This window comes from Streptomyces venetus (assembly GCF_039540295.1).
Classification (GTDB): Bacteria; Actinomycetota; Actinomycetes; order Streptomycetales; family Streptomycetaceae; genus Streptomyces; species Streptomyces venetus.
The window spans coordinates 57672-114933 of sequence record NZ_BAABET010000009.1 but is presented as its reverse complement, the minus strand read 5'-3'; the positions used below and the strand labels follow the sequence as shown (position 1 = coordinate 114933).

The window sequence follows — 57262 nt, the reverse complement described above, 5'->3', positions numbered from 1 at the left end:
AGCGCCATCTCGCCCTGGAGCTGGAACGGCGCCTCGTGGATCACGGGGCCGACGGACCGGCCTTCCCGACGTCCGTCGCCACCGGGCCGAACGCCGGGCGGCCCGGGCACCGGCCCACCGACCGGCGCGTGGAGGAGGGCGACTTCCTCTCCGTCTGCCTCGGCGCCACGTACCGCGGCTACCGCTGCGAGATCGGCCGGACCTTCGTCATCGGCACCGCTCCCGCGGACTGGCAGATCGAGCTGTACGACCTGGTCTTCGCTGCGCAGCGGGCCGGACGTGAGAGCCTGGTACCCGGCGCCGCCTGCCGGGACGTCGACCGGGCCGCACGCCAGGTCCTGGACTCTGCGGGGTACACCGAGGGCCTCACGGCCCTGACCGGACACGGGGTGGGGCTCGAAATCGATGAGGACCCTCAGTTGAGTCCCGCGGCCATGGGTAAACTGGACGCTTGCGTGCCGGTCACCGTCGAACCGGGGGTCCACCTCCCGGGCCGGGGCGGCGTCCGGATCGATGACACGCTCGTCGTCCGCCCCGAGGCGGACGGCGGACCCGAGCTACTCACCATCACGACCAAGGAGCTGCTCGCCCTGTAGCCAGGCAGGTGCGTGCCCCGGGGTCGTACGTCAGTCCAGGAGATTCCGCAACCGTGGCTTCCACGAACGACCTCAAGAACGGCATGGTGCTCAAGCTCGAAGGCGGCCAGCTCTGGTCCGTCGTCGAGTTCCAGCACGTCAAGCCCGGCAAGGGCCCGGCCTTCGTGCGCACCAAGCTCAAGAACGTGCTCTCCGGCAAGGTCGTCGACAAGACCTTCAACGCCGGCGTCAAGGTCGAAACGGCCACCGTCGACAAGCGCGACATGCAGTTCTCCTACATGGACGGCGACTACTTCGTCTTCATGGACATGGAGACCTACGACCAGCTGCACGTCGACCGGAAGGCTGTCGGCGACGCCGCCAACTTCCTGATCGAGGGCTTCACCGCCACCGTCGCGCAGCACGAGGGAGAGGTCCTCTTCGTCGAGCTCCCGGCCGCCGTCGAGCTCGTCATCCAGGAGACCGAGCCGGGCGTCCAGGGCGACCGCTCCACCGGCGGCACCAAGCCCGCCACGCTGGAGACCGGCCACCAGATCCAGGTCCCGCTCTTCATCACCACCGGTGAGAAGATCAAGGTCGACACCCGCAGCAGCGACTACCTCGGCCGGGTGAACAGCTAACCGTGGCTGCCCGCAACACGGCCCGCAAGCGCGCCTTCCAGATTCTCTTCGAGGGCGACCAGCGTGGCGCCGAGGCCCTCACGGTCCTCGCGGACTGGGTCCGGCTCTCCCGGGCGGACACCCGGCAGCCGCCGGTGAGCGAGTACACGATGGAGCTGGTCGAGGGCTACGCGAAGCACGCGAAGCGCATCGACGAGCTGATCGCCCAGTACTCGGTCGGCTGGACGCTCGACCGTATGCCGGTCGTCGACCGCAACATCCTGCGGCTCGGCGCCTACGAGCTGATCTGGGTCGACGCGACCCCGGACGCCGTCGTCCTCGACGAGATGGTGCAGCTGGCGAAGGAGTTCTCCACGGACGAGTCGCCCTCGTTCGTGAACGGCCTGCTCGGCCGGCTGAAGGAGCTCAAGCCCTCGCTCCGCCGCGACGACGTCTGAGAGAGACAGAGAACGCCGGAGGGCCCGCAGCGTGACCGCTGGGGGCCCTCCGGCGTTCCGTGACGGCCGGGTGCCATCCGTCAGACCCGAACGCCGCCGGGGTGGCCGGAACCGTACGGTTCCGGCCACCCCGGCGGCACGTTTCTGCGCTCCTCGCGGAGTGCTCAGCCCTCCTCGTGGCTCGCCACCGCGCGACGCGCGTCGGCGTCCAGGACACCCCAGCTGATCAGCTGCTCGGTGAGGACCGAGGGCGACTGGTCGTAGATGACGGCGAGTGTGCGCAGGTCGTCCTGGCGGATCGAGAGCACCTTGCCGTTGTAGTCACCGCGCTGCGACTGGATCGTGGCCGCGTAGCGCTGCAGCGGGCCCGCCTTCTCGGCCGGCACCGTGGCCAGCCGCTCCAGGTCCAGGACCAGCTTCGGCGGCGGCTCGGCGGCGCCGCCCGGAGTGGTGCCCGGCAGCAGCTCCTGCACCGGAACGCCGTAGAAATCCGCCAGCTCGGCAAGGCGCTGTACGGTCACGGCACGGTCGCCGCGCTCGTACGAACCGACCACGACCGCCTTCCAGCGTCCCTGGGACTTTTCCTCGACACCGTGGAGGGAAAGGCCCTGCTGGGTGCGGATCGCCCGGAGCTTGGCCCCGAGCTGTTTGGCGTATTCGCTGGACATATAGCTCCCCGGCAAGGTGTCGACGCGCTTCGGCTGTGTTGCCGGACCGCGCGGCTGGTAACTCACTGTGAGGTTACGCAGCGTTACTCTGCCGCGTCAAGCCGAATGGTCCGCACCGACTCTTCCGTGGTATCGGCGCTCCGTTAGGCCGAGTGGGTGATTCAAGGGGGCCATCGAAGTGATCGCGGGGACCTGCTACCGTGTATGGCGCAATCCCGACGTCCTTTAAGGTCCGTCCCGTGAGGCGGAGAAGGAGGTCCGTTTCGTATGGACACGCACGACACGCAGTCCGATGCCCGGCCCGTTCTCGAAGGGCCCGACATCGCGCGGGTGCTGACCCGCATCGCCCACGAGATCGTCGAACGCGCGAAAGGCGCCGACGACGTGGTGCTCCTCGGCATCCCGACCCGGGGCGTCTTCCTCGCCCGGCGGATCGCCGACAAGCTCGAGCAGATCACCGAGCGCAAGGTTCCGTGCGGTTCGCTCGACATCACCATGTACCGCGACGACCTGCGCATGCACCCGCCGCGTGCGCTGGCCCGCACCGAGATCCCCGGTGACGGCCTCGACGGCAAGCTGGTCGTCCTCGTCGACGACGTGCTCTTCTCCGGCCGCACCATCCGCGCCGCCCTCGACGCCCTGAACGACCTCGGGCGCCCGCGCGCGGTGCAGCTCGCCGTCCTCGTCGACCGAGGCCACCGCGAACTGCCCATCCGCGCCGACTACGTCGGCAAGAACCTCCCCACGTCGTTGCGGGAGACGGTCAAGGTCCAGCTCGCCGAGGAGGACGGTCGCGACACCGTGCTGCTCGGCGCCAAGCAGACCGCCCAGTAGCGCTTCGGGCGTACGCCGTCGGTGTACGCCGGCTCAGTGCGCCTTCGCGCGCCCGTCTGCCCCCATTCTCCTGAACTGCCTTACGGAGCCTGACAGATGCAGCGTCATCTCATCTCGGCCGCCGACCTCACCCGCGACGACGCCGTCCTGATCCTCGACACCGCCGAGGAGATGGCCCGGGTGGCCGACCGGCCGATCAAGAAGCTGCCGACCCTGCGCGGCCGCACGATCGTCAATCTCTTCTTCGAGGACTCCACCCGGACCCGGATCTCCTTCGAGGCCGCCGAGAAGCGGCTGTCCGCGGACGTCATCAACTTCTCCGCCAAGGGCTCCAGCGTCTCCAAGGGCGAGTCCCTGAAGGACACCGCCCAGACGCTGGAGGCCATGGGCGTCGACGCCGTGGTCATCCGGCACGGCGCCTCGGGCGCCCCGTACCGGCTGGCGAACTCCGGCTGGATCGACGCGGCCGTCGTCAACGCCGGCGACGGCACCCACCAGCACCCCACCCAGGCCCTGCTGGACGCCTTCACCATGCGCCGCCGCCTGATCGGCCCGGACGCCGGCCTCGGCCAGGACCTCGCGGGCCGGCGCATCACGATCGTCGGCGACGTCCTGCACAGCCGGGTCGCCCGCTCCAACGTCGACCTGCTGCACACCCTCGGCGCCGAGGTCACCCTCGTCGCCCCGCCCACCCTGCTGCCCGTCGGCATCGAGGCCTGGCCCTGCGAGGTGTCGTACGACCTCGACAGCACCCTCTCCAAGTCCGACGCGGTGATGATGCTGCGGGTCCAGCGCGAGCGCATGAACGCCGCCTTCTTCCCGACCGAGCGCGAGTACTCCCGGCGCTACGGCCTCGACGGCGACCGCATGGCACGCATGCCCGAGCACGCCGTCGTGATGCACCCCGGCCCGATGGTCCGCGGCATGGAGATCACCGCCGAGGTCGCCGACTCCGACCGCTGCACCGTCGTCGAGCAGGTCACCAACGGAGTGTCCGTCCGGATGGCCGTCCTGTACCTGCTGCTCGGTGGGAACGAGCCCGCCGTCACCCACCCCCGTACCGAGGAGAAGTAAGACCCATGAGCAAGATCCTGATCCGTGGTGCGAAGGTGCTGGGCGGCGAACCGCAGGACGTGCTGATCGACGGCGGGACCATCGCGGAGGTGGGCACGGGACTGACCGCCGAGGGCGCCGAGGTCGTCGAGGCCGAGGGCAAGGTGCTGCTGCCGGGCCTGGTCGACCTGCACACCCACCTGCGCGAGCCCGGCCGGGAGGACTCCGAGACCGTCCTCACCGGCACCCGGGCCGCCGCCTCCGGCGGCTACACCACCGTGTTCGCCATGGCCAACACCTTCCCGGTCGCCGACACCGCCGGTGTCGTCGAGCAGGTCTGGCGGCTCGGCAAGGAACACGGCTACTGCGACGTCCAGCCGATCGGTGCCGTCACCGTCGGCCTCGAGGGCAGGAAGCTCGCCGAGCTGGGCGCCATGCACGAGTCGGCCGCCGGGGTCACCGTCTTCTCCGACGACGGCAAGTGCGTCCACGACGCCGTGATCATGCGCCGGTCCCTGGAGTACGTGAAGGCCTTCGGCGGCGTGATCGCCCAGCACGCGCAGGAGCCGCGGCTGACCGAGGGCGCCGAGATGAACGAGGGCGTCGTCTCCGCCGAGCTCGGGCTCGGGGGCTGGCCGGCGGTGGCCGAAGAATCGATCATCGCCCGGGATGTCCTGCTCGCCGAGCACGTCGGCTCCCGCGTCCACATCTGCCACCTGTCGACCGCCGGGTCCGTCGAGATCGTCCGCTGGGCCAAGTCCCGCGGCATCGCCGTCACCGCCGAGGTCACCCCCCACCACCTGCTCCTCACCGACGAGCTGGTGCGGACGTACAACCCCGTCTACAAGGTCAACCCGCCGCTGCGCACCGAGCGTGACGTCATGGCACTGCGCGAGGCGCTCGCCGACGGCACGATCGACATCGTCGCCACCGACCACGCCCCGCACCCGCACGAGGACAAGGACTGCGAGTGGGCCGCGGCCGCCATGGGCATGGTCGGCCTGGAGACGGCGTTGTCAGTGGTGCAGGAGACCATGGTCGAGACGGGTCTTCTGGACTGGGCCGGCGTCGCCGACCGGATGTCCTTCAAGCCCGCGCAGATCGGACAGGCCACGGGCCACGGACGTCCCGTCTCGGCAGGTGAGCCCGCCAACCTCACCCTCGTCGACACGGCATACCGTGGGCTGGTGGAACCCGCGGGCTTCGCCTCGCGCAGCCGCAACACCCCCTACGAGGGTCGCGAGCTGCCGGGCCGTGTGACGCACACGTGGCTGCGGGGCAAGGCCACGCTCGTCGACGGGAAGCTCACGTGACACCTGTACTCCTGCTGGCCGCCGAGAAGGAATCGGCGCAAGTGACCGACTGGGCCGCCCGCATCGGCTGGGTCGTCGGCCTCGCCCTGTTCGTCGCGCTCGTCTACTGGCTGATGCGCGAGGGCTGGAAGTGGCGCGGCACCCTCCAGGGCGACCTGCCCGAGCTGCCCACCACCCCCGACGAGACGGGACCGGCCAGGCTCACCATGAGCGGCCGCTACCACGGCTCCACCACCGCCGGGCAGTGGCTCGACCGGATCGTGGCGCACGGCCTGGGCACCCGCAGCCGTGCCGAGCTGACCCTCACGGACGCCGGACTGGACGTCGTACGCCCCGGGGCGAGCGACTTCTTCGTCCCGGCCGCGCAGCTCCGTGAGGCCCGCCTCGACAAGGGCATCGCCGGCAAGGTGCTCACCGAGGGCGGCCTGCTGATCGTCACCTGGGCGCACGGCGACCGGCTGATCGACTCCGGGTTCCGCTCCGACCACGCGGCCGAGCACCACGAGTGGGTCGAGAACGTCAACTCCATGATCGAAACGAACACCAGGGAAGGCGCCGAACGATGACCACCTCCACCAGGGGAGCCACCAAGACTCCCGCCGTACTCGTCCTGGAGGACGGCCGGATCTTCCGCGGCCGCGCCTACGGGGCCGTGGGGGAGACCTTCGGCGAGGCGGTCTTCTCCACCGGCATGACCGGCTACCAGGAGACCCTCACCGACCCGTCGTACCACCGCCAGGTCGTGGTGATGACGGCCCCGCACGTCGGCAACACCGGTGTGAACGACGAGGACCCCGAGTCCAAGCGCATCTGGGTCTCCGGGTACGTCGTCCGCGACCCCGCGCGCGTGCCGTCCAACTGGCGCTCCCGGCGCACCCTGGACGAGGAGCTCGCCGCCCAGGGCGTGGTCGGCATCTCCGGCATCGACACCCGCGCCCTCACCCGGCACCTGCGCGAGCGCGGCGCCATGCGCGTCGGCATCTTCAGCGGCGACGCCCTCCAGGACGACGGCGCGCTCCTCGCCCGCGTCCAGGAAGCCCCGCAGATGAAGGGCGCCGACCTCTCCGCCGAGGTCGCCACCACCGAGGCGTACGTCGTGCCCGCCCTCGGCGAGAAGAAGTTCACCGTCGCCGCCGTCGACCTCGGCATCAAGGGCATGACCCCGCACCGCATGGCCGAGCGCGGCATCGAGGTGCACGTGCTCCCGGCGACCGCGACCGTCGAGGACGTGTACGCGGTCAACCCGGACGGCGTGTTCTTCTCCAACGGCCCGGGCGACCCGGCCACCGCCGACCACCCCGTCTCGGTGATGCGGGGGATCCTGGAGCGGGGCACGCCGCTGTTCGGCATCTGCTTCGGCAACCAGATCCTCGGCCGCGCGCTCGGCTTCGGCACCTACAAGCTGAAGTACGGCCACCGCGGCATCAACCAGCCGGTGCAGGACCGTACGACCGGCAAGGTCGAGGTCACCGCCCACAACCACGGCTTCGCCGTCGACGCCCCGCTCGACCAGGTCTCCGAGACCCCGTTCGGCCGCGCCGAGGTGTCGCACGTCTGCCTGAACGACAACGTGGTGGAGGGGCTCCAGCTCCTCGACCGCCCCGCCTTCAGCGTCCAGTACCACCCCGAAGCGGCAGCCGGCCCGCACGACGCCGCCTACCTGTTCGACCGCTTCGTATCCCTGATGGAGGGCCAGCGTGCCTAAGCGCACCGATATCCAGTCCGTCCTGGTCATCGGCTCCGGCCCGATCGTCATCGGCCAGGCCGCCGAGTTCGACTACTCCGGCACCCAGGCGTGCCGCGTCCTGAAATCCGAGGGCCTCAGGGTCGTCCTGGTGAACTCCAACCCGGCGACGATCATGACCGACCCCGAGATCGCCGACGCCACCTACGTGGAGCCGATCACCCCCGAGTTCGTCGAGAAGATCATCGCCAAGGAGCGCCCCGACGCGCTGCTGCCCACCCTGGGCGGCCAGACGGCCCTCAACACGGCCATCTCGCTGCACGAGGCGGGCACCCTGGAGAAGTACGGCGTCGAGCTCATCGGCGCCAACGTCGAGGCCATCAACAAGGGCGAGGACCGCGACCTCTTCAAGGAGGTCGTCGAGGCCGTCCGCGGCAAGATCGGGCACGGCGAGTCCGCCCGCTCGGTCATCTGCCACTCCATGGACGACGTGCTCCAGGGCGTCGAGACCCTCGGCGGCTACCCGGTCGTCGTCCGCCCGTCCTTCACCATGGGCGGCGCCGGCTCCGGCTTCGCCCACGACGAGGAGGAGCTGCGCCGCATCGCCGGCCAGGGCCTCACGCTCTCGCCGACCACCGAGGTGCTCCTGGAGGAGTCCATCCTCGGCTGGAAGGAGTACGAGCTGGAGCTGATGCGCGACAAGCACGACAACGTCGTGGTCGTCTGCTCCATCGAGAACTTCGACCCCATGGGCGTGCACACCGGCGACTCGATCACCGTCGCGCCGGCGATGACGCTCACCGACCGCGAGTACCAGACCCTGCGCGACATCGGCATCGCCGTGATCCGCGAGGTCGGCGTCGACACCGGCGGCTGCAACATCCAGTTCGCGGTGAACCCCGAGGACGGTCGTGTGATCGTCATCGAGATGAACCCGCGCGTTTCGCGCTCCTCGGCGCTCGCCTCCAAGGCGACCGGCTTCCCGATCGCCAAGATCGCAGCCAAGCTCGCCGTCGGCTACACGCTCGACGAGATCCCGAACGACATCACGCAGGAGACCCCGGCCTCCTTCGAGCCGACGCTCGACTACGTGGTCGTGAAGGCCCCGCGCTTCGCCTTCGAGAAGTTCCCGCAGGCCGACTCCACCCTCACCACCACTATGAAGTCGGTCGGCGAGGCCATGGCCATCGGCCGCAATTTCACCGAGGCCTTCCAGAAGGCCCTGCGCTCGCTGGAGAAGAAGGGCAGCCAGTTCACCTTCGTCGGCGAGCCCGGCGACAAGGACGAGCTGCTCCGCGAGGCGGTCCGGCCCACCGACGGCCGGATCAACACCGTCATGCAGGCCATCCGCGCGGGTGCCACGCCCGAGGAGATCTTCGACTTCACGAAGATCGACCCCTGGTTCGTCGACCAGCTCTTCCTGATCAAGGAGATCGCCGACGAGCTGGCGGAGGCGCCCGAGCTGACCGCCTACCTGCTCGCCGAGGCCAAGCGGCACGGCTTCTCCGACACGCAGATCGGTGAGATCCGCGGCCTGCGCGAGGACGTCGTCCGCGAGGTCCGGCACGCACTCGGCATCCGCCCGGTCTACAAGACGGTCGACACCTGCGCCGCCGAGTTCGCCGCGAAGACGCCGTACTTCTACTCCTCCTACGACGAGGAGACGGAGGTCGCGCCGCGCGAGAAGCCGGCCGTCATCATCCTGGGCTCCGGCCCGAACCGCATCGGCCAGGGCATCGAGTTCGACTACTCCTGCGTCCACGCCTCCTTCGCGCTGAGCGACGCCGGCTACGAGACGGTGATGGTCAACTGCAACCCGGAGACCGTCTCCACGGACTACGACACCTCCGACCGTCTGTACTTCGAGCCGCTGACGCTGGAAGACGTGCTGGAGATCGTGCACGCCGAGCAGCAGGCCGGACCCGTGGCGGGCGTCGTCGTCCAGCTCGGCGGCCAGACCCCGCTGGGCCTGTCGCAGGCGCTGAAGGACAACGGCGTGCCGATCGTCGGCACCTCCCCGGAGGCCATCCACGCCGCCGAGGACCGGGGCGCCTTCGGACGGGTCCTCAAGGAGGCCGGTCTCCCGGCCCCCAAGCACGGCACCGCCACCACGTTCGCCGAGGCCAAGGCCATCGCCGACGAGATCGGCTACCCGGTCCTGGTCCGCCCCTCCTACGTCCTCGGCGGGCGCGGCATGGAGATCGTCTACGACGAGACACGCCTGGAGGCGTACATCGCCGAGTCGACCGAGATCAGCCCCTCCCGGCCGGTCCTGGTCGACCGGTTCCTCGACGACGCGATCGAGATCGACGTCGACGCGCTCTACGACGGGCACGAGCTGTACCTCGGCGGCGTCATGGAGCACATCGAGGAGGCCGGCATCCACTCCGGCGACTCGGCGTGCGCCCTGCCCCCGATCACGCTCGGCGGCTTCGACATCAAGCGCCTGCGGGCCTCCACGGAGGGCATCGCGAAGGGCGTCGGCGTCCGCGGCCTGATCAACATCCAGTTCGCGCTCGCGGGCGACATTCTCTACGTCCTGGAGGCCAACCCACGCGCCTCCCGGACCGTCCCCTTCACCTCGAAGGCGACGGCGGTGCCGCTGGCCAAGGCCGCCGCCCGGATCTCGCTGGGCGCCACGATCGCCGAGCTGCGCGCCGAGGGCCTGCTCCCGGCCACCGGCGACGGCGGTGAGCTGCCGCTGGACGCGCCGATCTCCGTCAAGGAGGCCGTGATGCCGTGGTCGCGCTTCCGCGACATCCACGGCCGCGGCGTCGACACGGTCCTCGGCCCGGAGATGCGTTCCACGGGCGAGGTCATGGGCATCGACTCCGTCTTCGGCACGGCGTACGCCAAGTCGCAGGCGGGCGCCTACGGCCCGCTGCCCACCAAGGGCCGCGCCTTCATCTCGGTCGCCAACCGCGACAAGCGCTCGATGATCTTCCCGGCGCGCGAGCTCGTCGCGCACGGCTTCGAGCTGCTCGCCACCTCCGGCACCGCCGAGGTCCTCAAGCGCAACGGCATCAACGCCACCGTCGTGCGCAAGCAGTCCGAGGGCACCGGCCCGAACGGCGAGAAGACCATCGTCCAGCTCATCCACGACGGCGAGGTCGACCTGATCGTCAACACCCCGTACGGCACCGGTGGCCGCCTCGACGGCTACGACATCCGTACGGCGGCGGTGGCGCGCTCGGTGCCCTGCCTGACGACGGTCCAGGCGCTCGCGGCGGCGGTCCAGGGCATCGACGCCCTCAACCGCGGCGACGTGAGCGTCCGATCGCTCCAGGAACACGCGGAACACCTGACCGCGGCCCGCGACTAGCAGCCCCGAGGGGGACACCGGAAACGGTGTCCCCCTCTTCGTGAGGACAGCACGTCCTCGTGAGGACACCATGTACCGAATCTTCTTCAGCCTGTTCTTCAAGCGGCTGGACCCGGAGCAGGCCCACCACCTCGCCTTCCGCTGGATCCGCCTGGCCGCCCGCGTCCCCGGCTTGCGCACCTTCCTCGCGGCCGCCCTCGCGCCCCGCCACAAGGAGCTGCGCACCGAGGCCTTCGGACTGCGGATGCACGGCCCCTTCGGGCTCGCCGCCGGCTTCGACAAGAACGCCGTCGGCATCGACGGCATGGCGATGCTCGGCTTCGACCACGTCGAGATCGGCACCGTGACCGGTGAACCGCAGCCCGGCAACCCCAAGCAGCGGCTGTTCCGGCTGGTCGAGGACCGGGCGCTGATCAACCGCATGGGCTTCAACAACGACGGCTCGCTCCGGGTCGCCGCCCGCCTGGCCTCCCGCACGCCCGTCTTCAGGACCGTGGTCGGCGTCAACATCGGCAAGACCAAGGTCGTACCGGAGGAGGAGGCCGTCGCGGACTACGTGAAGTCCGCCGAGCGGCTGGCGCCGTACGCCGACTACCTGGTGGTCAACGTCTCCTCGCCGAACACGCCGGGTCTGCGCAACCTCCAGGCCACGGAGGCCCTGCGCCCCCTGCTGAGCGCCGTCCGCGAGGCCGCCGACCGCATGGTGTCCGCGCGGCGCGTCCCGCTCCTGGTCAAGATCGCGCCGGACCTCGCCGACGAGGACGTCGACGCGGTCGCCGACCTCGCCGTGGAACTCGGCCTCGACGGCATCATCGCCACGAACACCACCATCGCGCGCGACGGCCTCGGCCTCACGTCCGACCCCTCCCTGGTCGAGGAGACCGGCGGCCTGTCCGGCGCACCCCTGAAGGAACGCTCCCTGGAGGTCCTGCGCCGCCTCTACGCGCGCGTGGGCGACCGGATGACCCTGGTGGGCGTCGGCGGCGTCGAGAACGCCGAGGACGCCTGGCAGCGCATCCTCGCCGGTGCCACGCTGGTGCAGGGCTACAGCGCCTTCGTCTACGAGGGGCCCTTCTGGAGCCGGGCCATCCACAAGGGGCTCGCCGCGCGCCTGCGCACCAGCCCGTACGCCACGCTCGCCGACGCGGTGGGCGCCGACGTGAGGAAGACGGCATGAGTGGTCTCGCACCCTTCGGTGCCCGCCTTCGCCGGGCCATGGACGAGCGCGGCCCGCTGTGCGTCGGGATCGACCCGCACGCCTCCCTGCTCGCCGAGTGGGGTCTGAACGACGACGTGACGGGCCTGGAGCGGTTCAGCCGCACGGTCGTCGAGGCGGTGGCCGACCGGGTCGCCGTGCTCAAGCCGCAGAGCGCGTTCTTCGAGCGCTTCGGCTCGCGCGGGCTCGCCGTCCTGGAGACGTCGGTGGCCGAGGCGCGGGCGGCGGGCGCGCTGGTCGTGATGGACGCCAAGCGCGGCGACATCGGCTCGACCATGGCCGCGTACGCGGAGTCCTTCCTGCACAAGGACGCCCCGCTCTTCTCCGACGCGCTGACGGTCTCGCCGTACCTCGGCTACGGCTCGCTCAGCCCGGCCGTCGCGCTGGCCCGGGAGAGCGGCGCGGGGCTGTTCGTGCTGGCGCTGACCTCCAACCCGGAGGGCGGCGAGGTCCAGCACGCGGTGCGGGCCGACGGCCGGAACGTCGGAGCGACGATGCTCGCGCACCTGTCCGTCGAGAACGCGGGGGAGGAGCCCCTGGGATCCTTCGGCGCGGTCGTCGGTGCCACCCTCGGGGACCTGTCGTCGTACGACCTGGACATCAACGGCCCGCTTCTCGCTCCCGGTATCGGCGCCCAGGGCGCCACGCCGGCCGATCTTCCCGGGGTCTTCGGCGCGGCGGTGCGCAACGTGGTGCCGAACGTCAGCCGGGGAGTGCTACGCCACGGTCCCGACGCGGTCGCTCTGCGTGACGCCGCGGAGCGCTTCGCGGAGGAGATCCGTCACGCCGTGGCTGCCTCCTGACCTCATCCGTGCCTCCTCCTGGTCTTCTCCCGAGACCTCCGATGAGTGGCCCGGGACACGCTTGAAGCTGAATACATCCTCAAATCCAGGGAAGTATGTCCTAAATGTCCGTTCAGATGAAGGCTGACCAGGACTTTTCCGCTGTTCTCGCTGACTCTGGCGGACTTGCCCGCTAGTCTCCGACGAGAGTGAACGGGCAAGCGTGTTGCTCGTGGCTCCCCAGGTGTGGGGCGACTAGGTTCCTCACCGGTCCGTATCCGACAGTTCGACATCCGAGGTGACGTAGGCGTGGCTCTTCCGCCCCTTACCCCTGAACAGCGCGCAGCCGCGCTCGAAAAGGCCGCCGCGGCTCGCCGGGAGCGGGCCGAGGTCAAGAATCGACTCAAGCACTCCGGCGCCTCCCTTCACGAGGTCATCAAGCAGGGCCAGGAGAACGACGTCATCGGCAAGATGAAGGTCTCCGCTCTCCTTGAGTCCCTGCCGGGCGTGGGCAAGGTCCGCGCCAAGCAGATCATGGAGCGACTCGGTATCTCCGAGAGCCGCCGCGTGCGCGGCCTCGGTTCCAACCAGATCGCCTCCCTGGAGCGCGAGTTCGGCAGCACCGGCTCCTGAACCGGGCACTCCGGGGAAGCGAGTCCCGGGCACTCCGGGATTGCTGGATAATCGCTGCATGGCTGCAACACCCCGGGGGACGTCCCCCGTACCCCCGGACGTACGTCCGCGGCTGACCGTGCTCTCCGGCCCCTCCGGGGTCGGCAAGAGCACGGTCGTCGCTCATATGCGCAAGGAACATCCCGAGGTCTGGCTCTCGGTGTCGGCGACGACCCGCAAGCCCCGCCCCGGCGAGAAGCACGGAGTCCACTACTTCTTCGTCGCCGACGACGAGATGGACAAGCTGATCGCCAACGGCGAGCTGCTGGAGTGGGCCGAGTTCGCCGGCAACCGCTACGGCACGCCGCGCGCGGCCGTGCAGGAGCGCCTGGAGAAGGGCGAGCCCGTACTCCTCGAGATCGACCTGCAGGGCGCCCGTCTGGTCCGGGAGTCGATGCCCGAGGCCCAGCTGGTGTTCCTGGCTCCTCCCTCCTGGGAGGAACTGGTGCGCAGGCTCACCGGGCGGGGTACCGAACCGCCCGAGGTGATCGAGCGACGGCTCGATGCGGCGAAGATCGAGCTGGCCGCCGAGCCCGAGTTCGACACGACCCTGGTCAACACCTCCGTCGAGGACGTGGCTCGCGAGCTGCTAGCCTTGATGGACGTCGTATGACCATCGCTGATCGCTATCGGATCTCGCTGATCAGCTCGACAGAATCTTTCCCATCCATCGGAAGGTAGAGCGTGTCCTCTTCCATCTCCGCGCCCGAGGGCATCATCAACCCGCCGATCGACGAGCTCCTCGAGGCCACGGACTCGAAGTACAGCCTCGTGATCTACGCGGCCAAGCGGGCCCGCCAGATCAACGCGTACTACTCGCAGCTCGGCGAGGGCCTCCTCGAGTACGTCGGTCCCCTCGTCGACACCCACGTCCACGAGAAGCCGCTCTCGATCGCCCTCCGCGAGATCAACGCGGGTCTGCTGACGTCCGAGGCTGTCGAGGGCCCGGCGCAGTAAGTAGTATGTGCAGCTTGACGCTGACTTTTCCACAGGCCCGGCAGGTCGACTGCCGGGCCTGTGGTGTGTCATGGAGTCGTACGTTGTGCAGGTCGCCGAGGTCCGGGGAGAGACGTGGACAAGCCGAAGGTCGTTCTGGGGGTCAGTGGCGGCATCGCCGCGTACAAGGCCTGTGAGCTGCTGCGGCGGCTGACGGAATCGGGCCACGACGTGCGCGTGGTGCCCACGGCCTCCGCGCTGCACTTCGTCGGCGCCGCCACCTGGTCCGCGCTCTCCGGCCACCCGGTCTCCACGGAGGTGTGGGACGACGTGCACGAGGTCCCGCACGTCCGCATCGGGCAGCACGCCGACCTCGTCGTCGTCGCCCCGGCCACCGCCGACATGCTCGCGAAGGCCGCCCACGGCCTCGCCGACGACCTCCTCACCAACACGCTGCTCACCGCCCGCTGCCCTGTCGTCTTCGCCCCCGCGATGCACACGGAGATGTGGGAGCACCCGGCCACCCAGGAGAACGTGGCGACGCTGCGCCGCCGCGGCGCCCTCGTCATCGAACCGGCCGTGGGCCGCCTCACCGGCGTGGACACCGGAAAGGGCCGGCTGCCCGACCCGGGCGAGATCTTCGAGGTCTGCCGCCGGGTACTGGCCCGGGGTGTGACCGAGCCGGACCTGAAGGGCCGGCATGTGGTGGTCAGCGCCGGCGGCACCCGCGAGCCCCTGGACCCCGTCCGGTTCCTCGGCAACCGCTCCTCCGGCAAGCAGGGCTACGCCCTCGCCCGCACCGCCGCCGCCCGCGGCGCCCGCGTCACGCTGGTCGCGGCCAACAGCGCCCTGCCGGACCCGGCCGGCGTGGACGTCGTCCCCGTGGGGACCGCCGTGCAGCTGCGCGAGGCGGTGCTCAAGGCCGCCGCCGACGCCGACGCGGTGGTGATGGCGGCGGCCGTGGCGGACTTCCGTCCGGCGGCGTACGCGGCCGGGAAGATCAAGAAGAAGGACGACCAGGAGCCGGAGCCGGTCACTCTGGTGCGGAATCCGGACATCCTCGCGGAGATCTCCGCCGACCGCGCGCGCCCCGCGCAGGTGGTCGTCGGCTTCGCCGCGGAGACCGACGAGGTGCTGGCCAACGGCCGCGCGAAGCTGAAGCGCAAGGGGTGCGATCTGCTCGTGGTGAACGAGGTGGGCGAGCGCAAGACCTTCGGTTCTGAGGAGAACGAGGCCGTTGTGCTCGGCGCCGACGGCAGTGAGACCCCGGTGCCGTACGGCCCCAAGGAAGCCCTGGCCGAGACGGTGTGGGACCTGGTCGCCGAGCGCCTCCGCTGATGTTTCCGTCACCCTGCGCCCCGGTGAAACCCGGCCGAACGGCGCGTGGCGCCTCTGGTCAATGCCGCTCGGCATTGGGCAGAATGCCCGTGCCGCAGGTCACGGCGCTTCCGAGTGTCGAGACAGGGGGACCGTGGCCGAAGCGTGACCGATAAACTGTTCCACGGACGGCGCCAGGGTGCAGCCCCCGCCGTCCGCCAATGATCAGCCAGCAGCCGCTGCAACCCCAGGGAGCGTTGTGTCCCGTCGCCTGTTCACCTCGGAGTCCGTGACCGAGGGTCACCCCGACAAGATCGCTGACCAGATCAGCGACACCATTCTCGACGCGCTGCTGCGCGAGGACCCGGCCTCCCGGGTCGCCGTCGAGACCCTGATCACGACCGGCCTGGTGCACGTGGCCGGCGAGGTCACGACCAAGACGTACGCGGACATCGCGACGCTGGTCCGGAACAAGATCCTCGAGATCGGCTACGACTCCTCGAAGAAGGGCTTCGACGGCGCCTCCTGCGGCGTGTCGGTGTCGATCGGCGCGCAGTCCCCGGACATCGCCCAGGGCGTGGACACGGCGTACGAGTCCCGTGTCGAGGGCGACGAGGACGAGCTGGACAAGCAGGGCGCGGGCGACCAGGGCCTGATGTTCGGCTACGCGACGGACGAGACGCCGACGCTGATGCCGCTGCCGATCTTCCTGGCGCACCGCCTGTCGAAGCGCCTGTCCGACGTGCGCAAGAACGGCACGATCCCCTACCTGCGCCCGGACGGCAAGACGCAGGTCACCATCGAGTACGACGGTGACAAGGCGGTCCGCCTGGACACCGTCGTCGTCTCCTCCCAGCACGCCTCCGACATCGACCTGGAGTCGCTCCTGGCTCCGGACATCAAGGAGTTCGTCGTCGAGCCGGAGCTGAAGGCGCTCCTGGAGGACGGCATCAAGATCGACACCGAGAACTACCGTCTGCTGGTCAACCCCACCGGCCGTTTCGAGATCGGCGGCCCGATGGGCGACGCCGGCCTGACCGGCCGCAAGATCATCATCGACACCTACGGCGGCATGGCCCGCCACGGCGGCGGCGCCTTCTCCGGCAAGGACCCGTCCAAGGTCGACCGCTCCGCCGCGTACGCGATGCGCTGGGTCGCCAAGAACGTGGTCGCCGCGGGTCTCGCCACCCGCTGCGAGGTCCAGGTGGCGTACGCGATCGGCAAGGCCGAGCCGGTCGGCCTGTTCGTCGAGACCTTCGGCACCGCCAAGATCGACACGGACAAGATCGAGAAGGCGATCGACGAGGTCTTCGACCTCCGCCCGGCCGCCATCATCCGCGACCTCGACCTGCTCCGCCCGATCTACTCCCAGACCGCCGCGTACGGCCACTTCGGCCGTGAGCTTCCCGAGTTCACCTGGGAGCGCACGGACCGCGTGGACGCGCTGCGCAAGGCGGCGGGGCTGTAAGCAGGCCCCCACGGCATGAGGCCCGGCTCCCCTCGGGGGCCGGGCCTCGCCGCGTCCGCACCGCTCCCGGGCGCCGTCGGCTGTCAGTGGGATTTGGTAAGAATGCAAGCGTGAGCAGCGAGAACGAGCACGCGGACGGCGCCGCCGGTGGTGCGGAGGGTGCGCCGCCCGAGCAGCTCGCGCTCATCCGGGAGAGCGTGCGGAAGGCCAAGACGCCCCGGGCCAAGCCGCGGACGTGGCGGGGCGCCGCGCTGGCCAAGGAGCTGCCCGTCGCGCGGGTGCTCGTCGACAAGGGTGTGCTCCATCTCGACCGGTACTTCGACTACGCCGTGCCCGAGGAGCTGGACGCCGAGGCCCAGCCGGGCGTGCGGGTGCGGGTGCGGTTCGGGGCCGGCCGGCACCGGGTGCGGGAAGGCCGGCGCGAGGGCGGCGGACTGATCGACGGCTTCCTCGTCGAGCGGCTGCCCGAGTCCGACTACTCCGGGCCGCTGGCCGCCCTCGCCCAGGTCGTGTCGCCCGAGCGGGTGCTGAGCGAGGAACTGCTGGGTCTGGCCCGGGCCGTCGCCGACCGGTACGCGGGCAGCCTCGCCGACGTCCTGCAACTCGCCGTCCCGCCGCGCAACGCACGGGCCGAGCAGCGCCCCTCGCCCGCGCCGCAGCCGCCGCCCCAGGCGCCCGGAGCGGGCTCCTGGCAGCGTTACGAGCGGGGAGCGGCCTTCCTTGAGTCGCTGGCCTCCGGCGGGGCGCCACGGGCCGTGTGGAACGCGTTGCCCGGCCCGCAGTGGAGCGAGGAGCTGGCCCGGGCCGTCGCGGCGACCCTGGCCTCCGGACGCGGAGCGCTCGTCGTCCTGCCCGACGGGCGGGCGGTGGCCCGCGTCGACGCCGCCCTGACCGCGCTGCTCGGCGAGGGACGGCACGCGGTGCTCACCGCCGACGCGGGACCCGAGAAGCGGTACGCCCAGTGGCTCGCGGTGCGGCGGGGCTCCGTCCGGGCCGTGATCGGAACGCGGGCGGCGATGTTCGCGCCCGTCCAGGACCTGGGACTGGTCGCCCTGTGGGACGACGGGGACGACAGCCACAGCGAGCAGCACGCGCCGCAGCCGCACGCACGGGAGGTGCTGCTGCTGCGGGCCGCCCAGGACAAGTGCGGTTTCCTGCTGGGCGGCTGGGGCTGCACCGTGGAGGCCGCGCAGCTCGTCGAGACCGGGTGGGCGCGGCCGCTCGTCGCCGGGCGGGACCAGGTACGTGCCGCCGCACCGCTGGTACGGACCGTCGGGGACGGAGACCTCGCGCGGGACGAGGCCGCCCGGGCCGCCCGGCTGCCCACGCTCGCCTGGCAGGCGGTCAGGGAGGGGCTGCGGCAGGGCCCGGTGCTGGTGCAGGTGCCCCGGCGGGGCTACGTGCCGCGCATGGCGTGCGCCGCCTGCCGGGCGCCCGCACGGTGCCGGCACTGCTCCGGGCCCCTGGAGGCACGGGACGGCGGCGCGCTCTGCTGCGGCTGGTGCGGCCGTGAGGAGAGCGACTGGCACTGCCCGGAGTGCGGGGCCTTCCGGCTGCGCGCCTCGGTCGTGGGGGCGCGGCGGACGGCCGAGGAACTCGGACGGGCCTTCCCCGCAGTTCCGGTGCGGACCTCGGGTCGTGAACACGTGCTCGACACCGTGCCGGGGTCGCCCGCGCTGGTGGTGAGCACGCCGGGGGCCGAACCCGTCGCCGAGGGCGGCTACGCGGCTGCCCTGCTGCTGGACGGGTGGGCCATGCTCGGGCGGCCCGACCTGCGGGCCGGGGAGGACGCGCTGCGGCGGTGGATCGCGGCCGGGGCGCTCGTCCGGCCGCAGTCGGCCGGGGGCACGGTGGTCGTCGTGGCGGAGCCGACGCTGCGCCCCGTGCAGGCGCTCGTCCGGTGGGATCCCGTCGGGCACGCGGTGCGGGAACTGGCCGAGCGGGCGGAGCTGGGTTATCCGCCGGTGTCGCGGATGGCGGCCGTGTCCGGGCCGCCGGAAGCGGTGGCCGACTTCCTCCGTACGGCCGAACTGCCGCCGGAGGCCGAGGTGCTGGGGCCGGTGCCGTTGCCCGTGACGACTGCGGGGCGTCCGCGGCGGGCGGGGGCGCCACCGCCCGGGGAGCAGTGGGAACGGGCGATGCTGAGGGTGCCGCCGGGAAGGGGGGCCGCGCTGGCCGCCGCACTGAAAGCCGCGCAGGCCGCACGCATGGCCCGGGGGAGTGGCAGTGGGAGCGCGGGCGCCAGGGGGAGCGCGGGTGCTCGGGGCAGTGGGAACGGGAGTGCGGTCTGGGTGCGGATCGATCCGCTCGACATCGGGTGAGCGCGGTCGCTGCGCCGGCGACGGTGCGGTCCGGCGCCGGTCTCTCCGGTCGTTCCGGTGAGGCGCCGCCGCCCGTGTACGCGACTGCCCTCCCGGACAGGTGTCGGGAGGGCAGCTGTGGGCGCGGTGTGGGTGCGGTGTCCGGTCAGCCGTTGCGCGGGCCCGGGAAGGCCGTCGGCCTCGCCTCGTCGCGGAGGGCCGGGCTGCCGGCCGTCGGCTGGGTGGGCATGGAGCGGGCCGCGGGGACCGTCGGGACCGTGGGGAGGCCGGTGCTCACACTGACCGTGCGGTTGCCCGTCGGCTCCGGGGTGCGCTCGGCCTCGGCCGCGGCGGTCTGGGCCGCGGCCCGGCGCGCGCCGTAACGTCGGTGGACCGCTTGTTTGGTGACGCCCAGTGCGGAGCCCACGGCGTCCCACGAGAAGCCGAGCGAGCGGTCGAAGTCCACGGCCGCGGTGACCAGGGTCTCGACACTGTCGCGCAGCTCCTGGGCGAGACGTACCGTCGGGGCGGGCGCGCGACCGTAGACGACGAAGCCCGTGGAGGGGCCGGAGCGGCGCGGGCGGTAGACGTTCCCCAACTGGGCGGTGAGCGTGCGCAGTGCGTCCACCTGCCGGCGGACCCGCTCGATGTCCCGCACCAGCAAGTGCAGGCTGGCCCGAGCCTGGGCGTCGTGGGTTGCGTGGTCGGCCATGAACAAGCCTCTCGAACCGGCGATGAAAGGAATGGGCCGCGATGGGGCCCGATGTGGTCAACTCTGTCTTGACCAACGCGGATTCGCTCCGCGGGTCACGGTGTGGGGGCGTGGGAGCATATGCGTGCGCCTGTTTGCGCGGGGCGTGCGCCTCGGCCTGCGGCCTTCGGCGGCTTTCCGGGGCCGGCTCATAGACTGGTGTGCTGCCCGTCGTTCACCCCTGTCCGAGAGGCCCCCACCACCCCATGAAGCTCGTCTTCGCCGGTACACCCGAGGTCGCCGTTCCCGCTCTGGACGCCCTTCTCGCCTCCGGGCGGCATGAGGTGGCCGCTGTCGTCACGCGGCCCGACGCGCCGGCCGGGCGGGGGCGCAGGCTCGTCGCGTCGCCCGTCGCCGAGCGGGCGGAGGAGGCCGGGATCGAGGTGCTGAAGCCCGCCAGGCCGAAGGACCCGGAGTTCCTGGAGCGGCTGCGGGAGATCGGGCCGGACTGCTGTCCCGTCGTCGCCTACGGCGCGCTGCTGCCCCGGGTCGCCCTTGACGTCCCCGCGCACGGCTGGGTCAATCTGCACTTCTCGCTGCTGCCCGCCTGGCGGGGTGCCGCGCCCGTGCAGCACGCCATCATGGCCGGCGACGAGATCACCGGGGCGTCCACGTTCCTGATCGAGGAGGGGCTCGACTCGGGGCCGGTGTACGGGACGGTGACCGAGGAGATCCGGTCCACCGACACCAGCGGCGATCTGCTGACCAGGCTGGCCTTCGCCGGTGCCGGGCTGCTCGCCGCGACCATGGACGGGATCGAGGACGGCACGCTGAAGGCCGTACCGCAGCCGGCCGAGGGTGTCACCCTGGCCCCGAAGGTCAACGTCGAGGACGCCCGCCTCGACTGGAACGCCCCCGCGCTGCGCGTCGACCGGGTGGTGCGGGGCTGCACTCCGGCACCGGGCGCCTGGACCCTGTTCCGCGGTGAGCGGCTCAAGCTCGTCCAGGTCGCCCCCGTCCCGGACCGGACGGATCTCGCCCCCGGGCAGATCGCCGCCCAGAAGAACAACGTGTACGTCGGCACCGGCTCGTACGGCGTCGAGCTGCTGTGGGTGCAGGCGCAGGGCAAGAAGCCGATGCGGGCGGCGGACTGGGCGCGCGGGGTGCGGATCGCCGAAGGGGAGCGGCTCGGGAGCTGACCCACCCGCGATCTGTTCCCGCCCCGCGCGGCGTAGGCTGGACGGCGCACTTCATCTCACACCCGGAGCACCTTTTTCGTGAGCGAACAGCCCCGTCGGCCCCGTCCGTCCGGCAAGCCCTACCGTCGGCCCAAGAAGGACCCCGTCCGCGTCCTCGCCTTCGAGGCGCTGAGGGCCGTGGACGAGCGGGACGCCTACGCCAACCTCGTTCTGCCGCCGCTGTTGCGCAAGGCGCGGGAGAAGGACGACTTCGACGCCCGGGACGCCGCCCTCGCGACCGAGCTGGTGTACGGGACGCTGCGGCGGCAGGGGACGTACGACGCGGTCATCGCGACCTGCGTGGACCGGCCGCTCGGAGAGGTCGATCCGCCGGTGCTGGACGTGCTGAGCCTCGGTGCGCACCAGCTGCTCGGCACGCGGATCCCGACGCACGCGGCCGTGTCCGCCACCGTCGAGCTCGCGCGGGTCGTGCTCGGCGACGGGCGGGCCAAGTTCGTCAACGCCGTGCTGCGCAAGGTCGCGCAGCACGATCTTGACGGCTGGCTGGAGCGGGTCGCGCCGCCTTACGACGAGGATCCCGAGGACCATCTCGCCGTCGTCCACTCGCATCCGCGGTGGGTCGTGTCGGCGCTGTGGGACTCCCTCGGCGGCGGGCGCGCCGGTATCGAGGAGTTGCTGCGCGCCGACAACGAGCGGCCCGAGGTGACGCTGGTCGCGCGGCCGGGCAGGGCCACCGCCGATGAACTGCTCGGCGAGGACGCCGCCGTGCCGGGGCAGTGGTCGCCGTACGCCGTGCGGCTGACCGAGGGCGGGGAGCCGGGCGCCATCGAGGCCGTCCGGGACGGGCGCGCGGGCGTGCAGGACGAGGGCAGCCAGCTCGTGGCGATCGCCCTCGCCAACGCGCCCTTGGACGGGCCCGACCGGCGATGGCTGGACGGGTGCGCGGGGCCCGGCGGCAAGGCCGCGCTGCTCGGCGCCCTCGCCGCCGAACGAGGTGCGACGCTGCTCGCCTCCGAGAAGCAGCCGCACCGGGCGGGGCTCGTGGCCAAGGCGCTGGAGGGCAATCCCGGGCCGTACCAGGTGATCACCGCGGACGGCACACGGCCGGCGTGGCGGCCCGGCAGCTTCGACCGGGTCCTGGTCGACGTGCCGTGCACCGGTCTCGGCGCCCTGCGACGCCGCCCCGAGGCACGCTGGCGGCGCCGGCCGGACGACCTGGAGGGGTTCGCGCCGTTGCAGCGCGGGCTGCTGCGTGCCGCCCTGGAGTCGGTGCGGGTCGGCGGTGTCGTGGGCTACGCGACGTGCTCGCCGCACCTCGCCGAGACCCGGGCCGTCGTCGCCGACGTGCTCAAGCAGGTCCCGGACACCGACCTCCTCGACGCGCGTCCGCTGCTGCCCGGCGTACCGGATCTGGGCGACGGCCCCGACGTACAGCTGTGGCCGCATCTGCACGGGACCGACGCCATGTACCTGGCCCTCATTCGCCGGACCGGCTGACCCCCGCCGAGACGCTCTCCCGGGCCGCCGCACCGCCGTCGTCCCTGGCCAGCCGGTGCGGCCACCACACCTTCGGTCCCACGTCCAGGAACAGCGACGTCACCAGGACCGAGCGCACGACGAACGTGTCGATGAGGACCCCGAGGGCGACCGCGAAGCCGATCTCGGCGAAGGCGACCATCGGGAGGGTGCCGAGGGCGGCGAAGGTACCGGCCAGGACCAGGCCCGCGGAGGTGATGACCGCGCCGGTGGCGGCCAGCCCGGTGATCACGCCCTGTCTGGTGCCCTGGTGGGCCGCCTCCTCGCGGATGCGGGTGGTCAGGAAGATGTTGTAGTCGATGCCCAGGGCGACCAGGAAGACGAAGACGAACAGCGGGAAGTCGGTCGCCTCCCCCGCGTAGTCGAAGAGGTGGCGGAAGGCCAGGGCGCTGATGCCCAGGGCCGCCGTGAAGGACAGGATCACCGTCCCGACCAGCAGCAGCGGGGCGATCAGGGACCGCAGGAGCGCGCACAGGATCAGCAGGACGACGGCCAGGACCAGCGGGATGATCACGATGTTGTCGTGGGTCGTCGCCCTGTCCATGTCGATGAGCCCGGCCGTGCCGCCGCCCACCTGGGCGTCCGCGTCCGGCACCGCGTGCACCGCGTCCCGCACCCTCTCGACGGTCTGCTTGGCCGCCTCGCTGTCCGCCGGATCGGTCAGGGTCGCCTCGAACAGCACCTTGCCCTCGTTCACGGGTCTCGCGCCCGGGGGCAGGCCGAGCGAGGTCGGCACGACGCCCTCGGTCCCGGCGACCACGCGGCCCACCTGCCGGGCCTGTGCCTGGTCGGAGACGATGACGAGCGGGTTGCCGCTGCCGGCGGGGAAGTACCGCTCGGAGACCTCCTGGCCGACGATCGAGTCCGGTTTGCCGGTGAAGGCGTCCGCGTTGCTGATGCCCTCCGCGCGCAGCTGGACGAGGCCGAGCGAGCAGACCGCGAGGACGAGAACCGTCACCGCCCAGACCGTGCGCGGACGGCGGGCGATACCGCGGCCGGTGCGGGCCCAGATGCCGCGCCCGGTGGGGTCGGCCGAGCCGAGGTGGGGGATCACCGGCCAGAAGATCCAGCGGCCGAAGATCACCAGCAGGGCCGGGAACAGGGTCATCATCGCCAGGAGGGCGACCGCCACGCCGATCGCGGCGACCGGGCCCAGGCCGCTGGTGGAGTTCATCTCCGCGACCAGCAGCACGAGCATGCTCAGCACGACCGTCGCCCCGGAGGCGAGCACGGCGGGGCCCGCCCGGTGCAGGGCGCGCGCCATCGCCTCGTGCCGGTCCTCGTGGCGGCGCAGTTCCTCCCGGTAGCGCGCCACGAGCAGCAGCGCGTAGTCCGTCCCCGCGCCGAACACGAGCACCGTGAGGATGCCGGCGCTCTGCCCGTTGACCGTCAGGCCGGCGTACTCGGCGAGGAAGTAGATCAGCGCCTGTGCGGTGAACAGCGCGGCGATCACGGCGAGCAGCGGGACCAGCAGCAGGGTGGGACTGCGGTAGGTGATCAGCAGCATGACGATGACGACGGCCATGGCCGACACCAGCAGCGTCGAGTCGATGCCCTCGAAGGCCTTGGAGAAGTCCGCCGACGTGCCGCCCGGCCCGGTGATGTGCACGGCGAGGCCGCCGTGACCGTCGCCGGTGACGTCCCGCATGGAGTCGACCGCGGGCGCGATCTGCTTCCAGCCCTTCTCGTCCATCGTGATGGGTACGAGGATCTCCGCCGCCCGGGGATCGGCCGGCCGGTCGTAGACGGGCCCCCGGGTCTCCGCGCCCCGGATGCCGTGGTCGCGCAGCTGCCTCAGCTGTGCCGCGTCCTCGGTGATCTGCGCGCGGTCCTGTGCGGTGAGCCCGCTGTCCCGGGCGTAGACGACGACCGCGGGGAGCTGCTCGGGCCGGAAGCCCTTCGACAGCTCCAGGACCTGCGTCGACTCCGCGGACCCCGGCAGCCAGGACGCCGCGTCGTTGTCCTGCGCATCGGTGAGCTTCATCGCGAACGGCGCCGTCACGAACAGCACGACCACCCACAGCCCCAGCACCGACCACTTGGCCCGCCGCCCGCACACGAGGTGCCCGATGCCCTGCTTCATGGCAAAGCCTTCCGCGGAGACGCCCCTTCAGGGGCGCGGGGCTGTGTCGTGTGCGGCTCCGCCGCGTGGGCGCGACCAGCCACATACAACCCGCAGCCGAACAGAACGACCAGCCCTGTGGGACCCCCACCGCCCAAGCCCAGCGCAGCGCATAGGCTAAGGACATGGCCGCGCAGATCAACCCCAGCATCCTGTCCGCAGACTTCGCCCGCCTCGCGGACGAGGCGAAGGCCGTGCAGGGAGCCGACTGGCTCCACGTCGACGTCATGGACAACCATTTCGTCCCGAACCTCACGCTCGGCGTGCCGGTCGTGGAGTCGCTCGCCCGAGCGACGGACACCCCGCTGGACTGCCATCTGATGATCGAGGCCCCCGATCGGTGGGCACCGCAGTACGTGGAGGCGGGGGCCGGTTCCGTCACCTTCCACGTCGAGGCCGCCGCCGCCCCGGTCCGGCTCGCCCGGGAGATCCGCGCCAAGGGCGCCCGCGCCTCCATGGCGCTGAAGCCCGCGACCCCCATCGAGCCGTACGAGGACCTGCTCCCCGAGCTCGACATGCTGCTGATCATGACGGTCGAACCGGGCTTCGGGGGACAGGCCTTCCTCGACATCATGCTTCCGAAGATTCGCCGCACCCGCGAGTTGATCAGCAAGCACGGACTGGAGCTCTGGCTCCAGGTCGACGGCGGAGTTTCCGCTTCCACCATCGAGCGCTGCGCCGACGCCGGAGCCGACGTCTTCGTGGCCGGATCGGCGGTCTACGGGGCAAACGACCCGGCCGAGGCGGTACGTGCACTACGCACCCAAGCGGAGGCGGCGACGGCGAAGGCCTCCTGGGCCTGCGACCACTGAGCCACAGCAAAGTGAACGGCTCTCATCAGGGCTGATCGACCGCGCCGGATCTGCAAGGATGAACGGCGAATCCAGAGTGTGAACAGCAGTGAGGAGATCGCCGTGTCGGGTATGTCGGCGGGCCGGTCAGCCATGCGGATGGGACCCGCTGAGCTGGTGCAGGCGGCGGCCATGGCCCGCCGCTTCTACCTCGAGGGCAAGTCCAAGATCCAGATCGCGGAGGAGTTCGGCGTCAGCCGCTTCAAGGTGGCCCGGGTCCTGGAAACCGCCCTCGAACGGGATCTCGTGCGTATCGAGATCCGCGTGCCGGCCGAACTGGACGCCGAGCGCTCGGACGCGCTCCGCGCTCGCTACGGCCTCAGGCACGCCGTCGTGGTCGAGTCCCCGGCCGAGGCCGAGGAGACACCCGACCCCGAGAACCTGGGAGAGGTGGCCGCCGACCTGCTCGGCGAACTGGTCAACGAAGGTGATGTGCTGGGCCTGGCCTGGGGCCGCTCCACCATCCACATGGCGGCGGCGCTCGACCGGCTGCCGCCGTGCACGGTCGTGCAGTTGACGGGTGTGTACGACGCCGGGACCGCCGAGCGCGGCTCGGTCGAGGCCGTGCGACGGGCCGCCCAGGTGTCCGGCGGCGACGCCCACCCCATCTACGCGCCGATGCTGTTGCCCGACGCGGCCACGGCCTCGGCACTGCGCAACCAGACGGGGATCGCCCGGGCCTTCGAGCACTTCGACAAGGTCACCGTCGCCTGTGTCTCCATCGGCTCCTGGGAGCCGGGCATCTCCACGGTGCACGACATGCTCACCGAGGAGGAGCGCGCGCACTACGCCTCCCTCGGTGTCGCCGCCGAGATGTCCGCGCACCTCTTCGACGCCGAGGGCCGCCGGGTCGGACGGGACCTGGGCGAGCGGTGCATCACCGTCAAGGCCGACCAGCTGCGCCGGGTCCCCGAGGTCGTCGCGATCGCGGGCGGGCAGCGCAAGGGGCCGGCGATCGACGCGGTGCTGCGGTCCGGGCTCGTCACCAGCCTGGTGACGGACACGTCGGCCGCGGACTACCTGATGACGGCGGGGCCGACGCCCAAGTCCGCGTTCAACCGGTCCGACCCGGACGGAGCCTGACGGATGGCCGGCGAGCCGCGAAAGGTGACGGACGACCCGGCGGGCCGGATCGTGCTCACGCTGGACCTCGGCGGGGTCACGGACAAGGCGGGCCTCATGGACCGCTGCGCCCGTGACCTGGCCCTGCCCGAGTGGTTCGGCCGGAACTGGGACGCCCTCGCCGACTGCCTGTCCGACCCGGACCTGTGGCCCGAGGGGGCCGTGGACCGGGGGTTGCTGGTCGTCGTCACGGGCTGGCGGGCCTATGCCGAGACACGGCCCGACGAGTGGCAGGTCGCGGAGGAGATCTTCGCCGAGGCGACCGACCGCGGCCCGGGACTCTTCGTCACCCTCGGGCTTGGAGCATCCTCCGAGGAGGCCCCTGACCAGCCTGGATGATCTGCTGGGGGTCGTCCGGAGCCCCGGCGTGGGAGAATGAAGTACGTGCTCTTTCCCCCTGGCCGGCCGGTCAGGGGGTCACCTCTGATCGACTGGGATGTGCAGCACGTGCGTTTTCTCAATGACATCCAGCCCGGGTACGACCTGACGTACGACGACGTCTTCATGGTGCCGAGCCGTTCCGCGGTCGGCTCGCGCCAGGGCGTGGACCTCAGCTCCCCGGACGGCACGGGCACCACCATCCCGCTCGTCGTCGCCAACATGACCGCCATCGCCGGGCGGCGCATGGCCGAGACCGTGGCCCGCCGCGGCGGCCTGGTGGTGATACCGCAGGACATCCCGATCGAGGTCGTCACCGAGGTCGTCTCCTGGGTGAAGAGCCGCCACCTGGTCCTCGACACCCCGATCATCCTGTCCCCGCACCAGACCGTCGCCGACGCCCTGGGGCTGCTGCCCAAGCGGGCGCACAACGCCGGTGTCGTCGTCGACGAGAACCACAAGCCCATCGGCGTGGTCACCGACTCCGACCTCTCCGGCGTCGACCGCTTCACGCAGCTCGCCGAGGTCATGTCCCGGGACCTGCTGCTCATCGACGCGGACAAGGACCCGGGCGAGGCCTTCGACACCCTCGACCACGCCAACCGCCGCTACGCCCCCGCGGTGCACCAGGACGGCACGCTCGCCGGCATCCTCACCCGCAAGGGCGCCCTGCGCGCCACGCTCTACCAGCCGGCCACCGACGCCCAGGGGCGGCTGCGCATCGCCGCCGCCGTCGGCATCAACGGCGATGTCGCGGGCAGGGCCGAGCAGCTGCTGGACGCGGGCGTCGACACCCTCGTCATCGACACCGCGCACGGCCATCAGGAGTCGATGATCAGCGCCCTGAAGCTGGTCCGCGACCTCGACCCGCAGGTCCCGATCGCGGCGGGCAACGTGGTGGCCGCGGCGGGCGTGCGCGACCTGATCGAGGCGGGCGCCGACATCGTCAAGGTCGGTGTCGGACCCGGTGCCATGTGCACCACGCGCATGATGACCGGCGTCGGCCGGCCGCAGTTCTCCGCCGTCCTGGAGTGCGCCGCCGAGGCGAGGAAGTACGGCAAGCACGTGTGGGCCGACGGCGGTGTCCGCCACCCGCGCGACGTGGCCATGGCCCTCGCCGCCGGCGCCTCCAACGTGATGGTCGGCTCCTGGTTCGCGGGCACCTACGAGTCCCCGGGCGACCTCCAGCACGACGCGCAGGGGCGCGCCTACAAGGAGTCGTTCGGCATGGCGTCCGCGCGTGCCGTGCGCAACCGCACCTCGGACGAGTCGGCGTACGACCGGGCCCGCAAGGCGCTGTTCGAGGAGGGCATCTCCACCTCCCGCATGTTCCTCGACCCGGCCCGCCCGGGCGTCGAGGACCTGATCGACTCGATCATCGCGGGCGTCCGCTCCTCCTGCACCTACGCCGGTGCCGGCTCCCTGGAGGAGTTCGCCGAGAAGGCCATCGTCGGCATCCAGAGCGCCGCCGGCTACGCCGAGGGCAAGCCGCTGCACGCCAGCTGGAGCTAGCCCGCCCGGCGCCCTCTCGTTCGGCCCCCGTCGACCCGCCCGGCGGGTCGACGGGGGCCGTCGTCGGGGTGCTGGAGCAAGCACCTGTCCCCTGGCTGGAAAGACCGCCCTGGTGCACCGACCTGCCCGCGGTGACGTACGTCGACCGCTGGTCCGACTGGACCTCGACGGGGTGCGGCATGAGCAAGCCTGTCCCTGCGTGTTCCTGGTCAAGGCCCTCTGGAGGGGCCGCGCGCAACGGTCGACAGCCATGCCGCAACGAACACCCGTCGAATTCCCAGGAACGCAATGATCTTGCGGGTATGCGCAAGGTTGCTGCATTTCACCAGCAACGCCGATGCTCATAGGCTGTCGCCTCGAACGTGGCGTGGCAGGGACCCCGCTCGGTGGGTCCCTGAAGGGATGCCGCCGGTCCCTGCCGCCCTGACCGGCAGCGAAAAGGAGCCAGCGCGTGCTCGACCAAGGCGCACCCCCGCAGAACCCAGGCCAGACGGCCGCAACCGCGTCCCCCGGCATCGGCGCGCGCCTCATGCGCCGCAAGCCGGTGGAACGCCTGGTCGCGGAGGGTGGCCAGGGCGAGGGAGGCTCGCTGCGGCGCTCCCTCGGGCTCTGGCAGCTCACCATGATCAGCATCGGTGCCACCCTCGGCACCGGCATCTTCGTCGTCCTCGGCGAGGCCGTGCCCAAGGCGGGCCCGGCCGTCACGCTCTCCTTCGTGATCGCCGGCCTGACCGCCCTGTTCTCGGCGCTGTCCTACGCGGAGCTGGCGGGCACCATCCCTGTCTCCGGCTCCTCGTACTCGTACGCGTACGCAACGATGGGCGAGCTGATCGCCTGGATCTGCGGCTGGTGCCTCGTCCTCGAGTACGGCGTCTCGGTCGCGGCCGTCGCCGTCGGCTGGGGCGAGTACCTCAACGAACTGCTCGACGGCACCATAGGCGTCACCATCCCGGCCGCGCTGTCCGCCCCGCCCGGCGACGGCGGCGTGTTCAACCTGCCCGCGCTGATCGTCGTGCTGCTCGCCATGGCGTTCCTGATGGGCGGCGCCCGTGAGTCCGCCCGCGCCAACACCGTCATGGTCGTCGTGAAGATCGCCGCGCTGGTGATGTTCTGCGCCATCGGCGTCCAGGGCTTCCGCTCGGGCAACTACGAGAACTTCATGCCCCTCGGCATGGCCGGAGTCAGCGCCGCCGGTGCCACGCTGTTCTTCTCCTACATCGGCTTCGACGCCGCCTCCACCGCCGGTGAGGAGGCCAAGAACGCCCAGCGCGACCTGCCCCGCGCGATCATGCTGTCGCTGGTCATCGTCACGGCCCTGTACGTCCTCGTCGCGGCCGTCGCGGTCGGCGCCAAGCCGTGGAAGGGCTTCACCGACTCCGAGGCCGCCCTCGCCCAGATCATGCGCGAGGTCACCGGGCAGAGCTTCTGGGGCACCCTGCTGGCGTTCTGCGCCGTCATCGCCATCGCGAGCGTCGTGCTGACCGTGCTGTACGGCCAGACCCGCATCCTGTTCGCCATGTCCCGCGACGGGCTGGTGCCGAAGGTCTTCTCCAAGGTCCACCCGAAGACCAAGACCCCCCGTACCAACACCCTGATCGTGTCGCTGTTCTGCGGTGTCCTGGCCGCCGCGATCCCGCTCGGGCAGCTCGCCGACGCCACCAGCATCGGCACCCTGTTCGCCTTCGCGCTCGTCAACGTGGCCGTCGTCGTCCTGCGCCGCACCAAGCCGGACATGCCCCGCACCTTCCGGGTGCCGCTCTCCCCGGTCATGCCCGCGCTGGGCTTCGGCTTCTGCCTGTGGATGATGGGCAGCCTGTCGGCCGTCACCTGGGTGGTCTTCGGTGTCTGGATGGCCGCCGGGCTCGTGTTCTACTTCCTGTACGGCTACCGCCGTTCCCGACTCGCACCATCCGAAAAGTGACCGACCCACTGTGCTGAACGATCTCGACGAACGCATCGTGCACGCCCTCGCCGAGGACGCCCGCCGCTCCTACGCCGACATCGGCCAGATCGTCGGCCTGTCCGCGCCCGCCGTGAAACGGCGGGTGGACCGGCTGCGCGCCACCGGAGCCATCACCGGCTTCACCGTCCGGGTGGACCCGGGCGCCCTCGGCTGGGAGACCGAGGGGTTCGTCGAGATCTACTGCCGCGGCAACACCTCCCCGGAGACCATCCAGCGGGGCCTGGAGCGCTACCAGGAGGTCGTGGCCGCGTCCACTGTCACCGGGGACGCGGACGCGATCGCCCAGGTCTTCGCCTCCGACATGCGGCACTTCGAACGGGTCCTGGAGCGGATCGCCGGGGAGCCGTTCGTCGAGCGGACCAAGTCCGTGCTCGTGCTGTCGCCGCTGCTGCGTCGCTTCTCGTCGGGATCGCCCACGTAGACGGGATCGCCCGCGTAAGTCCGTGGCCCGTTCCCTGTGACACCTCTAGCCTGGGTGCCATGACCTGGCGACATTGATCCACCAGCCGTGCCTCCCGAGGGCCGCCTCGGACGCCGTACCTCCGGCGTCCGATCCGTCCCTGCGGGAAGGCCTCATGACACTCTCACCTGCACGCGTGCCCGCCACCGGTGTCCGGCGGCTGACGACCACGCTGTACGGCTACGCGTTCCTCGACGACTTCGTCCTGCTCTACCCGGTGTACGCGCTGCTCTTCGCCGACACCGGCATGTCGCTCTGGCAGATCTCCTCCCTGTTCGCCCTGTGGTCGATCACCGCGGTGGTGCTGGAAGTGCCCTCCGGCGCCTGGGCCGACGCCGTGTCGCGACGCAGGCTGTTGTGGATCGGCCCGCTGCTCACCGCCGCCGGCTTCGCGCTCTGGGTGGCCGTCCCGTCGTACTGGGCCTTCGCGGCCGGCTTCGTGCTGTGGGGCGCGGGCGGGGCGCTCGGTTCGGGCGCGCTGGAGGCGCTGGTCTACGACGAACTGGACCGGCTCGGTGCCGCCGGCCGGTACGCGCGCACCATGGGCCGGGCCCGGGCCGCGAGGCTGCTGGGCACGGTGGCCTCCATCGGCCTGGCCGGGCCCGTCCTCGCCCGGGGCGGCTACGAGGCCGTCGGTGCCGCGAGCGTCCTGGCCTGTGTGCTGACCGCCGTCACCGCGACCCGGCTCCCGGAGCACCGGGCCCGGCCGGAGAACGCCGACGGCGACAGCTGGGCGACGACTCTGCGGGCCGGGCTCGCGGAGGTCCGCCGGGACCGCACGGTGCGCGGCGCCCTGCTGCTGGTCCCGGCCGTGGCCGCGGTGTGGGGCGCACTCGACGAGTACACCCCACTGCTGGTCCGGGACCTCGGCGTCGCCGAGACGACGGTGCCCTACCTGATCATGCTGATCTGGGCGGGCGTCACCGTCGGCAGCCTCCTGACCGGACCGGCCGAACGCCTCGGCACGGCCGGCCTCGCGGCGCTGCTCGCGGGCGCCGCACTCGCCCTGGCGGTGGGTGCCGCGGGCCGCTCACCGGCCGGCATCGCTCTCGTGAGCCTCGCCTTCGCCGGGTTCCAGCTCGCGGAGGTGCTGGCCGACGTCCGCCTCCAGCACCGTATCGACGAGTCCCGGCGGGCCACGCTCACCTCCCTGGCGAGCCTGGGCACCGAGCTGGCCACGGTCGCCACGTTCGGCGTGTACGCGCTGCTCGGCACGGACCTGGCGCACAGCACCGTCTTCGCGGTGCTCGCGGTTCCCTACCTGGTGACGGCCCTGGCACTGGCTAGAGCTTGGGCTGCCACGGCACGACCGTGAAGTCGCCCGTCCCCTTCTTCACCTTCTCGTAGGGGGCGGAACTCACGCACTTGGGCGGCTCGTTGCCTTCACCGGGACGGCCGGTCGAGGCCCAGCTGTAGCCGAGCCGGTCGTGGCGGCCGAGGTCGTGGACGGTGACGCCGACCCGCTTGCCCTCGGCGCCCGGCAGGTCGGATTCGGTGATGACACCGGACACGACGGCCACCTTCCCGCCGGTGACCAGGCAGTCGACCTTGACCTTGGCCCGGGCGCCGAAGTCCTTGAGGTAGTGGCTGAACTCGAAGGTGCCGGTCGCCTTCGTCGGGTCGGCGATGTCCTTCGCCGCCAGATGCGCGTCGAACGAGAACGTGATGTCGTCCCCGGCCGAGCGGTACAGCTTGGCGGTGCCGGTGAGCGCGGCGGCCTCCCGCTGCCGGGACGAGGCGTCCGAGGCGGTGGCGGTCTCCCGCTGTCGCGGCGCCTCGTCGGATGCGATGGCGGCAGAGGCCGCTCCGGCGGTGAGCAGCAGGGCGGAGCCGAGCACGACGATCTTCGTACGGCGGTTCATCACGGTCCTTTCGGCAGGTCGAGTGGACGGTCACTACTCTCGCCGGGACCCCGCGCCCGCCACATCGCACCCGAGGCGGGACCCCGCCTCCGCCGCCCGGCGGGGGATGCCGGACCGCCCTGCGCCCCAGGGATGAGCCGACCTGCGACCTCGGCGACGCAACGAATCGCCGCTCACGCCTGGAGCACGCAACAAACCGCTCATCGGCGCGCAACGGCGCCTTCTTGTCCCTCCTGCTCAGCCGCCCGTACCGTCTATGTGGCCCCCACAACCACCCTTCCGCCACCCTTCCGCCCGGTGAGGAACGCCCATGCGCACCGCCCTGCTCCAGAGCTCCGGCCGCCCCGGCTCGACCGTCGAGAACCTCAAGGTGCTCGACGAGGCCGCGGGCCGGGCCGCCGCAGCGGGCGCCGGGCTGGTCGTCACGCCGGAGATGTTCCTGACCGGGTACGCGATCGGCGACGACATCGGCCGCCTGGCGGAGCCCGCCGACGGCGACTGCGCGGACGCCATCGCCGAGATCGCGTCGAGCCACGGCCTGGCGATCGCCTACGGCTACCCCGAGCGGGACGGCGACGCCGTGTTCAACTCCGCCCAGCTGATCTCCGCCGACGGCACCCGTCTCGCCGGCTACCGCAAGACGCACCTCTTCGGCTGCTTCGAGCGGGACCACTTCACGCCGGGTGACGGGCCGGTCGTCCAGGCCGAGATCGACGGCCTCCGCGTCGGCATCCTCATCTGCTACGACGTCGAGTTCCCGGAGAACGTCCGCGCCCACGCCCTGGCCGGTACCGACCTGCTGGTCGTCCCGACGGCGCAGATGCACCCGTTCCAGTTCGTCGCCGAGTCGATGATCCCGGTGCGGGCCTTCGAGAACCAGATGTACGTCGCGTACGTCAACCGGGTCGGCCGGGAAGGGGAGTTCGAGTTCGTCGGCATCTCCACGCTCGCCGGGCCCGACGGGGTCGCCCGCACCCGCGCCGGGCGCGGTGAGGAACTCGTCCTCGCCGACGTCGACCCGGTGTTCCTCGCCGCGTCGCGCGAGGCCAACCCCTATCTGCGGGACCGGCGCCCGGGCCTGTACGGGCCGCTCGTCTGAGAACCCCCTGATCCGCACACCCTGATCGTTCCTCTGCAAGGAGTCCGCACCCCATGACGTCAACCGTGCCCAACGCCGTCGAGCACGCAGACGCGCAGCAGCCGCCGATCACCATGTTCGGCCCGGACTTCCCGTACGCGTACGACGACTTCCTCGCCCACCCGGCGGGTCTCGGGCAGATACCCGCGACGGAGCACGGCACGGAGGTCGCTGTCATCGGCGGCGGCCTGTCCGGCATCGTCGCCGCGTACGAGCTGATGAAGATGGGCCTCAAACCGGTCGTGTACGAGGCCGACCGAATCGGCGGCCGGCTGCGGACGGTGGGCTTCGAAGGGTGCGACGAGTCCCTCACGGCCGAGATGGGCGCGATGCGCTTCCCGCCGTCGTCCACCGCCCTCCAGCACTACATCGACCTGGTCGGTCTGCAGACGCGGTCCTTCCCCAACCCCCTGGCGGAGGCGACCCCGTCGACCGTCGTCGACCTCAAGGGCGAGTCGCACTACGCCGAGACGATCGACGACCTGCCGCAGGTCTACCGGGACGTCGCCGAGGCCTGGAACCGGTGCCTGGAGGAGGGCGCCGACTTCTCCGACATGAACCGGGCCCTGCGCGAGCGGGACGTGCCGCGCATCCGCGAGATCTGGTCCCGGCTCGTCGAGAAGCTCGACAACCAGACCTTCTACGGCTTCCTGTGCGACTCCGAGGCGTTCAAGTCGTTCCGGCACCGGGAGATCTTCGGCCAGGTCGGCTTCGGCACGGGCGGCTGGGACACCGACTTCCCCAACTCCATCCTGGAGATCCTGCGCGTCGTCTACACCGAGGCCGACGACCACCACCGCGGCATCGTCGGCGGCTCCCAGCAGCTGCCGCTGCGCCTGTGGGAGCGCGAGCCGGCGAAGATCGTCCACTGGGCACAGGGCACCTCGCTCGCGAGCCTGCACGAGGGCGGCGAACCCCGCCCGGCCGTCACCCGCCTGCACCGCACGGCCGGCAACCGCATCACCGTGACCGACGCCCACGGTGACATCCGCACCTACCAGGCGGCGATCTTCACCGCCCAGTCCTGGATGCTGCTGTCGAAGATCGCCTGCGACGACTCGCTCTTCCCGATCGACCACTGGACGGCGATCGAGCGCACCCACTACATGGAGTCCTCCAAGCTCTTCGTCCCGGTGGACCGGCCGTTCTGGCTCGACAAGGACGAGGAGACGGGCCGGGACGTCATGTCGATGACGCTCACCGACCGTATGACGCGCGGTACCTACCTGCTCGACGACGGCCCGGACAAGCCCGCCGTCATCTGCCTCTCCTACACCTGGTGCGACGACAGCCTGAAGTGGCTGCCGCTGTCCGCGAACGAGCGGATGGAGGTCATGCTGAAGTCGCTCGGCGAGATCTATCCCAAGGTCGACATCCGGAAGCACATCATCGGCAGCCCGGTGACGGTCTCCTGGGAGAACGAGCCCTACTTCATGGGCGCGTTCAAGGCCAACCTCCCCGGCCACTACCGCTACCAGCGGCGCCTGTTCACGCACTTCATGCAGGACCGGCTGCCCGAGGACAAGCGCGGCATCTTCCTCGCCGGCGACGACATCTCCTGGACGGCCGGCTGGGCCGAGGGCGCCGTCCAGACCGCCCTCAACGCGGTCTGGGGCGTCATGCACCACTTCGGCGGCACGACCGACCCGACCAACCCCGGCCCCGGCGACGTCTACGACGAGATCGCGCCGGTCGAACTCCCGGAGGACTAGCGGACATCCCCTAAGGCCGCGACCCGGGTTCGGCCAGGGGCGTGAGCAGCATGCGCCCCGCGAATCCCACCGCCGTGTCCAGGCGGGCGGTGAACTCCTCGGCGACGTCGGGGAAGTCGCGCAGCGCCCAGAGCGCCCGGGCCGCCGTCCAGGTGGCGTCGCGGGCGCGGTCCAGGCTCCATGAGCCGAGCAGGTGGGTCAGCGGGTCGGCGATCTGGAGGAGATCGGGGCCCGGCATCAGATCTTCGCGGATGCGCTCCTCCAGCGAGACGAGGAGATCGCCCACCGTGTCGAACTCGTCCTCCAGCTCGGCGGGTGCGCAGCCGAGCGTACGGCAGGTGTCCACCACGGCCAGCGCCAGATCGTGCCCGATGTGCGCGTTGATGCCCGCCAGCGCGAACTGCAACGGCCGTACACCGGGATGGCGGCGGAACTGGAACAGCGGCCTCCAGCAGGCGGGCGGGAGCCGCTCGTCCGCCACCGCCTCGACGGCGTCCAGGTACCGGCGCGCGAACCGAACGTCCAGCGTGATCGCGGCGTGCGGGTCCGCGAACCGTCCGGTGTCGACGTAGCCGTCCACCGCCTCCGTCACGGCGAGGTAGACGCGGTTGAAGACGGCCACCCCGTCCCGGGGGTGCAGGGCCGCATCGAGGGCGCGCATACGGGAGATGACTCCGTCGACCGGAGTGTCCACTGCTGGGGGGACTTGTTCGCATCGCGGCATGCGGGCAGAGTCCCAGCTCTAGGCTGGCGGGAGTACCGGCGGGCCCGGCGCTTCCCCAGAACGGGGGAACACCGCCCGCCGCAGGGGGAGGGGGAGCGGCACCGTGTCAGGCTCACGTGCCCAGCGCCTGGCCGCCCGCAGGGCCGAGCGCAGACGCACCGTCCGGCGCGGCGCGATGGTCGTGGCGGCCTCGGTCGTGGTCGTGGCCGGCGTGGTCGCGGGGGCCCTCGCCGCCGTCGACGACGGGCGGGCCTCCGACGAGGCCGCACGCGCCGAGGTGTCCGCCTCGCCCCGCCTGGCGCCACTGCCCGCCGTGCCGTCGGCGTCCGCGCCGACCGCCGTGAAGTCCGCTGCTCCCAGCCCTCCTCCGAAGCGGAGCACGAGCCCCGCACCGTCCCCGACGACAGCGGCGCGGGACGAGCGGGACGAGGAGCGCACCGCCGTGACGGGCCGGCTCTACCGCCACCCCGACTCCCAGGTGCTCGACTGGGTCCGGGCCAACTCGGGCGACCCCCGCCGCGCGGTCATCGCGTCCCGCATCGCGGAGCAGCCGGCCGCCGTCTGGTTCGCCGACTACGCGCCGGACACCGTCACCGCCCGCGTCGCCGCCGTGACCTCCGGAGGGGCCGCGCAGGGCCGCGTGCCCGTGCTCGTGCCCTACGCGATACCCGGCCGGGACTGCGGCGGCCACTCCCAGGGTGGCGCACCCGACCTGGACGCGTACGACGCCTGGATCGACCGGTTCGCCGCGGGACTGGGCACGGGCGAGGTCATCGTCGTCCTGGAGCCCGACTCCGTCGCCCAGACCGAGTGCCTGTCCGCCGGCCGGCGCGCGGACCGCTTCGCCTCGCTGGCCCGGGCCGGACGCGTGCTGAAGGCCGCCAACCCCCGGGCACGGGTGTACTACGACGCGGGGCACTCGGGCTGGAACGCGCCCGGGAAGCAGGCCGCGTGGCTGCGGCAGGCCGGGGCCGCCTCGCCCGAGTCCTCCGACGGGATCTTCAGCAACGTCTCCAACTTCCACACCACGGCCGCCGAGGTCGCCTACGACCGGCGGGTCCTCGACGCGCTCGGCGGCCCGGCGAGCCTCGGCGCCGTCATCGACACCAGCCGCAACGGCAACGGCGCCCCGGCCGACGGGGAGTGGTGCGACCCGGCCGGCCGCAAGCTCGGCCGCGCCCCCACCCTCAGCACCGGCGAGGCCCGTGTCGACGCCTACCTCTGGGTCAAGCTGCCGGGGGAGTCGGACGGCTGCAAGGGCAGGCCGGGGACGTTCACGGCGTCGTACGCCTACGACTTGGCGTCGTCGTAGGAGGAGGTGCCCTCGTCCAGCAGCGGGTGCTGCGTCTTGAGGTGGGCCGGGGCGAAGGCCCGCAGGGCGTGGTAGCCGGTGATGACGACCAGGGTGCCGAGGGCGATGCCGCTCAGCGAGAAGGTGTCCGTGATCTCCATGGAGACGTTGCCGACGCCGACGATGATGCCCGCGGCCGCCGGGACCAGGTTCAGCGGATTGCGCAGATCCACCTTGGCGTTGATCCAGATCTGGGCGCCGAGCAGCCCGATCATGCCGTACAGGATGACGGTGATGCCGCCGAGGACACCGCCCGGGATGGCCGCGACGACCGCGCCGAACTTCGGGCAGACGCCGAAGAGGAGCGCGAAACCGGCGGCGGCCCAGTAGGCGGCCGTCGAGTAGACACGGGTCGCCGCCATCACGCCGATGTTCTCGGAGTACGTGGTGTTGGGCGGGCCGCCGACCGCGGTGGACAGCATCGAACCGACGCCGTCGGCCGCGATGGCCGTGCCGAGCTTGTCGTCCAGCCGGTCGCCGGTCATCTCGCCGACCGCCTTCACGTGCCCGGCGTTCTCCGCGACCAGCGCGATGACGACCGGCAGGGCGACCAGGATCGCCGACCACTCGAACGACGGGGCGTGCAGCGTCGGCAGTCCGATCCAGTCGGCCTTGCCCACGCCGGAGAGGTCGAGCCGCCAGTGGTCGGTGAGCTTGCCGCTCGCGTCCACCGAGTGGATCTTGCCGAAGGCCAGGTCGAAGATCCACGAGATGCCGTACCCGAAGACCAGGCCCAGGAAGATCGCGATCCGGGACCAGAAACCGCGCAGGCACACCACGGCGAGGCCGGTGAACAGCATCACCAGCAGCGCCGTCCACTGGTCCTGCGGCCAGTAGGTCGAGGCCGTCACGGGCGCCAGGTTGAAGCCGATCAGCATCACCACCGCGCCGGTCACGATCGGCGGCATCGTGGCGTGGATGATCCGCGCCCCGAACCGCCGCACGGCGAGCCCCACCAGGAACAGCGCTCCACCCACGACGAAGACCGCGCCGGTGACGGTGGCGCTGCTGCCGCCCTGCGCGCGGATGACCGCCGCCACGCCGACGAAGGACAGCGAGCAGCCCAGGTAGCTCGGGACGCGGCCGCGCGTGGCCAGCAGGAACACGACGGTCGCGACGCCCGACATCATGATCGCGAGGTTGGGGTCGAGGCCCATCAGGACCGGAGCCACGAAGGACGCCCCGAACATGGCCACCACGTGCTGGGCACCGAGCCCGGCCGTGCGGGGCCACGAGAGCCGCTCGTCGGGGCGGACCACCGCGCCGGGCGCCGGGGTGCGTCCGTCGCCGTGCAGTTTCCAGCGGACGCCGAGATCCATGGTGCGGTTTCGCTTTCGTCGTGCGTGCGAGTGTCCGGACCATTGTCGGGGAGCGTCGGGGGCGGTGGTGACCGGGGCCGACGGGGACGGCGGCGGGTCCGCTCAGGACCGCGGGTCGGCGACCGCCGCGTCCGGCCTGCTGATCGCCACCCGGTCGCCGGGACGCAGCACGCCCGCGAACGCCATCAGACCGCAGGACAGCAGCGTCACCAGGCAGAACGACACCATCAGACTGGTCGCCTGTGCCAGCATGCCGATCGCGCTCGGCGCGATCAGACCCGAGGTGTAGGTGATGGTCGCGACACCCGCGATGGCGAGGCTCGGATTGGAGCCGCTGCGCCCCGCCGCCGCGAAGCACAGCGGTACGACGACGGCGATGCCCAGTCCCATCAGCGCGAACCCGGCCATCGCCACCGCCGGCTGCCGGGCGGCGACGATCATCAGCCCGCCGAGGACGGCGAGCACCCCGCTCGCGCGCACGGTCCGCACGGCACCGAAGCGGTCCACGACCCGGTCGCCGGCGATCCGGGCGACGGCCATGGTGAGGGTGAAGCCCGTCGTGCACGCCGCCGCGAGACCCGCCGAGGTCTCCAGTTGCTCGCGCAGGTAGACCGCGGACCAGTCCAGGCTCGCGCCCTCGGCGAACACCGCGCAGAACCCGATCGCGCCGATGAGCAGCGCCGACCGGGGCGGCAGCGCGAACCTCGGCGGCGGCTCCTCGTCCTCGGCGGGCTGGAGGTCGAGCACCCACCGGCACGACAGGACACCGACGAGGGTGAGGACCGCGGCGGCCAGCACGTGGTGCAGCCGGGCGTCCGACCCGAGGTGCGCGGCGAGGGTGCCGGCCGCCGAGCCGACCAGGGCGCCCGCGCTCCACATGCCGTGCAGTCCGGACATGATCGACCGGTCGAGGCGGTTCTCGACCTCCACACCCAGGGCGTTCATCGCCACGTCGGCCATACCCGCGGTCGCGCCGTACGTGAAGAGGGCCAGGCAGAGCGTGAGCAGGTTCGGGGCGAGGGACGGCAGGACCAGGGACATCGTCCACAGGGCGATCAGTCCGCGCAGCGCGTTACGGGCCCCGAAACGGTGGGTGACACTGCCCGCGAGCGGCATCGCCACGGACGCGCCCAGCGCCGGGAAGGCCAGCGCGATCCCCAACTGCCCCGCGCTGACGCCCGCGTGGTCCTGGATCCACGGCACGCGGGTGGCGAACGAGCCGGTCACAGCGCCGTGCACGGCGAAGACGGCGGCCACGGCGTACCGGGACCGCTTCACCTCGCGCAGTTCGTCGGCCACATTGCCCATTCTGCGATCCCCCTCCGGCTCTCCGTCGCGCTCACCAGGTGCGGGCGTAAACTATCAGGAACCCTGCCTGATAATAAGTAAGAGGGTCTCCAGCGGACCACGGCCGACGGACTCGCCCGTCTGGAAGGATCCCGGCATGCCCGCATCCCCGAGCACCGCCCGGGCCATCAACGACCGGCTCGCCCTGCGGCTGCTGCAGCAGGACGGCCCGCTGACGGCGGGGCAGTTGAAGCAGCGGACCGGTCTGTCCCGGCCGACCGTCGCCGACCTCGTCGAACGCCTCACCGCCGCCGGTCTGATCGCGGTGGTCGGCGAGGCGGGGGAGCAGCGGCGCGGGCCCAACGCCAAGGTGTACGGCATCGTCGCCGACCGGGCGCACCTTGCCGCGCTCGACGTACGCACCGAGAGCGTCGCCGTGACCGTCGCCGATCTGGTGGGCCGGGTGCTGGCCGAGGAGTCGGTGCCGATCGGCACGGACACGGGCACCGGTCCCGCGGTGGAGCAGGCGGTCGCGCTGGTCGAGCGCGTGGTGAAGGAGGCCGGTGCGGACCGGCTGCACACGGTCGGCATCGGGGCGCCCGGGCTGATCGACCCGGCCAGCGGCGAACTGCGCGACTCCTCCGGGCTGCCCGAGTGGCACCGCCGTCTCGTCGCCGCCCTCCAGGAGCGGCTGCCCGAGGCGCGGGTGAGCGTCGAGAACGAGACCAACCTCGCGGCGCTGGCCGAGCAGCGCGACGGCGTGGCCCGGGACCGCGACACGTTCGTCCTGCTGTGGCTGGGGCACGGCACGGGCGCGGCGGTGGTCCTCGACGGCGCGTTGCGCCGCGGGGCCTCGGGTGGCACCGGCGAGATCGGCTTCCTGCCCGTGCCGGGCACCACGGGGCTGCCGTCCTCGACGGACTGCGAGGGTGGGTTCCATTCGCTGGCCTCGTCGGCCGCGGTGCTGGAACTGGCCGCGCAGTGCGGTGTTCCGGTGGTGGCGGGGGAGGAACCGTCGGTGGTGGGGGTGGTTCGGGCGGCCACCGGTGCGGTGCGGTCGGCGGTCGGGCTGGTGGCAGACGGTGCGGCCCGTTCCGTGGATTCCGGGTCCGCCGCTCGTTTCCTCGATGCCCTCGCCGACCGTCTCGTCGTGGGTGTCGCCTCGGTCGTCGCGATCCTGGACCCCGGGTGCGTGGTGCTCGGCGGCGAGGTCGGCCGAGCCGGTGGCGACGAACTCGCCGCCCGCGTACAGGACCGCGTCGCCCGGATGACGCCGCTGCCCACGGAGGTGCGGACGACCACCCTCGGCGGCGGCGCCGTCCTGCGCGGCGCCCTCCTCACGGCCCGCGACCGCGCCCAGGAGGAGCTCTTCACCCCCGGGCAACGGCCCGTTCAGTCCGGGTAGGCCCTGCCCGGGGCTCTCACGGCGTGGACCGCTCGCTCCCCTTCCGCGCCTGGCCGCCCCCGTAGCGCCGTGCCAGGTACTCCTCGAACGTCCCCGTTCCGACGGCCTGCCGCGGCGCCAGGTGGCCACCCTCGCGAAAGCCCCGGTACGCCGCGCCCCACAGCGGGACGCTCACCACCGCCCGGCGGCGGCCCGTCGCCTTCAGGTACGCCCGGGCCAGGGACTCGAACGTCCGCACCTCCGGCCCGCCCATGTCCTCGACCCGACCCGCCGGGGCGCTCGCGGCCAGCCCGGCCAGCCGCTCCGCGACCTCGTCCACCTCGACGGGCTGGTCCCGGACGTGCGCCGGCAGGAACAGCACCGGCAGCTTCGACAGCCCTTGGAGCAGCATGACCAGCAGGTCGTGGAACTGCGTCGCCCGCAGCACGGTCCAGCCGATCCCCGACTCCTCGATCAGCCGCTCCACCGCGAGTTTGCTCCGGTAGTAGCGGAAGGGCACCCGATCGACGCCCACGATGGAGATGTGGACGAGGTGCGCCACCCCGGCGGCGCGCGCCGCCCTGATCAGGTGCGCCGCCGCCTGCTCGTCGCCCCCTTTCGGCGACGACGCGCAGTGCACGATCGTGTCCACACCGGAGACGGCCGCGTCCAGCGCGGGACCGCCCTCCCGCAGGTCGACGGCGTACGGCTGGGTGTGCCGGCTCAGCACCCGCACCTCGTGCCCGTCCGCGCGCAGCCGCTCGACGACGACCCGGCCGAGTGTTCCGGTGCCGCCGGTCACCAGGATCGTGCTCATCCGTTCCGTCCCTTCGCAGCCCGGCGCCCCGGGTGGAGCGCCTCTCGTCGCTGCCGCGTCACGCACTCCAGCTTCTCCGGGGTGACCACGGCCCGCACGCCGGTGATCGGCGAAGGGGGACCGGAACACCGTCCGTGCGGCGTGGGAAGACCCGGCGGCGGGCAAGGGCCGTCGTCACCGCCGCCGGGCCGGTCTGCGGGGTGCGAGTAGCGGGTCGCGGTGTGCGGCGACCCTAGAAAGGACTAGACCACACCGTCAATAGGTACGTACCGATCCCGAGTCGGTCAAGGGCGGACACCCGCACCCCAGTTGGGCCGCCGTCGCGCTCGGGAAGGGCGGCGACACGTTCTGTGAGGCACCCCACATTTTGGTCGTGGATCAGGCATGGCACACTGGCCATGTATCAACAGCAGCGCACTCCGGGGTCGGTGAAAGTCCGAACCGGCGGTTACAGTCCGCGACCCGGTCGCCTCCAGCGGCCGGTTGACCAGGTGAAATTCCTGGACCGACGGTTAAAGTCCGGATGGGAGGCAGTGCGCGGCGAGCGGGCGTACATGCGCGCCGCCGAAGAGTTCGCCCTCGGGCGAACCACATCCGGCGTCGTCCCCAGTGTCCCTGCTCGTACTTCTGTCGACATCGACAGCCCCGGAGTCCGTGCCCGAAGAGGCAGGAGGACCCGGGAAGTGTTCACCGGAATCGTCGAAGAGCTGGGCGAGGTCACCGCCGTCGAGACCCTCGACGACGCCTGTCGCTTCCGCCTGCGCGGCCCAGTCGTCACCCAGGGCGCCAAGCATGGTGACTCCATCGCCGTCAACGGCGTCTGCCTCACGGTCGTCGACCACGAGGGCGACGAATTCACCGCCGACGTGATGGCCGAGACCCTGAACCGCTCCAGCCTCGGCGCCCTGAAGGCCGGCTCCCGCGTCAACCTCGAGCGCCCCATGGCCGTCGGCGAACGCCTCGGCGGGCACATCGTGCAGGGCCATGTGGACGGCACCGGCGAGATCCTGGAACGCAAGCCGTCCGACCACTGGGAGATCGTGAAGATCTCCCTCCCCGCGGACCTCACCCGCTACGTGGTCGAGAAGGGCTCCATCACCGTCGACGGCATCAGCCTCACCGTCGTCGACGCCGGCCCGGACCACTTCACCGTGAGCCTCATCCCCACCACGCTCGCCCTGACCACGCTCGGCCACAAGCAGCCCGGCGACCCGGTCAACCTCGAGGTGGACGTCATCGCCAAGTACGTCGAGCGGATGATGGGCGACCGAGCGCAGGAGGCGGCCAAGTGAACTGGCTCAACTCCGAGGCGTTCACGCTCTTCGGCCAGCACATCAAGTGGTCGGACATGATCGGCAACGTGATCGGCCTGATCGGCCTCGCCTTCGGCTGGCGGCGCTCCATATGGACCTGGCCCACCCAGTTCCTCTCCGGCCTCATCCTCTTCGCGGCCTTCGCCACCGCCCACCTCTCCGGCAGCGCCGGCAAGCAGATCGTCGTCATGCTCGTCGCCGGCTACGGCTTCTGGCAGTGGAACCGCGGCCGGCGGCAGGCCCAGGACGGCACCATCGCCGTACGGTTCGCCACCTGGCGCGAGCGCGGGGTGCTGGCCGGAGCGGCCGCGCTCGGCACGCTCGCGGTCGGCGGGCTGTTCACCGCCTTCCCGACCCTGTCCTGGGACCCCTGGCCGGACGCCTACATCTTCGTCGGCACCGTCGTCGCGATGTACGCCCAGGCCCGCGGCATGGTCGAGTTCTGGTTCGCCTGGCTCCTGGTCGACCTCGTCGGCGTCCCGCTGAACTTCGCCAACGGCTTCGCCTTCTCCGGCTTCGTCTACGTCATCTACGGCGCGCTCGTCCTGTGGGGCCTGCGCGACTGGTGGCTGCGCTCCCGCGCGGCAGCCCAGCCCACCCTGGAAGGAGCGCCGGCATGAGCGCCGCAACCGTCCTGTACAGCACAGAAGAGGTCGAGGACTTCACGCTCGACTCCGTCGAGCAGGCCATCGCCGACATCGCGGCCGGCCGCCCCGTCGTGGTCGTCGACGACGAGGACCGGGAGAACGAGGGCGACCTCGTCATCGCCGCCGAGAAGGCGACCCCGGAGATCGTCGCCTTCATGATGAGCGAGTGCCGCGGCCTGATCTGCGCCCCCATGGAGGGCGAGGAACTGGACCGGCTGAAGCTCCCGCAGATGGTCGAGGACAACACCGAGTCGATGAAGACCGCGTTCACGGTCTCCGTCGACGCCTCCGCCGCCCACGGCGTGAGCACCGGCATCTCCGCCTCCGACCGCGCCACCACGCTCCAGCTGCTCGCCGACGGCACCGCCCAGCCCGACGACTTCGTGCGCCCCGGCCACATCTTCCCGCTGCGCGCCCGGTCCGGCGGCGTGCTGACCCGCAACGGCCACACCGAGGCCGCCGTCGACCTCGCCCGTCTCGCGGGCCTGCGCCCGGCCGGCGCGATCGTCGAGATCGCCGGCGAGGACGGCACGATGCTGCGCCTGCCCGAGCTGATCCCGTTCGCCCGCAAGCACGGCCTGACGATCATCTCCATCGAGGACCTGATCGCCTACCGGCGCGGCAGCGAACCCACCGTCCGCCGCGAGGCGAGGACCCAACTGCCCACCGCCCACGGCACCTTCACCGCCTACGGCTACCGCTCCACCGTCGACGGCGTCGAGCACGTCGCCCTGGTGCACGGCGAGGTCGGCGACGGCGACGACGTCCTCGTCCGCGTCCACTCCGAATGCCTCACCGGCGACGTCTTCGGCTCCGCCCGCTGCGACTGCGGGCCCCAGCTGGACGCCTCCCTGGCCCGCATCCAGGCCGAAGGCCGCGGAGTGGTGGTCTACCTGCGCGGGCACGAGGGCCGCGGCATCGGCCTGATGTCCAAGCTGCGCGCCTACGAACTCCAGGAGCGCGGCCGCGACACCCTCGACGCCAACCTCGAACTCGGCCTGCCCGCCGACGCCCGCGACTACGCGGCCGGCGCGCAGATCCTCGCCGACCTCGGTGTGCGCGGCGTCCGGCTGCTGACCAACAACCCCGACAAGACCGACGCGCTCGTCCGCCACGGCATCGCGGTCAAGGCCCGCGTGCCGATGCCCGTGAGCGCCGGCGAGCACAACCTCCGCTACCTGCGCACCAAGCGGGACCGGATGGGCCACGACCTGCCCTGGCTGGACACGACCACCGTGCCGGCCTGCGGCAACCAGTAAGAGAGCACAGAGGGAGAGACGTGAGCGGCAAGGGTGCACCGGAACTGTCCGTACGCAATGTGGGTGACCTCAGGGTCGCCGTCATCGCGGCGCAGTGGCACGAGAAGGTGATGGACGGTCTGGTCGACGGCGCCCTGCGCGCCCTGCACGACCTGGGCATCGACGAGCCGACCCTCCTCAGGGTCCCCGGCAGCTGGGAGCTCCCGGTCGTCGCCAAGGTCCTCGCGGGCCGCGGCTACGACGCGATCGTCGCCCTCGGCGTCGTCATCCGCGGTGGAACCCCCCACTTCGACTACGTGTGCCAGGGCGTGACCCAGGGCCTGACCCAGGTGTCGGTCGAGACCGGCGTCCCGGTCGGCTTCGGGGTGCTGACCTGCGACACCGAGGAGCAGGCCCTGGACCGCGCCGGCATCGAGGGCTCCAACGAGGACAAGGGGCACGAGGCGGTGACGGCCGCGGTGGCGACCGCGGCCACCCTCCGCTCAGTATCCGAACCCTGGCGCTGACGAAAGCCACCCGTGGCATAGGCTGAGCGTCACCATGTCCAAGAAGACGTTCGAGGAGCTCTTCACCGAGCTCCAGCACAAGGCCGCCCAGGGTGATCCCGCCACTTCCCGCACCGCAGAACTGGTCGAGAAGGGCGTCCACGCCATCGGCAAGAAGGTCGTCGAGGAGGCCGCCGAGGTGTGGATGGCCGCCGAGTACGAGGGCAAGGAAGCCGCCGCCGAGGAGATCTCGCAGCTGCTGTACCACGTCCAGGTGATGATGGTCGCCCGCGGCATCTCCCTCGACGACGTCTACGCCCACCTCTGAGCCGCACCCCCGTTCCCGCACGACACCACGCAAAGGAAGCCGACCTCATGCTGCGCATCGCCGTCCCCAACAAGGGTTCCCTGTCCGGCCCTGCGGCGGAGATGCTGCATGAGGCCGGCTACCAGCAGCGCCGCGAGTCCAAGGAACTGCGGATCGTCGACCCGACCAACGAGGTCGAGTTCTTCTACCTGCGCCCCCGCGACATCGCGATCTACGTCGCCTCCGGCCAGCTCGACATCGGCCTCACCGGCCGGGACCTGCTCATCGACTCCGGTGCCGAAGCCGAAGAGATCCTCGCCCTCGGCTTCGCCCGCTCCACCTTCCGCTACGCCGCCAAGCCCGGCACCATCAGCGGTCTGGCGGACCTGGCGGGCAAGACGGTCGCCACCTCCTACGAGGGCATCGTCGCGGCGCACCTCGCCGACCACGGCATCGACGCCTCCGTCGTCCACCTCGACGGCGCCGTCGAGACCGCCATCCAGCTCGGCGTCGCCCAGGTCATCGCCGACGTCGTCGAGACCGGCACCTCGCTGCGCAACGCGGGCCTGGAGGTCGCCGGCGAGCCGATCATGAAGTCCGAGGCCGTGGTGATCCGCCGCACCGGCGCGGACGCCGACGACCCGAAGGTGCAGCAGTTCCTGCGCCGCCTCCAGGGCGTCCTGGTCGCCCGGACGTACGTGATGATGGACTACGACTGCCGCGTGGAGCAGCTGGAGAAGGCCGTCGCCCTCACCCCCGGTCTGGAGTCGCCGACCGTCTCCCCGCTGCACAACGAGGGCTGGGTCGCCGTCCGCGCGATGGTCCCGGCCAAGGAGGCGCAGCGGATCATGGACGACCTGTACGACATCGGCGCCCGGGCCATCCTGACCACGGCCATCCACGCCTGCCGTCTCTGAGGGGCGTGGCACCGATGTCCGATCTGCCCAGCCTGCCCGTCACTTTCCGGCCGGGCAGCACCCGCGCGGTGCTGCTCACCGCCGCCGTCGCCATCTTCGTGGTGATCACGGCCGTCGCGATGCTGCTGAAACAGCTCAGTCCCGCCGAGCGCCTCAGCTTCGTCGTCACGGCCCTCCTGCTGGACGCGGTGCTGCTCCTGCTGGCACGGCCCAAGGTCGTCGCCGACGAGGACGGCGTCACTGTCGTGAATCTCACGAACAGGCGCCGGCTGGACTGGGCCGAGATCCTTCAGGTGACCCTACGGCCCGGCGACCCCTGGGTGTTCCTCAACCTCAGCGACGGCACCAGCCTGCCTGCTCTCGGCATCCAGCCGGGCCTCGCCAAGCAGCGCGCGATCGCCGACGCCCGCGCCCTGCGAGCGCTCGCCGAGGCCCGTTCCGTGGCGGACCCCGAGCGGCCTCAGGGCTGACTCGGAAAGATCCTCAGGGTGGTCACCCTGCCGCATCGGGCCATGTCTTGATTAATCTGTTTCCGGAGGCGCGAACGGATGCGCCTCCGCCCCTGCCGCCCCGCCCGGTGCGCCAGGGGCTCCTGCTAACCGAGGAGTGACCCTCTCCGGCGATGGACGGATCGTCCTGTAGTACCTGCGCCGCCCCCTGCCGACATAGCGCGGACCTCGTTCCCGAGGTACGCGACCGTGCGGAGGCGGCGGCATCATGACCACCCCCCTGCTGCTCCTGGCAGCCGCGTTCCTGCTGATCCTGGCCAACGGGTTCTTCGTCGCGGCCGAGTTCGGACTCGTGACGGTCGAGCGGGCGGAGGCCGAGAAGGCCGCCGCCGACGGCGACCGGCGCGCCCACCGCGTCGTCGAGTCCCTCAAGGAGCTGTCCTTCCAGCTCTCCGGCACCCAGCTCGGCATCACCATCACCTCCCTCGTCGTCGGCATGCTCGCCGAACCGGCGCTGGCCGAGCTGCTGCACGGTCCGTTCACCGCGATCGGCATCCCCGAGGGAGCCGTCTCCGGTGTCACGGTCGTCGTCGGCATGCTCGTGGCCTCCGCCGTGCAGATGGTGATCGGCGAGCTCCTGCCCAAGAACTGGGCGGTGTCCAGGCCCCTTCAGGTCGCGCGCTTCGTCGCGGGCCCGCAGCACGTCTTCGCCCGGCTGTTCCGCCCGGTCATCGCCGGCCTCAACGCCGTCGCGAACCGGCTGGTGCGCGCCCTGGGCATCGAGCCCGCCGAGGAACTGGCCTCCGCGCGCACCCCCGGCGAACTCGTCTCCCTGGCCCGTCACTCGGCCCGGGCCGGCGCCCTGGAACAGGACACGGCCGACCTCTTCGTGCGGACCCTCTCGCTGGGCGAGCTGACCGCACAGCACGTGATGACGCCGCGTGTGAAGGTCAGCGCGCTGCAGTCCTCCGCCACCGCCGAGGACGTGGTCAACCTGACCCGCGCCACCGGACTGTCCCGCTTCCCGGTCTACCGGGAGAAGATCGACGAGGTCGTCGGCATGGTCCATCTCAAGGACGCCCTGGCCGTCCCGGTGCAGGAGCGGCTGCGTACCCCCGTGGGCCGTATCGCCCGCCCGGCGCTGCTCGTCCCCGAGACCCTGCCGGTCCGGCCGCTCCTCGCCCGCCTGCGCAGCGAGCAGCCCATCGCGGTCGTCGTCGACGAGTACGGCGGCACGGCCGGTGTCGTCACCCTGGAGGACATCGTCGAGGAGATCGTCGGCGAGGTCCGCGACGAACACGACGGGCACGACCTGCCCGAGCTGGCCTCCGCCCCGCCCGAGGACGGCAGGCCCGCCTGGGACGTCGACGGCAGCTGCCGGGTCGACATCCTCCAGCGGATAGGCCTGGAGGCGCCCGAGGGCCCGTACGAGACCGTCGCGGGGCTGATCGCCGACCTGCTGGGCCGTATCCCGGCCGTCGGCGACAAGGCGGAACTGCCCGGCTGGCGGCTGTCGGTGCGCCAGGTCGGCCACTACCGCGCGGAGCGGGTCCGACTCGTCCGCACGGCCCCGGTCGCCGTGATGGAGGCCGCCCGATGAGCGTGCTCCAACTGACCTTCGCCGCACTCCTGGTCCTCGCCAACGGCTTCTTCGTCGGAGCCGAGTTCGCGCTCGTCTCCGTACGCCGCAGCCAGGTCGAGCCGCTCGGCACCGCCCGGGCCCGGCAGGTTCTCTACGGCCTGGAGCGGCTGCCGCAGATGATGGCGGCGGCCCAGTTCGGCATCACGATCTGCTCCCTCACCCTCGGCGCGGTCGCCGAACCGACCGTCGCCCACCTGCTGGAGCCGGTCTTCGAGTCGATCCACCTGCCGCACGGCATGATCCACCCCCTCACCTACGTCATCGCCCTCGCCGCGGTGGTCTTCTTCCACCTCGTCATCGGCGAGATGGTCCCGAAGAACCTGGCCATGGCGGCCCCCGAGAAGGCCGCGCTGTGGCTCAGCCCCGGCCTGGTCTGGTTCGCCCGCTTCTGCAAGCCGATCACCGCCGCGCTCGGCGCCGTCTCCCAGGGCATCCTGCGGCTGTTCCACGTCGAGCCCAAGGACGAGGTCGAGGCCGTCTTCACCAGCGAGCAGCTCAACCGGCTGGTGGAGGACGCGGGCCAGGCGGGCCTGCTCGACCCCGAGGAGGCCGAACGCCTGGAGGACGCCCTGGAGCTGGGCTCCCGCCCGGTGACGGACGTCCTGCTCAAGCGCGAGTCACTGGTGACGGTCAGCCCGTCGGTCACCCCCGGGCGCATCGTCGAGCTCACCGCCCGCACCGGGTACTCCCGCTTCCCGGTCGCCGCGGAGAACGGCGCGTTCATGGGCTACCTGCATGTGAAGGACGTCCTCGACCTGGAGCACTCCGACCGGGCGGTGCCCCAGCAGCTGTGGCGGCCCATGACGACGCTGAGGTCCGAGCTGCCGTTGGACGACGCGCTGACGGTGATGCGGCGGGCCGCCACGCATCTGGCCCAGGTCGCCGACGGGTCCGGGAAGGTGCTGGGGCTCGTCGCGCTGGAGGACGTGCTGGAGCTGCTGGTGGGGGAGGTGCGGGATCCCGCGCACCGGGAGGTGCGTGAGGTCCGGCTGACCGAGCCGAGGTCCGGTGAAGAGGTGCTGGCGACCTAGCACCGTGGCTGCGGGTGCGTGGGGGCTGGTCGCGCAGTTCCCCGCGCCCCCAGACAGGTGGGTGCGGCTCGACCGGCCTTCACGGTACCCACTCAGGGGCGCGGGGAACTGCGCGACCAGCCCCGACCGGCCCGCGGCCGATGACCTCACATGGCCGACGGATCCTGCGGCCCCCGCCCGGACAGCACCTCCCCGTACGCCTGCATCAGATCCGGCAACCGCAACGTCGCCAGATCCTCCCTCCCCAGCACCCCGGGGTACACGGACAACCGCAGATCCCGGTACGCACAGCTCTTCTCGTACAGCGTCCGCAGGAACCTGCCGTTGCCCAGCTCGTCGATCCACCCCTGGTCCACCACGTGCCCGGCGATCGACCGCAGCTCGTCGAGGGACTCCTCGTCCCACACGTCGCCGTTCTCCGCCGCGAGCACCTTGCCGATCTCGGTCAGCTCCAGAGGACGGTAGGAGGGAAAGTCGACGCGGGTGGTGAAGCGGGAGGACAGCCCGGGGTTGGCGGCGAGGAGACGGTCCATGCCCTCCGGGTAGCCGGCCAGGATTACCACGAGGTGGTCGCGGTTGTCCTCGGCCCGTTTCAGCAGCACCTGGAGCGCCTCGTCGCCGTACGCGTCCCCCTTGCCGTAGCCCGAGTTGGACAGCGAGTACGCCTCGTCGACGAAGAGCACGCCGCCGAGGGCGGAGTCGATGAGTTCGTTGGCCTTCACAGCCGTCTGGCCCAGGTACTCGCCGACCAGGTCGGCCCGCTGCGCCTCCACGAGATGGTCGCCGCCGAGCAGCCCGAGGGCGTAGAACACGCGGCCGAGGATCCGGGCGACGGTGGTCTTGCCGGTGCCGGAGGGGCCGGAGAAGACGAAGTGGCGTTTCGGCGGCTGGACCGGGAGCCCCTGCCCGGCGCGCAGCCGGGCCATGTTCAGCTGCGCCGACAGCGCCTTGACCTGCCGCTTCACCGGCTCCAGACCGACCATGCGCTCGAGCTCGGCGAGCGCCTCCTCGAGTAACGCGGGGTCGGTGGGCCCGGCGGGCAGGGACGGCGCCGGGCCGGCCTTCTCGCGTACCGCCGGGTCGGTGAGCGGAGGCAGGGGAGCGGAGACCGGCGGCTCGGGGTCGGGCATTCTCAGGTCGCGGCCCTCGGTGCCGAAGAGCGGGTCGAATCCGTCCGGGCCGTCCACGGCGTCCTGGCCGGCGCCGGTGAGCGTGATCGCCGCGAGGTCGGTGGTGTCGTCGTAGCCGTCGCCCTCGGCTATCGCGGCGAGCCGGGCCGAGGTGTCCATGAAGGCGGGGTCGACGCGGTGCACGGCCCGGTACAGGGGGAGTGCGGCGGCGCTGCGGCCGGTGCCCTCGTGCGCCCGGGCCAGCCAGTAGCGCAGCTCCTTGCGCTGCGGCTGCTCGCTGCGACAGCGCATCAGTGCGGCGGACAGCAGCGGTTCGGCCTGTCCGTACATCTCCAGGCGGACCCGCGCCATGCCGCCGAACAGACCCGCCTCGATACCGAGCATCGGGTCGTCCACGAGCGGGTCGGTGTGCCGGACCAGCTGCTCCCAGTCCTTGACCAGATAGGCCCGGCAGGCGTGCAGGAAGCGGACATGGGCGTCGGTGTCCACCGGCGGCAGACCGGCGAGCGCCCGGTCCAGTTCGGGGACGTGGCGGCCGTCCAGCCAGTGGGAGGCGTGCGCGAGCAGCAGGTCGCGCGGGCTCTCCAGCACCGGCTGCACCCACCAGCCCAGCCAGTACCAGGAGTTGAGGGTGCGGCGGTACCGGGTGCGCTGTTCGCCGAAGCGGTCACGGTGCCGGAACATCCTGAGCAGGGCCGTCGTCGTGTCGACGCGCAGCGCGTGCAGCCCGAGCCAGCCGTCGGCCATGCCGGGGTCCATCCGTACGGCCGCGCGGAACTCCTCCTCCGCCTGCGGATAGGCGCCCATGGTGTAGGCATCCACGCCTCGCAGCCAGGCGAGGTCGGCCGGGGCCTGAGGGCCCTGCGTGCCGAAGTCCATCACGTCCCCCACAAACCGTGCCCCCGTCGGTGTCCCAACGAGCCGTCCCCCCAGTCGGCTGCCCTGCTCGAACCGCTGTGCCACGGACCGGAGTTGCAAGGTGCACGAAGCAACCGTCCGTTGGTCGCAACGAGGGCATCGTACCTGCGGGGGCGGCGGCCCCGTAGGGTGCCGCACGGGCCGTTCGGCGAGGTGGGAGCGGATGCGGCGGAGCCGCGCACGGTGACCGAGGGTGAGCGCTGCGCATCGCCCGGCGCCCGGAAAACCGGCGGAAGACAGAACGAAGCCCCCGATCACGGGGGAACAACCGGGGGCTTCGCGTCTGTGGGCGGCTCGAATGGCCGCACATTCAGAACGTAAGTCCTGTACGGCCCGGCGGTCAAGCCGAGTTGAAGCACTCCGGCAAGTTGCCCCGCAAGCGCATTCACAAGTTCAGCACACTGCGGGCGGTCCGTCACCGTGTGTGAGGGGATGGTCCGGTCCATTGGCCTTCGCAGGTCCCGGAAGCACCTCGAACCCCTTCTCTCGCTGCCGTACCAGGAGATCGGCGAAGGGCCGCGAGGGGTCGTGGGCGAAATGACGCCGTTCCGCCGGGACCCAGCCGTTCCAGAACTCCCGCTGCTCCTCCCCGTCGCGTGCTCGCCCCCGCGCCCAGGCCTCCTCGCGCGGCAGCTCCATCCACAGCAGCAGGGCCAGGTGGGGCCGCAGTGCCCGGCGTCCCGCGCCGACGCCCTCGACGAGGATCACCGGAGCGGGCGGCAGGGGCCGCCGGGGGCCGAAGCGCCGGGCGCGCCAGTCGTAGGCGGCGTAGTGCGCGGTCCGGCCGTGGACCAGCGGTTCGATCACCTGATCGAACAGGCGTTCCGTCCAGTCGAACAGTTCGTCGTGGCTCGCGATGTCGTCGAGGCGCAGCACCGGAGCGCCCCCCAGCGCTGTCGCCAACTGCCCGGCGAACGTGGTCTTTCCGGAGCCGGCGTGGCCGTCGACGCCGACGAGACGGACCGGGCCGCAGGAGGGCGGGAGCCGGCGGATCCGGGAGGCCAGGTCGCGGACGGCCGGTCCCGGGGCGTGGCGGAAGGGTGGAGTCATCTCGCCCAGCACTCTAACGACGGCGCCCTCGGCCCGTGCCAGTGGTCGACGCCAATATTGGTTGGGCGTGGCGCGCGTCGAAGTGCTGGCGGGACCCGGCGGGCTGTGCTCCTATGTGGCGCATACACGTGTGCGACCGGCCGTGCAGCGGACCTGCCTCGCCCGTGCCCGACTCCGACAACCGGGGGTCCCTGCCATGAGCAGAGCCGAACAGCCCTCCCGCAGAACCGTTCTGGCCGCCGCGGTCGCCGCCGCCGTCACGGCGAGCGCGGGCCCGGCGGCCGCCGTCACCGAGGCTCCCATGACGACCGACGCCGCAGGCCCCGCTCGCGCGGTCCCGGCCCGCACCGTGGACAACCGGGCGTGGATCTCGTACGGCGACTGGCACGGCGGCACCCTCCGGGGCACGCGTGCCGTCGCGGGCACCCGGCCGGGCGTGGTGATCGCGACGCCCGCCGGTGCGACCGACTACACGGATCCGCACACCGGCACCACGGCCGCCTGGGAGTACGGCACCTGGACGTCCCCCGCCCATCGGTTCGCCGTCCCCGCGACGGAGGCGATCGTCTCCTGGAACGCGCGCACCCCGGCCGGTACATGGCTCCAGGCCGAGCTCAGGGCCGACTACACCGACGGCACCAGCAGTCCCTGGTACGTGATGGGCCGCTGGGCGGCCGGCGACCAGGACATCCGGCGCACCTCGGTCGACGACCAGAGTGACGGCAGGAGCACCGTCTGGACGGACACGCTGGCGATCGACGATCCGCCGACGGGACTGCGCATGGCCTCCTGCCGACTGCGCCTGACCCTGTACCGCAGGCCGGGCACCAAGGCCACGCCCATGGTGTGGCGGCTCGGCGTGATGGGCTCCGACGTGCCCGACCGGTTCACCGTCCCGGCGTCCGTGCCCGGCCTCGCCAGGGAACTGGCCGTGCCGCGGTACTCGCAGGAGATCCACAAGGGCCAGTACCCCGAGTACGACAACGGCGGCGAGGCCTGGTGCAGCCCGACCTCGTCCCAGATGGTCGTCGAGTACTGGGGAGGCAGGCTCACCCCCGAGCGGCTGGCCTGGGTGGACCCGTCGTACGCCGATCCGCAGGTGTGCCACGCGGCCCGGTTCACCTACGACTACCAGTACGCGGGCTGCGGCAACTGGCCGTTCAACGCCGCCTACGCCGCCACCTTCGAGGACCTCCAGGCCGTGGTCACCCGGCTCGGCTCGCTCGGCGACCTTCAGACGCTGATCGCGGCGGGCATCCCGGCCATAACGTCCCAGTCGTTTTTGAAGGAGGAGCTGACCGGGGCCGGGTACGGCACCTCCGGGCACCTGATGGCCGTCGTCGGCTTCACGGCAGGCGGCGACGTGATCGCGTGCGACCCCGCTTCGGAGAGCAACGAGGCCGTGCGGCGCGTCTACCGGCGGCGGGAGTGGGAGAACATCTGGTTGCGGACCAAGCGGTACAACGCCTCCGGCAAGGTCGTCTCCGGTACCGGCGGCGTCTGCTACCTGTACTTCCCGGCGCGCCCGAGCGCGGCCCAGCGCAAGGCGCTGGCGGCCGTGGGTGTGCGGGCGTGACCCCGCCGCGAGCCACTGTGACCTGACCCATGACCGGGCCCTCCGACCTGCCATACTGCGGGTGTCCCGCCTCGCCTGCCTGCTGGAACCAGGGTCGAAATTGAATATCAGTCAACAACCCGCCGCGCGTCCCAGGGCCCGTGGCACCGAGCGCTCCCTGGCGCGCCGCGCCGAACTCATCGCCATCGGGCGGAGGTTGTTCGCCGACACGTCCTACGACGCCCTGTCGATGGACGACATCGCCCGGCAGGCGCACGTCGCCAAAGGGCTCATCTACTACTACTTCCAGTCCAAGCGCGGCTACTACCTGGCCATCATCCAGGACTCGGTCACCGACCTGGTCACCCTGGCGGCGAGCGGACTCGAACTGCCCCCGGTCGACCGTGTCCAGCGCACCATAGACCGCTACCTGCGCTACGCCGAGAACAACCAGGCCGCGTACCGCACGATCGTCAGCGGGGGCGTCGGCTTCGACACCGAGGTGCACGCCATCCGCGACGGCGTGCGCGAGGCCATCGTCGCCACCATCGCCGAGGGGGCGTACGGCCGCGTCGACATCACCCCGCTGGCGCGTATGGGGCTGCTGGCCTGGGTGTGCAGCGTCGAAGGCGCCACCCTCGAATGGATCGACCGCCCCGAACTGCCCCGGGAGACCATGTGCGAGCTGCTGCTGAAGGGGCTCGGCGGCGCTCTGCGGGCGATCGAGGACCTGGACCCCGCGTACCCGGCCCCGGAGGCCGCCCGCCAGGGGGCGTGAGGAAGGCGGAGGGATCCGGCACGGCCCCTCCGCCCCGTCGGCCGGCGCGGTCTACTTGATGGCCTTGATCAGCTCACCGTTCGCCGTGTCGCCGCTCAGCTCCCAGAAGAACGTACCGCCCAGGCCCTGCTGGTCCTTGTAGGCCATCTTGGTCCCGATGGTCGCCGGGGTGTCGTAGCTCCACCAGTTGCTGCCGCACTTGGCGTACGCCGTGCCGGCCACCGTCCCCGTCGCCGGGCACGTGGTCTTGAGCACCTTGTAGTCCTCGATGCCCTGTTCGTAGGTGCCCGCCGCCGGGCCGGTGGCCGTGCCGCCGGGCGCCGACTGGGTGACGCCCGTCCAGCCGCGGCCGTAGAAGCCGATGCCGAGCAGCAGTTTCGAGGCGGGGATGCCGAGGCCCTTGAGCTTCGCGATGGTCGCCGAGGTGTGGAAGTCCGCCTTCGGAATGCCGGAGTACGAGGTCAGCGGTGAGTGCGGGGCCGTCGGGCCGGCCGCGTCCCAGGCGCCGAAGAAGTCGTAGGTCATCGGGTTGTACCAGTCGACGTACCGGGCGGCGCCCGCGTAGTCCGCGGCGTCGATCTTGCCGCCCGGGGTGGCGTCGGCGGTGATCGCCGCGGTCACGAGGTTGCCGGAGCCGAAGGTGGTCCGCAGTGCCTGCATCAGGTTCCGGAAGGCGGCCTTGCCGCTGGTGTCGCAGGTGGCGCCGCAGGCGTTCGGGTACTCCCAGTCGATGTCGATGCCGTCGAAGACGTCCGCCCACTTGGAGTTCTCGACCAGGTCGTAGCAGGACCGGGCGAAGGCGGCCGGATTCCGCGCGGCCTCGCCGAAGCCGCCCGACCAGGTCCAGCCGCCGAAGGACCACAGGACCTTGAGGTTCGGGTGCTTCTGCTTCAGCTTGCGCAGCTGGTTGAAGGTGCCGCGCAGCGGCTGGTCCCAGGTGTCGGCCTTGCCGTCGACGGACTCGGCGGCGGTGTAGGCCCGGTCGGTGGCGGCGTACGCGTCGCCCATCGCGCACTTGCCGCCCGTGACGTTGCCGAAGGCGTAGTTGATGTGCGTGAGCCTGGCCGCCGAGCCCGAGGTCTCGATGTTCTTGACGTAGTACTTGCGGTCGTAGGTGCCCCATTCGGTGAAGTAG

General features: G+C 71.5%; 52 protein-coding genes and 1 riboswitch (2 of these 53 only partly in view). Of the genes, 41 read left to right on the top strand and 11 right to left on the bottom strand.

The genetic code is table 11. From position 1 onward, the window contains the following. The 3 genes in view from ABEA82_RS27890 to nusB are tightly spaced (at most 53 nt apart) and all read left to right on the top strand, a layout consistent with a single transcriptional unit that may run on beyond the window. A protein-coding gene (locus ABEA82_RS27890; protein ID WP_003988958.1) for an aminopeptidase P family protein crosses the window boundary here: on the top strand, nt 1-596 show its 3' portion. It extends 514 nt beyond the left edge of the window; 596 of the gene's 1110 nt are visible here — the last part of the coding sequence; its start codon lies off the left edge, out of view; the stop codon is at nt 594-596. A gap of 53 nt (nt 597-649) precedes the next feature. Beyond that, nucleotides 650-1216: an elongation factor P gene (gene efp / locus ABEA82_RS27885; protein ID WP_003988957.1), complete on the top strand. Its 567-nt coding sequence runs from the start codon at nt 650-652 to the stop codon at nt 1214-1216. Between the two features lie 2 nt (nt 1217-1218). Further along, nucleotides 1219-1653 carry a transcription antitermination factor NusB gene (gene nusB / locus ABEA82_RS27880; RefSeq protein WP_345664445.1) on the top strand — a complete coding sequence of 145 codons (435 nt, stop codon included), beginning with the start codon at nt 1219-1221 and terminating at the stop codon, nt 1651-1653. Nucleotides 1654-1817: 164 nt separating this feature from the next. Here the strand turns inward: nusB and bldD are convergent, their stop codons facing one another. Beyond that, the gene (gene bldD, locus ABEA82_RS27875; protein ID WP_030166512.1) at nt 1818-2321 is read right to left on the bottom strand and encodes a transcriptional regulator BldD; all 504 of its coding nucleotides are present in this window, start codon (nt 2319-2321) and stop codon (nt 1818-1820) included. 267 nt (nt 2322-2588) lie between these two features. Between bldD and pyrR the strand changes: the two genes are divergently transcribed. The 14 genes from pyrR (at nt 2589) to ABEA82_RS27805 (ending at nt 19239) form a co-directional block, all read left to right on the top strand. Beyond that, entirely contained in the window at nt 2589-3155 is a 567-nt protein-coding gene (gene pyrR / locus ABEA82_RS27870; RefSeq protein WP_345664444.1) for a bifunctional pyr operon transcriptional regulator/uracil phosphoribosyltransferase PyrR, read from the top strand. Nucleotides 3156-3251: 96 nt separating this feature from the next. Beyond that, nucleotides 3252-4229 carry an aspartate carbamoyltransferase catalytic subunit gene (locus ABEA82_RS27865; protein WP_345664443.1) on the top strand — a complete coding sequence of 326 codons (978 nt, stop codon included), beginning with the start codon at nt 3252-3254 and terminating at the stop codon, nt 4227-4229. Nucleotides 4230-4234: 5 nt separating this feature from the next. Continuing rightward, complete coding sequence (locus tag ABEA82_RS27860; protein WP_345664442.1) at nt 4235-5521, top strand: dihydroorotase; 1287 nt, start codon at nt 4235-4237, stop codon at nt 5519-5521. Beyond that, a complete protein-coding gene (locus tag ABEA82_RS27855; protein ID WP_345664441.1) occupies nt 5518-6087 on the top strand; it encodes a PH-like domain-containing protein in 570 nt (189 codons plus the stop codon). The genes ABEA82_RS27860 and ABEA82_RS27855 overlap by 4 nt, the downstream gene beginning before the upstream one ends. Further along, nucleotides 6084-7226 carry a glutamine-hydrolyzing carbamoyl-phosphate synthase small subunit gene (gene carA / locus ABEA82_RS27850; RefSeq protein WP_345664440.1) on the top strand — a complete coding sequence of 381 codons (1143 nt, stop codon included), beginning with the start codon at nt 6084-6086 and terminating at the stop codon, nt 7224-7226. The genes ABEA82_RS27855 and carA overlap by 4 nt, the downstream gene beginning before the upstream one ends. Beyond that, nucleotides 7219-10527 carry a carbamoyl-phosphate synthase large subunit gene (carB, locus tag ABEA82_RS27845; RefSeq protein WP_345664439.1) on the top strand — a complete coding sequence of 1103 codons (3309 nt, stop codon included), beginning with the start codon at nt 7219-7221 and terminating at the stop codon, nt 10525-10527. The genes carA and carB overlap by 8 nt, the downstream gene beginning before the upstream one ends. Nucleotides 10528-10597: 70 nt before the next feature. Next, nucleotides 10598-11704 carry a quinone-dependent dihydroorotate dehydrogenase gene (locus tag ABEA82_RS27840; protein ID WP_345664438.1) on the top strand — a complete coding sequence of 369 codons (1107 nt, stop codon included), beginning with the start codon at nt 10598-10600 and terminating at the stop codon, nt 11702-11704. Continuing rightward, nucleotides 11701-12546, top strand: coding sequence for an orotidine-5'-phosphate decarboxylase (gene pyrF / locus ABEA82_RS27835; RefSeq protein WP_345664437.1), 846 nt, complete (start codon nt 11701-11703; stop codon nt 12544-12546). Before ABEA82_RS27840 ends, pyrF begins: the two co-directional genes overlap by 4 nt. 288 nt (nt 12547-12834) lie before the next feature. After that, entirely contained in the window at nt 12835-13158 is a 324-nt protein-coding gene (locus tag ABEA82_RS27830; RefSeq protein ID WP_003977346.1) for an integration host factor, read from the top strand. 58 nt (nt 13159-13216) lie between these two features. Then, a complete protein-coding gene (gmk, locus tag ABEA82_RS27825; protein WP_345664436.1) occupies nt 13217-13810 on the top strand; it encodes a guanylate kinase in 594 nt (197 codons plus the stop codon). Between the two features lie 71 nt (nt 13811-13881). Beyond that, nucleotides 13882-14154, top strand: coding sequence for a DNA-directed RNA polymerase subunit omega (gene rpoZ, locus ABEA82_RS27820; protein WP_003988945.1), 273 nt, complete (start codon nt 13882-13884; stop codon nt 14152-14154). A gap of 114 nt (nt 14155-14268) precedes the next feature. Next, nucleotides 14269-15471, top strand: a complete 1203-nt coding sequence (gene coaBC, locus ABEA82_RS27815; protein ID WP_345664435.1) for a bifunctional phosphopantothenoylcysteine decarboxylase/phosphopantothenate--cysteine ligase CoaBC — start codon at nt 14269-14271, stop codon at nt 15469-15471. A gap of 238 nt (nt 15472-15709) precedes the next feature. Further along, on the top strand, nt 15710-16918 hold the full coding sequence (gene metK, locus ABEA82_RS27810; protein ID WP_003988943.1) for a methionine adenosyltransferase: 1209 nt from the start codon (nt 15710-15712) through the stop codon (nt 16916-16918). A gap of 110 nt (nt 16919-17028) precedes the next feature. Further along, nucleotides 17029-19239 (top strand): primosomal protein N', encoded by a 2211-nt coding sequence (locus tag ABEA82_RS27805; RefSeq protein WP_345664433.1) that lies wholly within the window; start codon nt 17029-17031, stop codon nt 19237-19239. 145 nt (nt 19240-19384) lie between these two features. Here ABEA82_RS27805 and ABEA82_RS27800 read toward each other — a convergent pair whose 3' ends face one another. After that, on the bottom strand, nt 19385-19930 hold the full coding sequence (locus ABEA82_RS27800; RefSeq protein WP_345664431.1) for a hypothetical protein: 546 nt from the start codon (nt 19928-19930) through the stop codon (nt 19385-19387). A 245-nt stretch (nt 19931-20175) separates the two neighbouring features. On the opposite strand from ABEA82_RS27800, the gene fmt reads away from it, so the two are divergent. Together fmt and ABEA82_RS27790 are read left to right on the top strand one after the other, a co-directional pair. Continuing rightward, nucleotides 20176-21108 carry a methionyl-tRNA formyltransferase gene (gene fmt, locus ABEA82_RS27795; protein WP_345664429.1) on the top strand — a complete coding sequence of 311 codons (933 nt, stop codon included), beginning with the start codon at nt 20176-20178 and terminating at the stop codon, nt 21106-21108. 78 nt (nt 21109-21186) lie between these two features. Beyond that, nucleotides 21187-22605, top strand: coding sequence for an RsmB/NOP family class I SAM-dependent RNA methyltransferase (locus ABEA82_RS27790; RefSeq protein WP_345664427.1), 1419 nt, complete (start codon nt 21187-21189; stop codon nt 22603-22605). Here ABEA82_RS27790 and ABEA82_RS27785 read toward each other — a convergent pair. Further along, on the bottom strand, nt 22586-24727 hold the full coding sequence (locus tag ABEA82_RS27785) for an MMPL family transporter (RefSeq protein ID WP_345664425.1): 2142 nt from the start codon (nt 24725-24727) through the stop codon (nt 22586-22588). The two genes, ABEA82_RS27790 and ABEA82_RS27785, sit on opposite strands and share 20 nt — an antisense overlap. A gap of 164 nt (nt 24728-24891) precedes the next feature. On the opposite strand from ABEA82_RS27785, the gene rpe reads away from it, so the two are divergent. The 7 genes from rpe to ABEA82_RS27750 all read left to right on the top strand — a co-directional run bounded on the left by rpe (nt 24892) and on the right by ABEA82_RS27750 (nt 32367). Next, nucleotides 24892-25578: a ribulose-phosphate 3-epimerase gene (gene rpe / locus ABEA82_RS27780; protein WP_345664423.1), complete on the top strand. Its 687-nt coding sequence runs from the start codon at nt 24892-24894 to the stop codon at nt 25576-25578. A gap of 78 nt (nt 25579-25656) precedes the next feature. Beyond that, a complete protein-coding gene (locus tag ABEA82_RS27775; RefSeq protein WP_003988936.1) occupies nt 25657-26700 on the top strand; it encodes a sugar-binding transcriptional regulator in 1044 nt (347 codons plus the stop codon). 24 nt (nt 26701-26724) lie between these two features. Beyond that, a complete protein-coding gene (locus ABEA82_RS27770) occupies nt 26725-27078 on the top strand; it encodes a barstar family protein (protein ID WP_345664659.1) in 354 nt (117 codons plus the stop codon). A 108-nt stretch (nt 27079-27186) separates the two neighbouring features. Beyond that, nucleotides 27187-28629, top strand: coding sequence for a GuaB1 family IMP dehydrogenase-related protein (locus ABEA82_RS27765; protein ID WP_345664421.1), 1443 nt, complete (start codon nt 27187-27189; stop codon nt 28627-28629). A gap of 451 nt (nt 28630-29080) precedes the next feature. Beyond that, nucleotides 29081-30550, top strand: coding sequence for an amino acid permease (locus tag ABEA82_RS27760; RefSeq protein WP_345664420.1), 1470 nt, complete (start codon nt 29081-29083; stop codon nt 30548-30550). A gap of 10 nt (nt 30551-30560) precedes the next feature. Beyond that, nucleotides 30561-31013 carry an Lrp/AsnC family transcriptional regulator gene (locus ABEA82_RS27755; protein WP_003988931.1) on the top strand — a complete coding sequence of 151 codons (453 nt, stop codon included), beginning with the start codon at nt 30561-30563 and terminating at the stop codon, nt 31011-31013. A 154-nt stretch (nt 31014-31167) separates the two neighbouring features. Continuing rightward, complete coding sequence (locus ABEA82_RS27750) at nt 31168-32367, top strand: MFS transporter (protein WP_345664419.1); 1200 nt, start codon at nt 31168-31170, stop codon at nt 32365-32367. On the opposite strand, the gene ABEA82_RS27745 is transcribed toward ABEA82_RS27750, so the two are convergent. Next, nucleotides 32336-32914, bottom strand: a complete 579-nt coding sequence (locus ABEA82_RS27745; RefSeq protein WP_345664418.1) for a Repetin — start codon at nt 32912-32914, stop codon at nt 32336-32338. The two genes, ABEA82_RS27750 and ABEA82_RS27745, sit on opposite strands and share 32 nt — an antisense overlap. Nucleotides 32915-33224: 310 nt before the next feature. Here ABEA82_RS27745 and ABEA82_RS27740 point away from each other — a divergent pair, with 310 nt between their 5' ends. Together ABEA82_RS27740 and ABEA82_RS27735 are read left to right on the top strand one after the other, a co-directional pair. After that, entirely contained in the window at nt 33225-34013 is a 789-nt protein-coding gene (locus ABEA82_RS27740) for a carbon-nitrogen hydrolase family protein (protein WP_345664417.1), read from the top strand. A gap of 53 nt (nt 34014-34066) precedes the next feature. Beyond that, entirely contained in the window at nt 34067-35764 is a 1698-nt protein-coding gene (locus ABEA82_RS27735; protein WP_345664416.1) for a flavin monoamine oxidase family protein, read from the top strand. A 10-nt stretch (nt 35765-35774) separates the two neighbouring features. On the opposite strand, the gene ABEA82_RS27730 is transcribed toward ABEA82_RS27735, so the two are convergent. After that, nucleotides 35775-36488 (bottom strand): DUF5995 family protein, encoded by a 714-nt coding sequence (locus ABEA82_RS27730; RefSeq protein ID WP_345664415.1) that lies wholly within the window; start codon nt 36486-36488, stop codon nt 35775-35777. Between the two features lie 175 nt (nt 36489-36663). On the opposite strand from ABEA82_RS27730, the gene ABEA82_RS27725 reads away from it, so the two are divergent. After that, nucleotides 36664-37800 carry a glycoside hydrolase family 6 protein gene (locus ABEA82_RS27725; RefSeq protein WP_345664658.1) on the top strand — a complete coding sequence of 379 codons (1137 nt, stop codon included), beginning with the start codon at nt 36664-36666 and terminating at the stop codon, nt 37798-37800. On the opposite strand, the gene ABEA82_RS27720 is transcribed toward ABEA82_RS27725, so the two are convergent. Next, nucleotides 37779-39158, bottom strand: coding sequence for a uracil-xanthine permease family protein (locus tag ABEA82_RS27720; RefSeq protein ID WP_345664414.1), 1380 nt, complete (start codon nt 39156-39158; stop codon nt 37779-37781). The two genes, ABEA82_RS27725 and ABEA82_RS27720, sit on opposite strands and share 22 nt — an antisense overlap. A 102-nt stretch (nt 39159-39260) precedes the next feature. Then, nucleotides 39261-40466, bottom strand: a complete 1206-nt coding sequence (locus tag ABEA82_RS27715; protein WP_345664413.1) for an MFS transporter — start codon at nt 40464-40466, stop codon at nt 39261-39263. 136 nt (nt 40467-40602) lie between these two features. Here ABEA82_RS27715 and ABEA82_RS27710 point away from each other — a divergent pair, with 136 nt between their 5' ends. Continuing rightward, nucleotides 40603-41850 carry an ROK family transcriptional regulator gene (locus tag ABEA82_RS27710; protein WP_345664412.1) on the top strand — a complete coding sequence of 416 codons (1248 nt, stop codon included), beginning with the start codon at nt 40603-40605 and terminating at the stop codon, nt 41848-41850. Between the two features lie 16 nt (nt 41851-41866). Here the strand turns inward: ABEA82_RS27710 and ABEA82_RS27705 are convergent, their stop codons facing one another. Continuing rightward, nucleotides 41867-42646: an SDR family oxidoreductase gene (locus ABEA82_RS27705; protein ID WP_345664411.1), complete on the bottom strand. Its 780-nt coding sequence runs from the start codon at nt 42644-42646 to the stop codon at nt 41867-41869. A 410-nt stretch (nt 42647-43056) separates the two neighbouring features. Then, nucleotides 43057-43187: riboswitch (FMN riboswitch) on the top strand. A 142-nt stretch (nt 43188-43329) separates the two neighbouring features. Between ABEA82_RS27705 and ABEA82_RS27700 the strand changes: the two genes are divergently transcribed. The 9 genes from ABEA82_RS27700 to ABEA82_RS27660 all read left to right on the top strand — a co-directional run bounded on the left by ABEA82_RS27700 (nt 43330) and on the right by ABEA82_RS27660 (nt 50696). Continuing rightward, nucleotides 43330-43938: a riboflavin synthase gene (locus tag ABEA82_RS27700; RefSeq protein ID WP_345664410.1), complete on the top strand. Its 609-nt coding sequence runs from the start codon at nt 43330-43332 to the stop codon at nt 43936-43938. Next, nucleotides 43935-44579 (top strand): nicotinamide mononucleotide transporter family protein, encoded by a 645-nt coding sequence (locus ABEA82_RS27695; protein WP_345664409.1) that lies wholly within the window; start codon nt 43935-43937, stop codon nt 44577-44579. The genes ABEA82_RS27700 and ABEA82_RS27695 overlap by 4 nt, the downstream gene beginning before the upstream one ends. After that, nucleotides 44576-45865: a bifunctional 3,4-dihydroxy-2-butanone-4-phosphate synthase/GTP cyclohydrolase II gene (locus ABEA82_RS27690; RefSeq protein ID WP_345664408.1), complete on the top strand. Its 1290-nt coding sequence runs from the start codon at nt 44576-44578 to the stop codon at nt 45863-45865. Before ABEA82_RS27695 ends, ABEA82_RS27690 begins: the two co-directional genes overlap by 4 nt. A gap of 20 nt (nt 45866-45885) precedes the next feature. Next, a complete protein-coding gene (gene ribH / locus ABEA82_RS27685; RefSeq protein ID WP_345664407.1) occupies nt 45886-46371 on the top strand; it encodes a 6,7-dimethyl-8-ribityllumazine synthase in 486 nt (161 codons plus the stop codon). A 34-nt stretch (nt 46372-46405) separates the two neighbouring features. Beyond that, the gene (locus ABEA82_RS27680; RefSeq protein WP_003988914.1) at nt 46406-46678 is read left to right on the top strand and encodes a phosphoribosyl-ATP diphosphatase; all 273 of its coding nucleotides are present in this window, start codon (nt 46406-46408) and stop codon (nt 46676-46678) included. A gap of 47 nt (nt 46679-46725) precedes the next feature. Continuing rightward, nucleotides 46726-47574: an ATP phosphoribosyltransferase gene (gene hisG, locus ABEA82_RS27675; RefSeq protein ID WP_345664406.1), complete on the top strand. Its 849-nt coding sequence runs from the start codon at nt 46726-46728 to the stop codon at nt 47572-47574. Nucleotides 47575-47588: 14 nt separating this feature from the next. After that, nucleotides 47589-48044, top strand: coding sequence for a PH domain-containing protein (locus ABEA82_RS27670; RefSeq protein WP_345664405.1), 456 nt, complete (start codon nt 47589-47591; stop codon nt 48042-48044). Between the two features lie 247 nt (nt 48045-48291). Then, nucleotides 48292-49623, top strand: coding sequence for a hemolysin family protein (locus tag ABEA82_RS27665; RefSeq protein ID WP_345664404.1), 1332 nt, complete (start codon nt 48292-48294; stop codon nt 49621-49623). After that, on the top strand, nt 49620-50696 hold the full coding sequence (locus ABEA82_RS27660) for a hemolysin family protein (RefSeq protein WP_345664403.1): 1077 nt from the start codon (nt 49620-49622) through the stop codon (nt 50694-50696). The genes ABEA82_RS27665 and ABEA82_RS27660 overlap by 4 nt, the downstream gene beginning before the upstream one ends. A gap of 146 nt (nt 50697-50842) precedes the next feature. On the opposite strand, the gene ABEA82_RS27655 is transcribed toward ABEA82_RS27660, so the two are convergent. Beyond that, nucleotides 50843-52705: an AAA family ATPase gene (locus tag ABEA82_RS27655; protein WP_345664402.1), complete on the bottom strand. Its 1863-nt coding sequence runs from the start codon at nt 52703-52705 to the stop codon at nt 50843-50845. A 432-nt stretch (nt 52706-53137) separates the two neighbouring features. After that, nucleotides 53138-53794: a uridine kinase family protein gene (locus tag ABEA82_RS27650; RefSeq protein ID WP_345664401.1), complete on the bottom strand. Its 657-nt coding sequence runs from the start codon at nt 53792-53794 to the stop codon at nt 53138-53140. 196 nt (nt 53795-53990) lie between these two features. Here ABEA82_RS27650 and ABEA82_RS27645 point away from each other — a divergent pair, with 196 nt between their 5' ends. Next, the gene (locus tag ABEA82_RS27645; RefSeq protein ID WP_345664400.1) at nt 53991-55370 is read left to right on the top strand and encodes a peptidase C39 family protein; all 1380 of its coding nucleotides are present in this window, start codon (nt 53991-53993) and stop codon (nt 55368-55370) included. 100 nt (nt 55371-55470) lie between these two features. Then, nucleotides 55471-56127, top strand: a complete 657-nt coding sequence (locus ABEA82_RS27640; protein ID WP_345664399.1) for a TetR/AcrR family transcriptional regulator — start codon at nt 55471-55473, stop codon at nt 56125-56127. Nucleotides 56128-56178: 51 nt separating this feature from the next. Here ABEA82_RS27640 and ABEA82_RS27635 read toward each other — a convergent pair whose 3' ends face one another. Beyond that, nucleotides 56179-57262, bottom strand: the 3' portion of a protein-coding gene (locus tag ABEA82_RS27635) for a glycoside hydrolase family 18 protein (RefSeq protein WP_345664398.1). 179 nt of this gene lie beyond the right edge of the window; only the last 1084 of its 1263 coding nucleotides appear in the window; its start codon lies off the right edge, out of view; the stop codon is at nt 56179-56181.

What these genes read in the sequence shown, in the direction of transcription:
- bldD (WP_030166512.1), bottom strand. Translation starts at nt 2,321, where the DNA reads ATGTCCAGCGAATACGCCAAACAGCTCGGGGCCAAGCTCCGGGCGATC.
- pyrR (WP_345664444.1), top strand. Translation starts at nt 2,589, where the DNA reads ATGGACACGCACGACACGCAGTCCGATGCCCGGCCCGTTCTCGAAGGG.
- ABEA82_RS27865 (WP_345664443.1), top strand. Translation starts at nt 3,252, where the DNA reads ATGCAGCGTCATCTCATCTCGGCCGCCGACCTCACCCGCGACGACGCC.
- ABEA82_RS27860 (WP_345664442.1), top strand. Translation starts at nt 4,235, where the DNA reads ATGAGCAAGATCCTGATCCGTGGTGCGAAGGTGCTGGGCGGCGAACCG.
- carA (WP_345664440.1), top strand. Translation starts at nt 6,084, where the DNA reads ATGACCACCTCCACCAGGGGAGCCACCAAGACTCCCGCCGTACTCGTC.
- ABEA82_RS27840 (WP_345664438.1), top strand. Translation starts at nt 10,598, where the DNA reads ATGTACCGAATCTTCTTCAGCCTGTTCTTCAAGCGGCTGGACCCGGAG.
- pyrF (WP_345664437.1), top strand. Translation starts at nt 11,701, where the DNA reads ATGAGTGGTCTCGCACCCTTCGGTGCCCGCCTTCGCCGGGCCATGGAC.
- gmk (WP_345664436.1), top strand. Translation starts at nt 13,217, where the DNA reads ATGGCTGCAACACCCCGGGGGACGTCCCCCGTACCCCCGGACGTACGT.
- ABEA82_RS27800 (WP_345664431.1), bottom strand. Translation starts at nt 19,930, where the DNA reads ATGGCCGACCACGCAACCCACGACGCCCAGGCTCGGGCCAGCCTGCAC.
- fmt (WP_345664429.1), top strand. Translation starts at nt 20,176, where the DNA reads ATGAAGCTCGTCTTCGCCGGTACACCCGAGGTCGCCGTTCCCGCTCTG.
- ABEA82_RS27785 (WP_345664425.1), bottom strand. Translation starts at nt 24,727, where the DNA reads ATGAAGCAGGGCATCGGGCACCTCGTGTGCGGGCGGCGGGCCAAGTGG.
- rpe (WP_345664423.1), top strand. Translation starts at nt 24,892, where the DNA reads ATGGCCGCGCAGATCAACCCCAGCATCCTGTCCGCAGACTTCGCCCGC.
- ABEA82_RS27750 (WP_345664419.1), top strand. Translation starts at nt 31,168, where the DNA reads ATGACACTCTCACCTGCACGCGTGCCCGCCACCGGTGTCCGGCGGCTG.
- ABEA82_RS27745 (WP_345664418.1), bottom strand. Translation starts at nt 32,914, where the DNA reads ATGAACCGCCGTACGAAGATCGTCGTGCTCGGCTCCGCCCTGCTGCTC.
- ABEA82_RS27740 (WP_345664417.1), top strand. Translation starts at nt 33,225, where the DNA reads ATGCGCACCGCCCTGCTCCAGAGCTCCGGCCGCCCCGGCTCGACCGTC.
- ABEA82_RS27735 (WP_345664416.1), top strand. Translation starts at nt 34,067, where the DNA reads ATGACGTCAACCGTGCCCAACGCCGTCGAGCACGCAGACGCGCAGCAG.
- ABEA82_RS27730 (WP_345664415.1), bottom strand. Translation starts at nt 36,488, where the DNA reads ATGCCGCGATGCGAACAAGTCCCCCCAGCAGTGGACACTCCGGTCGAC.
- ABEA82_RS27725 (WP_345664658.1), top strand. Translation starts at nt 36,664, where the DNA reads ATGGTCGTGGCGGCCTCGGTCGTGGTCGTGGCCGGCGTGGTCGCGGGG.
- ABEA82_RS27720 (WP_345664414.1), bottom strand. Translation starts at nt 39,158, where the DNA reads ATGGATCTCGGCGTCCGCTGGAAACTGCACGGCGACGGACGCACCCCG.
- ABEA82_RS27715 (WP_345664413.1), bottom strand. Translation starts at nt 40,466, where the DNA reads ATGGGCAATGTGGCCGACGAACTGCGCGAGGTGAAGCGGTCCCGGTAC.
- ABEA82_RS27710 (WP_345664412.1), top strand. Translation starts at nt 40,603, where the DNA reads ATGCCCGCATCCCCGAGCACCGCCCGGGCCATCAACGACCGGCTCGCC.
- ABEA82_RS27705 (WP_345664411.1), bottom strand. Translation starts at nt 42,646, where the DNA reads ATGAGCACGATCCTGGTGACCGGCGGCACCGGAACACTCGGCCGGGTC.
- ABEA82_RS27690 (WP_345664408.1), top strand. Translation starts at nt 44,576, where the DNA reads ATGAGCGCCGCAACCGTCCTGTACAGCACAGAAGAGGTCGAGGACTTC.
- ABEA82_RS27680 (WP_003988914.1), top strand. Translation starts at nt 46,406, where the DNA reads ATGTCCAAGAAGACGTTCGAGGAGCTCTTCACCGAGCTCCAGCACAAG.
- hisG (WP_345664406.1), top strand. Translation starts at nt 46,726, where the DNA reads ATGCTGCGCATCGCCGTCCCCAACAAGGGTTCCCTGTCCGGCCCTGCG.
- ABEA82_RS27670 (WP_345664405.1), top strand. Translation starts at nt 47,589, where the DNA reads ATGTCCGATCTGCCCAGCCTGCCCGTCACTTTCCGGCCGGGCAGCACC.
- ABEA82_RS27665 (WP_345664404.1), top strand. Translation starts at nt 48,292, where the DNA reads ATGACCACCCCCCTGCTGCTCCTGGCAGCCGCGTTCCTGCTGATCCTG.
- ABEA82_RS27660 (WP_345664403.1), top strand. Translation starts at nt 49,620, where the DNA reads ATGAGCGTGCTCCAACTGACCTTCGCCGCACTCCTGGTCCTCGCCAAC.
- ABEA82_RS27655 (WP_345664402.1), bottom strand. Translation starts at nt 52,705, where the DNA reads ATGGACTTCGGCACGCAGGGCCCTCAGGCCCCGGCCGACCTCGCCTGG.
- ABEA82_RS27650 (WP_345664401.1), bottom strand. Translation starts at nt 53,794, where the DNA reads ATGACTCCACCCTTCCGCCACGCCCCGGGACCGGCCGTCCGCGACCTG.
- ABEA82_RS27645 (WP_345664400.1), top strand. Translation starts at nt 53,991, where the DNA reads ATGAGCAGAGCCGAACAGCCCTCCCGCAGAACCGTTCTGGCCGCCGCG.